Source organism: Companilactobacillus sp. HBUAS59699 (genome assembly GCF_036913575.1).
In the GTDB taxonomy this organism is placed as follows: Bacteria; Bacillota; Bacilli; order Lactobacillales; family Lactobacillaceae; genus Companilactobacillus.
Genome location: NZ_JAYKTV010000007.1, coordinates 1 through 57,671 on the forward strand (window position 1 = coordinate 1; position 57,671 = coordinate 57,671).

55 protein-coding genes, 2 pseudogenes and 1 other annotated feature (1 of these 58 running past the window's edge) are annotated in these 57,671 nt (G+C 37.8%); of the genes and pseudogenes, 25 read left to right on the forward strand and 32 right to left on the reverse strand.

Annotation, left to right across the window (positions count from 1 at the left end):
- Positions 1-413: 413 nt before the first annotated feature.
- The 7 genes from U8519_RS11305 to U8519_RS11335 all read right to left on the reverse strand — a co-directional run bounded on the left by U8519_RS11305 (position 414) and on the right by U8519_RS11335 (position 6,893).
- Positions 414-1,259 carry an aldo/keto reductase gene (locus U8519_RS11305; RefSeq protein ID WP_334330423.1) on the reverse strand — a complete coding sequence of 282 codons (846 nt, stop codon included), beginning with the start codon at positions 1,257-1,259 and terminating at the stop codon, positions 414-416.
- Between the two features lie 89 nt (positions 1,260-1,348).
- Positions 1,349-1,888 (reverse strand): GNAT family N-acetyltransferase, encoded by a 540-nt coding sequence (locus tag U8519_RS11310; RefSeq protein ID WP_334330424.1) that lies wholly within the window; start codon positions 1,886-1,888, stop codon positions 1,349-1,351.
- Between the two features lie 95 nt (positions 1,889-1,983).
- Positions 1,984-2,829, reverse strand: coding sequence for a metallophosphoesterase family protein (locus tag U8519_RS11315; protein WP_334330425.1), 846 nt, complete (start codon positions 2,827-2,829; stop codon positions 1,984-1,986).
- 5 nt (positions 2,830-2,834) lie between these two features.
- Entirely contained in the window at positions 2,835-3,926 is a 1,092-nt protein-coding gene (locus tag U8519_RS11320; RefSeq protein WP_334330426.1) for an ABC transporter ATP-binding protein, read from the reverse strand.
- Between the two features lie 10 nt (positions 3,927-3,936).
- Positions 3,937-4,755 (reverse strand): carbohydrate ABC transporter permease, encoded by an 819-nt coding sequence (locus tag U8519_RS11325; RefSeq protein ID WP_334330427.1) that lies wholly within the window; start codon positions 4,753-4,755, stop codon positions 3,937-3,939.
- Entirely contained in the window at positions 4,748-5,626 is an 879-nt protein-coding gene (locus tag U8519_RS11330) for a carbohydrate ABC transporter permease (protein WP_334330428.1), read from the reverse strand. Before U8519_RS11330 ends, U8519_RS11325 begins: the two co-directional genes overlap by 8 nt.
- Before the next feature lie 79 nt (positions 5,627-5,705).
- Entirely contained in the window at positions 5,706-6,893 is a 1,188-nt protein-coding gene (locus tag U8519_RS11335; protein ID WP_334330429.1) for an extracellular solute-binding protein, read from the reverse strand.
- Between the two features lie 279 nt (positions 6,894-7,172).
- On the opposite strand from U8519_RS11335, the gene U8519_RS11340 reads away from it, so the two are divergent.
- Positions 7,173-8,336: a cation:proton antiporter gene (locus U8519_RS11340; protein WP_334330430.1), complete on the forward strand. Its 1,164-nt coding sequence runs from the start codon at positions 7,173-7,175 to the stop codon at positions 8,334-8,336.
- A 191-nt stretch (positions 8,337-8,527) separates the two neighbouring features.
- Here the strand turns inward: U8519_RS11340 and U8519_RS11345 are convergent.
- The 3 genes and pseudogenes from U8519_RS11345 to U8519_RS11355 form a co-directional block, all read right to left on the reverse strand.
- A pseudogene (locus U8519_RS11345) lies at positions 8,528-10,720 on the reverse strand (Tex family protein).
- Positions 10,721-10,911: 191 nt separating this feature from the next.
- Entirely contained in the window at positions 10,912-11,262 is a 351-nt protein-coding gene (locus U8519_RS11350) for a DUF2200 domain-containing protein (RefSeq protein ID WP_334330431.1), read from the reverse strand.
- A gap of 17 nt (positions 11,263-11,279) precedes the next feature.
- Positions 11,280-11,861, reverse strand: a complete 582-nt coding sequence (locus U8519_RS11355) for a peptidylprolyl isomerase (RefSeq protein ID WP_334330432.1) — start codon at positions 11,859-11,861, stop codon at positions 11,280-11,282.
- 107 nt (positions 11,862-11,968) lie between these two features.
- Between U8519_RS11355 and U8519_RS11360 the strand changes: the two genes are divergently transcribed.
- Both U8519_RS11360 and U8519_RS11365 read left to right on the forward strand, forming a co-directional pair.
- Positions 11,969-12,184: a hypothetical protein gene (locus U8519_RS11360; protein ID WP_334330433.1), complete on the forward strand. Its 216-nt coding sequence runs from the start codon at positions 11,969-11,971 to the stop codon at positions 12,182-12,184.
- 173 nt (positions 12,185-12,357) lie between these two features.
- Positions 12,358-12,591, forward strand: a complete 234-nt coding sequence (locus U8519_RS11365; RefSeq protein ID WP_334330434.1) for a hypothetical protein — start codon at positions 12,358-12,360, stop codon at positions 12,589-12,591.
- 207 nt (positions 12,592-12,798) lie between these two features.
- Here the strand turns inward: U8519_RS11365 and U8519_RS11370 are convergent, their stop codons facing one another.
- From U8519_RS11370 to U8519_RS11380, 3 genes are read right to left on the reverse strand one after another with little or no spacing between them, the layout of a single operon-like run.
- Positions 12,799-13,734: an FAD:protein FMN transferase gene (locus tag U8519_RS11370; protein WP_334330435.1), complete on the reverse strand. Its 936-nt coding sequence runs from the start codon at positions 13,732-13,734 to the stop codon at positions 12,799-12,801.
- A gap of 2 nt (positions 13,735-13,736) precedes the next feature.
- Entirely contained in the window at positions 13,737-14,867 is a 1,131-nt protein-coding gene (locus U8519_RS11375; protein ID WP_334330436.1) for an NAD(P)H-dependent oxidoreductase, read from the reverse strand.
- Positions 14,868-14,888: 21 nt separating this feature from the next.
- Complete coding sequence (locus U8519_RS11380) at positions 14,889-15,455, reverse strand: NADPH-dependent FMN reductase (RefSeq protein WP_334330437.1); 567 nt, start codon at positions 15,453-15,455, stop codon at positions 14,889-14,891.
- 195 nt (positions 15,456-15,650) lie between these two features.
- Here U8519_RS11380 and U8519_RS11385 point away from each other — a divergent pair, with 195 nt between their 5' ends.
- Positions 15,651-16,493, forward strand: a complete 843-nt coding sequence (locus U8519_RS11385; protein ID WP_334330438.1) for a mechanosensitive ion channel family protein — start codon at positions 15,651-15,653, stop codon at positions 16,491-16,493.
- A 79-nt stretch (positions 16,494-16,572) separates the two neighbouring features.
- Here the strand turns inward: U8519_RS11385 and U8519_RS11390 are convergent, their stop codons facing one another.
- The 7 genes from U8519_RS11390 to U8519_RS11420 all read right to left on the reverse strand — a co-directional run bounded on the left by U8519_RS11390 (position 16,573) and on the right by U8519_RS11420 (position 23,330).
- Entirely contained in the window at positions 16,573-17,217 is a 645-nt protein-coding gene (locus U8519_RS11390; RefSeq protein ID WP_334330439.1) for an amino acid ABC transporter permease, read from the reverse strand.
- A complete protein-coding gene (locus U8519_RS11395; protein ID WP_442892154.1) occupies positions 17,217-18,074 on the reverse strand; it encodes a transporter substrate-binding domain-containing protein in 858 nt (285 codons plus the stop codon). The genes U8519_RS11390 and U8519_RS11395 overlap by 1 nt, the downstream gene beginning before the upstream one ends.
- A 15-nt stretch (positions 18,075-18,089) precedes the next feature.
- Positions 18,090-19,550 (reverse strand): amidase, encoded by a 1,461-nt coding sequence (locus U8519_RS11400; protein ID WP_334330440.1) that lies wholly within the window; start codon positions 19,548-19,550, stop codon positions 18,090-18,092.
- Between the two features lie 14 nt (positions 19,551-19,564).
- Complete coding sequence (locus U8519_RS11405) at positions 19,565-20,302, reverse strand: amino acid ABC transporter ATP-binding protein (RefSeq protein ID WP_334330441.1); 738 nt, start codon at positions 20,300-20,302, stop codon at positions 19,565-19,567.
- Positions 20,303-21,055: 753 nt separating this feature from the next.
- Positions 21,056-21,355 (reverse strand): DUF2316 family protein, encoded by a 300-nt coding sequence (locus U8519_RS11410; RefSeq protein WP_334330442.1) that lies wholly within the window; start codon positions 21,353-21,355, stop codon positions 21,056-21,058.
- 65 nt (positions 21,356-21,420) lie between these two features.
- The gene (locus tag U8519_RS11415) at positions 21,421-22,158 is read right to left on the reverse strand and encodes a class I SAM-dependent methyltransferase (RefSeq protein WP_334330443.1); all 738 of its coding nucleotides are present in this window, start codon (positions 22,156-22,158) and stop codon (positions 21,421-21,423) included.
- Positions 22,159-22,301: 143 nt separating this feature from the next.
- Positions 22,302-23,330, reverse strand: coding sequence for an SDR family oxidoreductase (locus tag U8519_RS11420; protein ID WP_334330444.1), 1,029 nt, complete (start codon positions 23,328-23,330; stop codon positions 22,302-22,304).
- Positions 23,331-23,435: 105 nt separating this feature from the next.
- Here U8519_RS11420 and U8519_RS11425 point away from each other — a divergent pair, with 105 nt between their 5' ends.
- The 4 genes from U8519_RS11425 (at position 23,436) to U8519_RS11440 (ending at position 27,417) form a co-directional block, all read left to right on the forward strand.
- Positions 23,436-23,882, forward strand: a complete 447-nt coding sequence (locus U8519_RS11425; RefSeq protein ID WP_334330445.1) for a MerR family transcriptional regulator — start codon at positions 23,436-23,438, stop codon at positions 23,880-23,882.
- 66 nt (positions 23,883-23,948) lie between these two features.
- Positions 23,949-25,352, forward strand: a complete 1,404-nt coding sequence (locus U8519_RS11430) for a C69 family dipeptidase (protein WP_334330446.1) — start codon at positions 23,949-23,951, stop codon at positions 25,350-25,352.
- Between the two features lie 105 nt (positions 25,353-25,457).
- On the forward strand, positions 25,458-26,597 hold the full coding sequence (locus U8519_RS11435) for an ArgE/DapE family deacylase (protein WP_334330447.1): 1,140 nt from the start codon (positions 25,458-25,460) through the stop codon (positions 26,595-26,597).
- 73 nt (positions 26,598-26,670) lie between these two features.
- The gene (locus U8519_RS11440) at positions 26,671-27,417 is read left to right on the forward strand and encodes a matrixin family metalloprotease (protein ID WP_334330448.1); all 747 of its coding nucleotides are present in this window, start codon (positions 26,671-26,673) and stop codon (positions 27,415-27,417) included.
- A gap of 33 nt (positions 27,418-27,450) precedes the next feature.
- Here the strand turns inward: U8519_RS11440 and pdxR are convergent, their stop codons facing one another.
- On the reverse strand, positions 27,451-28,902 hold the full coding sequence (gene pdxR / locus U8519_RS11445) for a MocR-like pyridoxine biosynthesis transcription factor PdxR (RefSeq protein WP_334330449.1): 1,452 nt from the start codon (positions 28,900-28,902) through the stop codon (positions 27,451-27,453).
- Between the two features lie 134 nt (positions 28,903-29,036).
- Here pdxR and U8519_RS11450 point away from each other — a divergent pair, with 134 nt between their 5' ends.
- The 7 genes from U8519_RS11450 (at position 29,037) to U8519_RS11480 (ending at position 39,815) form a co-directional block, all read left to right on the forward strand.
- A complete protein-coding gene (locus U8519_RS11450) occupies positions 29,037-29,645 on the forward strand; it encodes a LysE/ArgO family amino acid transporter (protein WP_334330450.1) in 609 nt (202 codons plus the stop codon).
- 129 nt (positions 29,646-29,774) lie between these two features.
- Positions 29,775-30,027: a binding site (T-box leader), on the forward strand.
- A 70-nt stretch (positions 30,028-30,097) separates the two neighbouring features.
- Positions 30,098-31,105, forward strand: coding sequence for an aspartate--ammonia ligase (gene asnA, locus U8519_RS11455; RefSeq protein WP_334330451.1), 1,008 nt, complete (start codon positions 30,098-30,100; stop codon positions 31,103-31,105).
- Between the two features lie 503 nt (positions 31,106-31,608).
- Positions 31,609-33,453: an FAD-binding protein gene (locus U8519_RS11460; RefSeq protein WP_334330452.1), complete on the forward strand. Its 1,845-nt coding sequence runs from the start codon at positions 31,609-31,611 to the stop codon at positions 33,451-33,453.
- 111 nt (positions 33,454-33,564) lie between these two features.
- Positions 33,565-34,746, forward strand: coding sequence for an exonuclease SbcCD subunit D (locus U8519_RS11465; RefSeq protein ID WP_334330453.1), 1,182 nt, complete (start codon positions 33,565-33,567; stop codon positions 34,744-34,746).
- Between the two features lies 1 nt (position 34,747).
- Positions 34,748-37,918 (forward strand): SMC family ATPase, encoded by a 3,171-nt coding sequence (locus tag U8519_RS11470; protein WP_334330454.1) that lies wholly within the window; start codon positions 34,748-34,750, stop codon positions 37,916-37,918.
- 45 nt (positions 37,919-37,963) lie between these two features.
- Positions 37,964-39,049 (forward strand): YdcF family protein, encoded by a 1,086-nt coding sequence (locus tag U8519_RS11475; protein ID WP_334330455.1) that lies wholly within the window; start codon positions 37,964-37,966, stop codon positions 39,047-39,049.
- Positions 39,050-39,116: 67 nt separating this feature from the next.
- Positions 39,117-39,815, forward strand: coding sequence for a Bax inhibitor-1/YccA family protein (locus U8519_RS11480; RefSeq protein ID WP_334330456.1), 699 nt, complete (start codon positions 39,117-39,119; stop codon positions 39,813-39,815).
- A 446-nt stretch (positions 39,816-40,261) separates the two neighbouring features.
- Here the strand turns inward: U8519_RS11480 and U8519_RS11485 are convergent, their stop codons facing one another.
- Together U8519_RS11485 and U8519_RS11490 are read right to left on the reverse strand one after the other, a co-directional pair.
- Positions 40,262-42,796 (reverse strand): M1 family metallopeptidase, encoded by a 2,535-nt coding sequence (locus tag U8519_RS11485; RefSeq protein ID WP_334330457.1) that lies wholly within the window; start codon positions 42,794-42,796, stop codon positions 40,262-40,264.
- A gap of 118 nt (positions 42,797-42,914) precedes the next feature.
- The gene (locus U8519_RS11490; protein ID WP_334330458.1) at positions 42,915-43,151 is read right to left on the reverse strand and encodes a cytochrome b5 domain-containing protein; all 237 of its coding nucleotides are present in this window, start codon (positions 43,149-43,151) and stop codon (positions 42,915-42,917) included.
- 137 nt (positions 43,152-43,288) lie between these two features.
- Between U8519_RS11490 and U8519_RS11495 the strand changes: the two genes are divergently transcribed.
- From U8519_RS11495 to U8519_RS11510, 4 genes are all read left to right on the forward strand, one after another.
- Positions 43,289-43,528 carry a helix-turn-helix transcriptional regulator gene (locus U8519_RS11495; protein WP_334330459.1) on the forward strand — a complete coding sequence of 80 codons (240 nt, stop codon included), beginning with the start codon at positions 43,289-43,291 and terminating at the stop codon, positions 43,526-43,528.
- Positions 43,515-43,802 (forward strand): hypothetical protein, encoded by a 288-nt coding sequence (locus U8519_RS11500; protein WP_334330460.1) that lies wholly within the window; start codon positions 43,515-43,517, stop codon positions 43,800-43,802. Before U8519_RS11495 ends, U8519_RS11500 begins: the two co-directional genes overlap by 14 nt.
- Before the next feature lie 128 nt (positions 43,803-43,930).
- A complete protein-coding gene (locus tag U8519_RS11505) occupies positions 43,931-44,773 on the forward strand; it encodes an aldo/keto reductase (protein WP_334330461.1) in 843 nt (280 codons plus the stop codon).
- Between the two features lie 76 nt (positions 44,774-44,849).
- Positions 44,850-45,134 (forward strand): iron-sulfur cluster repair di-iron protein, ric, encoded by a 285-nt coding sequence (locus tag U8519_RS11510; protein WP_334330462.1) that lies wholly within the window; start codon positions 44,850-44,852, stop codon positions 45,132-45,134.
- A gap of 689 nt (positions 45,135-45,823) precedes the next feature.
- Here U8519_RS11510 and U8519_RS11515 read toward each other — a convergent pair.
- The 5 genes from U8519_RS11515 to U8519_RS11535 form a co-directional block, all read right to left on the reverse strand.
- Positions 45,824-46,867 carry a zinc-dependent alcohol dehydrogenase family protein gene (locus U8519_RS11515; RefSeq protein ID WP_334330463.1) on the reverse strand — a complete coding sequence of 348 codons (1,044 nt, stop codon included), beginning with the start codon at positions 46,865-46,867 and terminating at the stop codon, positions 45,824-45,826.
- Between the two features lie 91 nt (positions 46,868-46,958).
- A complete protein-coding gene (locus U8519_RS11520; protein ID WP_334330497.1) occupies positions 46,959-47,330 on the reverse strand; it encodes a nuclear transport factor 2 family protein in 372 nt (123 codons plus the stop codon).
- An 83-nt stretch (positions 47,331-47,413) separates the two neighbouring features.
- The gene (locus U8519_RS11525; protein ID WP_334330464.1) at positions 47,414-48,298 is read right to left on the reverse strand and encodes a LysR family transcriptional regulator; all 885 of its coding nucleotides are present in this window, start codon (positions 48,296-48,298) and stop codon (positions 47,414-47,416) included.
- Positions 48,299-48,448: 150 nt separating this feature from the next.
- Positions 48,449-49,486 (reverse strand): zinc-dependent alcohol dehydrogenase family protein, encoded by a 1,038-nt coding sequence (locus tag U8519_RS11530; RefSeq protein ID WP_334330465.1) that lies wholly within the window; start codon positions 49,484-49,486, stop codon positions 48,449-48,451.
- Positions 49,487-49,500: 14 nt separating this feature from the next.
- The gene (locus U8519_RS11535) at positions 49,501-50,337 is read right to left on the reverse strand and encodes an SDR family oxidoreductase (RefSeq protein ID WP_334330466.1); all 837 of its coding nucleotides are present in this window, start codon (positions 50,335-50,337) and stop codon (positions 49,501-49,503) included.
- Between the two features lie 200 nt (positions 50,338-50,537).
- On the opposite strand from U8519_RS11535, the gene U8519_RS11540 reads away from it, so the two are divergent.
- Positions 50,538-50,996, forward strand: a complete 459-nt coding sequence (locus U8519_RS11540) for a nitroreductase family protein (RefSeq protein WP_334330467.1) — start codon at positions 50,538-50,540, stop codon at positions 50,994-50,996.
- Positions 50,997-51,087: 91 nt separating this feature from the next.
- Here the strand turns inward: U8519_RS11540 and pepI are convergent, their stop codons facing one another.
- Both pepI and U8519_RS11550 read right to left on the reverse strand, forming a co-directional pair.
- Positions 51,088-51,972 carry a proline iminopeptidase gene (gene pepI, locus U8519_RS11545; RefSeq protein WP_442892155.1) on the reverse strand — a complete coding sequence of 295 codons (885 nt, stop codon included), beginning with the start codon at positions 51,970-51,972 and terminating at the stop codon, positions 51,088-51,090.
- A 76-nt stretch (positions 51,973-52,048) separates the two neighbouring features.
- Positions 52,049-52,369 (reverse strand): annotated as a pseudogene (locus U8519_RS11550) (NAD(P)H-dependent oxidoreductase); the annotation flags it as partial.
- Between the two features lie 179 nt (positions 52,370-52,548).
- Here U8519_RS11550 and U8519_RS11555 point away from each other — a divergent pair.
- Complete coding sequence (locus U8519_RS11555; protein ID WP_334330468.1) at positions 52,549-53,796, forward strand: RNA-guided endonuclease InsQ/TnpB family protein; 1,248 nt, start codon at positions 52,549-52,551, stop codon at positions 53,794-53,796.
- 251 nt (positions 53,797-54,047) lie between these two features.
- Complete coding sequence (locus tag U8519_RS11560) at positions 54,048-54,197, forward strand: hypothetical protein (RefSeq protein WP_334330469.1); 150 nt, start codon at positions 54,048-54,050, stop codon at positions 54,195-54,197.
- Between the two features lie 66 nt (positions 54,198-54,263).
- Here U8519_RS11560 and U8519_RS11565 read toward each other — a convergent pair whose 3' ends face one another.
- Together U8519_RS11565 and U8519_RS11570 are read right to left on the reverse strand one after the other, a co-directional pair.
- Positions 54,264-55,013 (reverse strand): LiaF transmembrane domain-containing protein, encoded by a 750-nt coding sequence (locus U8519_RS11565; protein WP_334330470.1) that lies wholly within the window; start codon positions 55,011-55,013, stop codon positions 54,264-54,266.
- 2 nt (positions 55,014-55,015) lie between these two features.
- Complete coding sequence (locus U8519_RS11570) at positions 55,016-55,468, reverse strand: LytTR family DNA-binding domain-containing protein (protein ID WP_334330471.1); 453 nt, start codon at positions 55,466-55,468, stop codon at positions 55,016-55,018.
- 169 nt (positions 55,469-55,637) lie between these two features.
- Here U8519_RS11570 and U8519_RS11575 point away from each other — a divergent pair, with 169 nt between their 5' ends.
- The 3 genes from U8519_RS11575 to U8519_RS11585 form a co-directional block, all read left to right on the forward strand.
- Complete coding sequence (locus tag U8519_RS11575) at positions 55,638-56,870, forward strand: hypothetical protein (protein WP_334330472.1); 1,233 nt, start codon at positions 55,638-55,640, stop codon at positions 56,868-56,870.
- 73 nt (positions 56,871-56,943) lie between these two features.
- Positions 56,944-57,540: a uracil-DNA glycosylase family protein gene (locus tag U8519_RS11580; RefSeq protein WP_334330473.1), complete on the forward strand. Its 597-nt coding sequence runs from the start codon at positions 56,944-56,946 to the stop codon at positions 57,538-57,540.
- A gap of 75 nt (positions 57,541-57,615) precedes the next feature.
- Positions 57,616-57,671, forward strand: partial view of a hypothetical protein gene (locus U8519_RS11585; RefSeq protein WP_334330474.1) — the 5' portion only. The gene runs 1,201 nt beyond the window's last position; 56 of the gene's 1,257 nt are visible here — the first part of the coding sequence; the start codon lies at positions 57,616-57,618; its stop codon lies beyond the right edge, outside the window.

The window sequence follows — 57,671 nt, forward strand, 5'->3', positions numbered from 1 at the left end:
GTGAACTTCTTAACAAGCGACTTAATTAGTTTATCAAGAACCGAACATGATGTCAAGAACTTTTTTAAATTAATTATTTAACAACTTGAGAGCAAGAAGCTCTGAAGTCGTTGTCGCCGTTGCTGTATCGCAACAACAGGTAATATATTACTAGTTGAGTATCATCATTGCAAGTACTTTTTCAAACTTTTTTCATTTTTTTTGAAAATACTTATTTACACGATCATTTGCGATTGCAACTTCAAGTAATATTGTACAAAATCCTACTATAGTATGTCAACGATTCATGCCATATATCTTTAGTCAATTTACATGCCAGAACAGATCACAACTATTTTGAAATTAGTACTAATGTTATACCTGATAGACTTCATTACAAACAAAAAGCATCCCTATTCGGAATGCTTAATTAACTATTCTTGTGTTGGATTATGGAATGCCATTGGAGCTGTATCAGGCATATCATTCAAAATCTTCATGTCATCATCGCTAATAGTGAAGTCTAATTTGGCATTAGCTTCTATATGAGGAAGTTGTGTTGCCTTAGGTAATGGCAAAACGCCGTTTTGGATAACAAACTTAATTGCTAATTGTGGCACACTCACTTGATACTTCTTAGCAATCCCATTGATATCAGCATTATTAACTAGTCCGCCTGTTGCTAATGGTGAGTATGCCTCTACCAAAATATCATTATCTTTTGAAAACTTAGTAATCTTTGGTTCTGTGTAGCCAACATAATATTGGATTTGATCAACCATCGGTTTAACTTTGGCTGTTGCTAAAACATTTTGGAGATCATGAACATTGAAGTTAGAGACACCAATTGCCTTCACGCGTCCAGTGCTATAGATTTCTTCCATTGCACGCCAGACATCCAGATTCTCCTTATCATAATTAGAACCCATTTGTCCCCATGGCCATGGAGCATGTACCAAATACAAGTCTAGATAATCAATATCCAAGTTATTCATAGTCGTATTGAAATCTCTTAGAGTACCATCGTAAGTCTTGGTTTCACCTGGTAACTTAGACGTCACAAAAATCTCACTACGATCGATACCTGAATCTCGAACGGCTTGTCCAACTTCCTTCTCGTTGCCATAAGCCAATGCAGTATCAATATGACGGTAACCAACTGTTAAAGCGTCAAGTACTGCTTTATGAGCCTTACTTGCTGGAATTTGCCATGTACCAAATGCTACTTGAGGAATTTCTACATCGTTGTTTAATTTGAAAGTTTCTGTTAATTGTGTCATTTGAATACCTTCTTTAATAGGTTTAAGACTGATCTCTCTCAATCAGTAAGTGCATCATAAACCTTCAAGTGGACTTTATAGCAAGGATTTTATCCAATTTTTTTAAAATATTTCAAATCATCCATGTTAGAAACGGGATCATTAAGTGTCTTCTGCATCCAAACAATATCTAGCCACCTGCCAAACTTAAATCCCACTTTTTTAAATTTACCGATATAGTCATAACCAAGTTTCTCATGAAATTTAACACTGCCCTGATTATCTTCAGTAATGCATGCTAGTAGATTAACCACCCCCTGCTCAGTCAAATAAGTTTCTAACTTTTGATAGAGTAACTTACCGATTCCTTCACCTTTGGCATCGCCATCGACGTAAATGCTAGTTTCCGCTGTCCATTGATAAGCTGATCTGACATTATAAGCACTTGCATAAGCGTAACCCAATATTTTACCGTCCTTTTCAGCCACCAAATAAGGATACTTCTCGGAAATAGTTTCAATTCGTTCAGCGAACTCTTCTATGGTAGGAACATCATTCTCGAAGGTAATTGTAGTATCCAAAACATAAGGACTGTAAATATTCAATAGTGTCTGTGCATCACTTACACGAGCGGATCTGATCTTTATCATAATTTCATCTACTTCTTAATTTTTTATTTATTTTAATGCTCTTTTATAAAAAAATAAATAGGCGATACCTATCAATGATAGATATCACCTACGATTTATTTAAAAATATCTGGATCAACAAAGTCAGTATCTTCAATCGGAACTTGATTGATGATCTCATCATGAATTAGAAGCAATCTAGTCTCAACTCCAACTTTATCATCCTCAATTGTAATGATGTTATAACTAGTCGCATCCATTACCAAGTGATTGTGGTGATTATCACAGTTAATGTGATAGGCACTTGAATCAGCTGTACTGCATAAAATATTCTCACGATTAAACTCAGTTGGGAAATGAATATGACCTGAAAAGATGGCTCTGACATTAGTCCCCTTCACAAGATCTAACAATTCCTGGCTGTTTTGTAAAATACTGTAACGCATATGTGTGATCGCCGGACCATCAACTGGATGATGCATAAAAATTAAAGACATTTTTTTATCCGAGTCACTGATTGATTGCTTCAACCAATCAAGTTGTGCCTGATCAATATAACCTTGTTCAATGTTTCCATAAGTACTATCAATGAAATAAATATCGCATAACCCTGTTGCAATACTGTAATAGTACTTTTCTTGTGGATCTTCTTCTAAGTAACCCTCATAGAATGCTCTTGTCCGATCGTGATTACCCAAGACAACATAGATAGGAATATGTAGTCTCTCACTTTGATAATCAACAATATCCTTTAACTTTTGATAATCAAATGTCACACCTTCATGAACTAAATCACCACTGATCACAGCCATGTCGGGGCGATCGGGCATCAATTCAATATCTTGAAAGATATTTTGTAATTTTATATACGGATCTACCCGCTGGTGATTGGCTGGTTTGGCACCACGAGGTGTTAAATGTGTATCCGTTATTTGAACTATCTTTAACTCTTTAGTTTTCATCAAAGTTAGATCCTATCCCAATAAATATTTTTTTGAGAATCTTTGTCAAAAATAATACTTGTCTGTTCTTTAAACTCAACGTAGACTACATCATCAACATTGCAGCTTATATCCTTAGTAACAGACTTGATGGTACGCGAATCATTCAATCCCAAGGTCAGTTGTGTAAATCTTCCATAATCAACAACTTTAATTACTTTAGCTTCAATAGATAACTCACTTTTCGAATCTTTTGATACTGTTACATGTTCTGGACGAACTCCCAATAAGTAATCTTTCACTTCAAGGTTTGTTGCTCGACTGATTTGAAGTGATTTTTGATCACTGACCCACAAATATCCATCCCTATAAATAACAGGTAAGACGTTTATTTGCGGAGTTCCAATAAACTTGGCCACAAATAAATTAGTCGGATTTTTATAGATATTTTCAGGAGTGTCAACCATTTGAATAATGCCATCATTCATAACCGCAATGCGATCACCTAAGGCCATGGCCTCTAACTGATCATGGGTAACATACACAATAGTCTGTTTATTCTTATCATGTAAATTTTGAATCTCATCACGAGCTTTTTCTCGTAATTGAACATCAATATTAGACAGTGGTTCATCGAGTAAAAATATCTTACTCTTCTTTGCCATCCCTCTACCAAGTGCAACACGCTGTTTCTGACCACCAGATAGTTCTGACGGTAAACGATCTTTGTAATCAGATAAGTTCAACGTTTTTAGAATCGATTCTAGACGGCGATGTCTTTCATCCTTGGCAACCTTATGAACTTTCAAGGCGTATTCTAAGTTTTGATAGACAGTCATATTTGGATATAGAGCATAATCCTGGAAAACCATCGCAATTGTGTGACCATCATTCGCCTTTTTATTCAAATCTTCGCCATCGATTAAGACTTCACCATCACTTGCCGATTCTAAACCAGCAATCATGCGCAAAGTGGTGGATTTACCACATCCAGATGGACCTAGCAGGACTAAGAATTCTCCAGCTGTAATTTCCAAATTCAGCTGATCGATAACTTTAGTATTTTTAAATTTCTTGGTAATATTCTTTAATTCAATAGTTGCATTATTATCGCTCATTCTATTCCCCTTACTTGAGTCCACTGTTACTAATACTATTTAAAATATAACGTTGAAAAATCAAATAGATGATCAACGGTAATACGATCATGATCGACGATAATGCCATGGCTAACGGGAAGTTAGTTCCACCTTCACTAGAAATATAGTTTTGGAGGGCTAATGGCAAAGTAAAACTAGCTTTGTCTTTCAAAATCAATGTTGGCCAAACATATTCGTTCCATGAGTTAATGAAGAACATAGCTCCCACACTAATAATGCTCGGCTTCAAAATCGGCAAAACAATATTAAAGAATATTCGACGATTAGGAATATTGTCTATCTTCAATGAATCAAACAAACTCCCCGGAATCTTCTCCATTGTTTTTAGGAAAATCATAATCCCCGTAGCATCACATAGCTGCGGCAGTGCAACACCAATGACACTATTTAACAAATTTAACTTAGCAATAACTAAGTAGTTAGGTATCATGACAACTGTAAATGGTACAAAAATCGTTGAAATAAATAATAAATAAATCAGATTCTTATGCTTAAATCGATAGTATCTAAAAGCGTATGCCGCTAATAAACCAGTAAATAACTTGCCTAAAGTAACTAACGTTGCCATAAAGAAGGTATTCCAGATCAAACGCAACAAATTCACTTGATGATTCAAAGTCGTGTAATTGACTAGCGTTGGTTTACTAGGTATTAGACTCAAAATCGATTGATATGATTCTTGTAACGTTTTGAAGGAATTGGAAATCATGAACAACACCGGCAATAATGCGATAATACCGATTATGATCAATGGCAAATGCCATAGTGAAGATTTCTTACTATTCATACTTCGACCTGCCTTCTACAAATTTGATTTCTAAATAAAGTAATATCAAAAAAATCAAAAATGTGGTGATTGCCAATGCCGAAGCATTACCTGTCTTATAGAGCACAAAGGCATTCAAGTAAGTGTGATACAAGACATTGGACGATCCATAGTATGGTCCACCCGTAGTAATAACGTTGATCGGGGTAAAAACGTATTGCAAACCCTGAACGATCGTTAAAATCAAAACATAAATGGCAATACTCTTATTCATTGGCAAGATAATATTCCAAATCATTCGCCATTTAGGAATTCGATCAACCGTAGTAGCATCAACGATATTCTTAGGAATGGATCCTAACCCAGTCAATAGCAAAATAAAGTTATAACCAAAGACCTTCCAATTAGTGATCAAACATAACACAACAATTGCCAATGCTCCTGAATTAGTCCAGTTAGGCAAAACAAAACCACTCGATCTAAATAAAAATGCCACTGGTCCTGAAACAGGATTCAATATCCAAGAAAAAATCATCGCCCCAACTACTAATGAAAATAGGCTGGGAATAAAAAAGATAATCTTATAAGCGCCTTGCATTCTCTTGATAAAAAATTTCACGGTCAAGGAAATAAGATACGGAATAACAAAATTCAAAATTAGTAATAAAACAATATAGAAGAAAGTATTTAATAATACTTTTTGATTCACTGGATCTGTGAAAACTTCAATGTAGTTTCTCATCCCTACAAAATCCTTAGTCGGAGCAATCAAGTTCCAATCAAAGAAACTCAAATAGAAAGTATAGATGATGGGAATAATCATAAAAATCGTCAGCAATAATCCCGTAGGTAATAAATATATAAACGGTAATATTTTTTTATTGTTGTGCATTGATCTTTTCCTGTGCCGATTTCAATGTAGACGAAATATCACTACCAGATAAAATCTTGTCACGGGCATCGATCATTGCTTATTCTGCTTGTAAACCATTCTTAGGGAATGATGTCCATGGAATTGCCTTATCCAAAGTATCAACTGCTGGTACAAGCATTGGATTTTCATTCACATAGTCTTTGAATTCTTTTGATTCCAGTGCATCTTTAGTTGGAGGTAGATAACCTGTTCCTTTACTCCAAGTAACTGATGAACTTGCCTTAAACATGAACTTCTCAAATTCCCAGGCAGCCTTTTGTTGAGTCTCGTCTTGAGCTGTAATGGCCAACATTGAACCACCAACTGGAACAGTTGTTTTGTGACCTTCAAAATGAGGAGCAATAATAGCACTAGCATTAAAACTAGCACCCTTCTTAATGTGTGAAGCTTGAGCAATGGTTGTAAAGGCCATAGCTACATCGCCCTTAACAAATGAATCCATCCCTTGAGCCCATGGTGTATGAAGTGCTGTCTTATCAGTAACCATTTCTTGATAAAGCTTGTATGCACCTTCACCGTTTGAACTAGCAAAAGCTGCCTTACCATTCTTTTGAATATCAGCACCATTACTTAACATAATAGCTTGTTGAGCCCATGTATCACCTGGTTCTTGGATATATAGACCATATTTTCCACTCTGTTGATTGATACTCTTAGCGGCTTTTTGAACACCTTCCCAAGTATCTAGAGATTTAACATCGACGTTGTATTGCTTTAATAGATCATTATTAATGAATAATACTGGTGTACTTAGTGAATAAGGTAATCCCACTAACTTCTTATTTGCATCCTTGGCAAATGACAAAGTCTTAGTTGTGAAATGGTCAGTAATAAACTTGTCATTACCGTCAAACTTCTTAGCAGCATCAGTTGGTGTCATGTATTTGAAATTGCTAGCGAAGTAATTATCATAAGCCCAACCTACTTGTGTAACGTCAGGAACTTTTCCTGAAGCTTGCGCAGATTGGAGGTTTTGCATCAATCCTTGATACATATTTGGATTGTACTTAGCTGTAACCTTGATATCCTTGTGAGTTTTATTGAACTCTTTGACCAATTCATCAACCGTCGCCCCACCTTGAGTTTGAGCATTGACGTGCCAATAAGTAATATGTGTGACTGATTTGGCTGAAGATTTAGAAGTTGATGAGCAGCCCGCAAATACAACTGCCATCAAAGCTAATCCAACCAAAGCTAAAAATTGCTTAAAATATTTTGTTTTCAATTCTTTCCCTCCTATATGAACTCAATATTAGGGAATAAATGTATATTTCTTATATACTTAATGTATTGTTTGTGTAAAGTTTTTATATTGAGAAATTTTTGTGCCAATATTTTTTCAAGCAACTGACTATACAGTAATAAAACTGATATGTTATCATGTTATAAATTAAATATAGTAAATCGGTTGGCGAAAGCTTCAAGGTAATTCCTTCTCAGGGGTGTGAGGAGGGTTATTTTGGGGCTTTTTTTAGTCCACTAACTAAAAGGAGAAATATAATTTATGGGTTTTTTAGGAATTTTAGTCCTAATACTAATTGCAACAACGATTGTCGGCCACTACTCATCTAGAATCGGCGTTCCTGCGGTTATCGGTCAACTACTGATCGGTATCGTTTTAGGACCGGCTATTCTTAATTGGGTCAAGCCAACAGAATTTATTCACGTTTTCTCAGAAATGGGCGTAATTATCCTTATGTTTATCGCCGGCATCGAAAGCGATATGCAACTGCTTAAGAAATATCTCAAACCTAGCTTTTTGGTAGCCATTCTGGGCGTGATCGTACCAGTTGTTCTCACTTATGGGGTGGGAATGATGTTCCATATGAATGCTGTCGAAAGTTTATTTCTAAGTGTTATCTTTGCGGCTACTTCAGTTTCGATCTCTGTAGCTGTTCTTAAGGAGCTGAACGTCTTGAACGGCAAAGCTGGAGCTACTATTCTTGGCTCTGCCGTAGTAGACGACATCTTAGCCGTAGTTATCTTAAGTGTGATGGTCAGCCTGCTCGGAGGTGGTCAAACTTCCTCAAGTGGTCCGTCCCTAGTAATAACCTTCGCTGAACAAATTATTTATTTCGTGGCTATTTACTTTGTAGTAAAATTTGTCGCACCATATATGGCAAAGATCGGTGAAAAACTATTCATTCCCGTAGGGCCAACTATCATGGCTATGATTCTTTGTTTTGGTATGGCATATATTGCCGATCTAATTGGCTTGAGTTCAGTTGTGGGAGCTTTCTTCGCTGGAATTGCCATCTCTCAAACAAAAGTTCGTGATGAAGTCGACCGTAGTATCGAACCAATCGGCTACGCTATTTTTATCCCAGTCTTCTTCGTAAGCATCGGTCTGAACATGACACTCAATGGAATTCAACACGACCTTTGGTTCATCGTTGTTCTGACAATAGTTGCGATTATTTCCAAACTATTCGGTGCTGGTTTAGGAGCTAAAATATCCAATTTCAGTCTGAGTGAATCATACATGGTTGGTGCTGGGATGGTTTCACGTGGTGAAATGGCTTTGATCATCGCTCAAATTGGTTACCAATCTAAATTGATCTCATCAGATTACTACTCAGCTATCATCGCAGCAGTAATCCTGACTACATTGATTGCACCATTCTTACTCAAGCATGCCGCTAAAGGATCACCACAAGATTTGAATTAACCGATTAAAAAATGGGGTTGTGACATAACTACCTTTTTGCATAAACATGCAGCATAAACGCGCAACAAAACATAGCTTTTTCCGCTTAAACCAAAGGAGCCTAGCAATCCAAAATCGGATTACTAGGCTCCTTTGCCTTAATGCTCGAAAGCTGACTATGTTTTGTCACACTCTCATTTTAAATTTAATCATTAATGATCTTTACGCATTGTCAATTGAATTCGATTGCGAGTCTCATCAACGCTTAATACCCAGACAGTCACAATATCACCAATCGTGACTACTGTACTAGGATCACTGACATAGCGATCGGCCAATTGAGATATATGGACTAAGCCATCTTGCTTTACTCCAATATCCACAAAAGCACCAAAGTCAATCACATTTCTGACCGTCCCTTGAAGTTCCATCCCCGGCTTCAGATCAGACATGCTCAAAACGTCCTGTCTAAGCAGTGGCGCTGGCATATTGTCACGGAGATCTCGACCAGGTTTACTTAATCCCTCAATAATATCCGTCAGTGTCTCCTCACCGATATTCAATTTCTGAGCCTACTCCGACTTATTCAATTGCATCAGGCTTTGATGAATCTCGTCAGTACCGATTTTTTCATTCGACATCCCGATACCGTCTAATAATTTTCGTGTGGCCGCATAACTCTCCGGGTGAATGTCGGTATTATCTAACGGATCATTTCCAGCAATGATCCTCAAGAAGCCCACTGACTGCTGATAAGCTTTAGGTCCCAAACGCGGAACAGACTTTAGAGATTTCCGATCATGGAAGGTTCCATTTTCATTGCGAAATTTAACGATATTCTTAGCTGTCGTTGCGGTTAATCCAGAAATATGAGCCAACAACTCCGGACTCGCTGTATTAACATTGACGCCGACTTGATTAACAGCCGTTTCTACTACTCGATCCAGTTGTTCGTCCAAATCCTTTTCGGGCACATCATGTTGATACTGTCCGACACCGATTGCCTTAGGGTCAACCTTGATCAACTCAGCTAATGGATCTTGCAAACGACGACCGATACTAATGGCCGAACGTTCTTCAACGTGAAGATCACCGAATTCTTTACGAGCATTCTCACTTGCGGAATAAACCGAAGCTCCTGCTTCATTAACGATTACATAGTAAATCGGACGTTTCAAAGTCTTGAGGATTTCACTCACAAATTCTTCTGACTCTCTACTAGCAGTTCCGTTACCAATGGCAATCATTTCGACTTGATAATCTTCCAGTAATTTTTTGAATTCACTCTTGGCAGCAGCCCTTTTCTCGGCATTTGCTGGTTTATGAGGATAGATAACTTGCTTAGTCAAAAATCTGCCATTAGCATCTACAATTGCCAATTTGCATCCGGTTCGATAAGCTGGGTCGAAGCCCATGACCACCTTGCCCTTTAAGGGTGACATCATTAAAAGATGATATAAGTTATTGCCAAAAATTTTAATCGCATGTTCATTGGCTTGATCAGATAACTTACGACGAATCTCTCGTTCAATAGCCGGTCCTAAAAATCGTTTGTATGCATCAGAAAAAGCATCCTCGATCTTTGTGACGGCTGGACCTTTTCGTTGACCAATTATTCTGGAATGACCATATCTTAAAATCACATCGGTATCGATTGAAATACCAACATTCAAGATCTTTTCACGCTCGCCACGATTGATGGCTAAGATTCGATATGGTGGAATCTGTTTCAATGATTGTTGGAAGTCGTAATATGTTTCATACGTTTGGCCTTCGTCTTTTTCTTTGGCACCACGTTTTACCTTGCTTGTCAGTTCACCATTTTGCCAAGTATATCCTCTGATCCATTCACGAAAGTTTGCTTTTTCACTGAATTTTTCAGCTAATATTTCATGAACTCCAGCCCAAACTGATTCCAAATCAGGTAACTTTTTATCAGCATCTATGAAGGAACTGGCTTTATTATTCAAGTTTCCAGATGGAAAGCTCAATAACCAATTTGCTAATGGTTCCAAACCGGCTGCTCGTGCAATACCAGCCTTAGTTTGCTTCTTTTGTTTGTATGGAAGATACAAGTCTTCTACTTGTTGCAAGACCGTAGCTTGTTCCAACTGCTGCTTTAATTTAGGTGTTAGTTTGCCTTGTTCTTGGATCAAACTGATCACATCTTCACGACGTTGATCCAACTTCATCAATCGATGTGTTTCATCCTCAATCTCACGAATGGCTACTTCATCTAAAGTTCCCGTACGTTCCTTTCGATAACGAGCAATAAACGGTACAGTATTGTCTTCACTCAGCAGTTCCAAAACTGCTTTAATTTGTTGGACTTTGTACTGACTCAATTGTTGTTGAACTGGTTTAACAAAATCGATCAAATCTTTTTTTGATTTACTTACTACCATGTAACCCTCCAGTTTTAATCAAATTAATTATTCTTAGTTAAACATTATGGCTTCCAAAAATTCTTTTAAATAACGCTAGCAATTATATCATGCATCATGTGGTGAGAAATCTCAATTTGAGCAAGAAAAATAGACCAGCTCGAGAAATTACTTAATTCCCACGACCTGATCTATTTTGATTGATAGAAATATTATTTGCGCAATATTTTATCCATTGACTTACCTTTGGCTACTTCATCAACTAACTTGTCCATATAGCGAATTTTTTGCATGAGTGGATCATCAATATCTTCCACCCTGACTCCACAAATAACCCCAGTGATCAATGATACATTGTCGTTGATATGTGGTGCTTGTTCAAAAAATTCTGTCATAGTTGATTCTGAATCAATTTGAGCTTTCAAGCCGTCTTGATCGTAGCCTGTCAGCCAACAAATAACCTTATCGACATTTTCTTTTGGATGTCCTTTACGTTCAACCTTTTGAATATACATCGGATAAATACTCCCAAATGTCATTTGAAATATACGTGTATTTGCCATCAATTTATCTCCAAATTTTATTCAGCCACTTCAACGCTTTCCATAACAACATCTTCATTTGGTTTGTCATTACGATCACGTTTTACTTTGGCGATTTCTCGAACCACATCCATACCATCGATAACTTGACCAAAAACTGTATGTCTGTGATCTAACCAAGGTGTACCACCATTCTTGTACGCAGCGATGATTTCCTCTGGATAACCAGCTGGTGCCATTTGCTTGATCATTCGCTTAGGCATGTTTTGATTGGAAACAATAAAGAATTGACTACCATTAGTATTCGGACCAGCGTTAGCCATTGATAGTGCTCCATCTAAGTTAAACAACTCATCTGAGAATTCATCTTCAAAAGCATCACCATAAATACTTTCGCCACCCATACCAGTACCAGTTGGGTCTCCACCTTGGATCATGAAATCAGGAATTACACGGTGAAAAATAACGCCGTTATAATAATCTTTTTTGGCTAATTCAACGAAGTTCTTAACTGTTTTAGGAACTAATTCATCGAATAGTTGGATTTTGATATCACCATGATTTGTTTTGATAGTAACCTTTGTACCAGTTACATTGTCTAAATCTAATTGTGGATACATTTTTTCTCCTTTTCGAAGTACATTTTAATATTTTTCTCGTAATTTAAATTATACCAATAATTATGCGGTATAACTCAATTTACAACTTATCTCAAAGGAGTTTTTTTATGCACACGTTCGAAATCACCAATCACGACATTACCAACAATGAAAAGTTAACAATTCAAGCCACTGGTACAAATGATTTTTCCAATGAATTAAAATTAAAGGCTGCCATTACCCTGATCGAGTCATTATCAGAGCCTGACTATGACAGTCAAGAAGAATACGATGCTTTCATAAAACTATGTAGCGACCTAAAACAAGCTACACGCTATCTTTAATTATTGGATACCACCCTAAATGGGCATCATCATTACAGCTAAAGAAATCCCATCGTAATTATACATTTTCACCGTTATAACACTCGTTACAAAAAAATCGGTCTTTCACAGAAAAAATACGAAATTTTAACTATGTTGTGAAAACAGCAAATAAAAAATCTTGGAGTAAAATAATGTCAAAGATGGGTATCGAACGACATGATTTAGAAACCGGTGAAGTGATGAAGATATTGATTTCTGAAGATTCAGAGATAAACTACTTCGGTGATGATCTAAAAGTCAAGGCTGCTCTTGCATTGTTAGATACAGTTGATCCTAATAAATTCTTCGAGTGGGGAAAAGATGATCTCTACTACAATTCTTGCGATGACTTAAAACGTGCGGTCGATCGTTTTGAAAATAATTAGCGTGATCCTTCCAAGTACCAAAATAGAAGTTGTGACATAACTCGGTAACTGTATGAATCTGCGGCGTAAACGCGTGTCAAAACACAATTTCTTCCGTTTAACAAAAAAAGGATCTGGCATTTACTACGTAAATGTCAGATCTTTTTCGGTTATACTCAGAAATTAAACGTGTTTTGCCACGCTCTCTATTTTGGTTAAACATATAAACTATATTACATTAACGTCAATAGCTGTGAAGCTACCATCTTTGTATATCAACACCGCTCCATAGAGGTCATCGTTACCAACACCCCAATCAGGAATTGGTCCTCCTGCAAAGAAGAGACGTTTGGCCTCTAATTCACCTTCAATGGAGTTCTTTACAAAAACCGTCACTCCAGCCAAGTCCGTTTTTAGCGGATAACCAGTTCTTGGGTCAATAACGTGATGATATTTCTTACCATTGATTTCTAAATATCGTTCGTAAATGCCAGTTGTAACGGCTGAGCACTCACCGATTTGAACATTACCAATGGTTTCTCCTCGATCACTAGTTGGGTCTTGTACACCTACGATCCAGCGCTTGTCACTATGAGTAGGACTATTTCCAACAAGCAAGACATTCCCACCAAGATCGATGATTCCACTGGCGATTCCCATCGAGCGCCATAGATCTCTGATCCGATCAGCGATATAACCCTTAGCAATTCCGCCAAGATCTAGTTCCATACCTGGCTTTTTTAAAAAAACTGTCAGGTTATTATCGTTCAGTTCAACATCTTCGGGACTGATCAATTTCATCCGTTCCTTGATATCATCGTCACTAGGAACATTAGCCCCGACAAAACCGATTTTCCATAGTTTCACTAATGGACCGATCGTTGTATTGAAGCCAAAATCCTGTCGGCTGTACTTAATAGCTGTCTTCACCAGTTCATAAGTTGAATTAGACACTTGAACCGCTTCTACACCCGCAGCGTGATTGATTGCCATCACTTCTGAATGACTACGATTTACAGTTAATAGATCCTCATAGTTCTCGATCAAGTTGAATGCTTCATTGACCCCAGAATCATCGATCGTACCAAACGTCGTCAAATTGATAGTTGTTCCCAACGCATATCCAGTCTTATCAACTCGATGTTGTGCCAAATCATCTATCATAACTATTCAGTCTTATCTTCGTTTTCTTCATCATGTTCTGACGCACCAGTTGTGGCATCAGCTTCAGAAGCGGCAGCTGCTGGTCCAGTTGCTTCTTCGTCATCATCGTGTTTTGATGCACCTGAAGTAGCATCTGGGAAGCCATCAAATTTACCATCTTTGACTAAGTTAACAAGGTGACCAACATTTCCAGTGAATTCCATTGTTCCTAAGTATCTGCCGTTTTCATCACGTACAGCAAAGTAGTTGATCCAAACTTTATGTCCATTCAATGGCAAACAACGTTCCACATGGTCTTTAGTACCAAGTTTGAATGAATCCATAATTGCCTTAACAGCTGGCAAAGCCTTTGGTGGGTGACATTCTTCAACACTCTCACCAATTTCAGATGGATAACGTACGTGCTCACGGTTAGGCTTATCTGAATAATATGCAAAATGATCTGTATCGTCGATAAAATCTACTTCAAATGGTAGTGTATTAAAGATTTGTTGGATCTCTTTAACTTTCAAACTACCTGTGCGGAATTGCACTTTTGCTTCACTACTGATATGTGGTTCTGTCATGTCATCGTCTCCCTCTTCTAAATAACGCATATTTGATTTTACGAATCTATTGAATGCTGCAAAGCTGTCTTCCAAATTATGAACAACATTAATATCTGTCACAAAACCATTTTTGTCAAAGGTATTTGCGGCATTGCCAATTAACACCTCATTACCAGGAAGGACGTTAGAATTCAAATCAGGTGATAGTAACATTTGACGCAATTGTTGTTGGGCACGTGAAGTTCCTTGTGTTCCATAGGAAACACCCACAATCATCACTGGTTTTTCTTTCATAGTCTTATGCTTGTATGACAACCATTCCAAACCGCTCTTCAAAGCAGCAGGGATTGAATGATCGTACTCAGGTGTAGCGATAATAACACCGTCAGCGTTGTTGATCTTGTTATTGAATCTCCAGACTTCTGTTTGTTCACTGTAAGGCAAGTCTTCATTGAATGGTGGTAATTGTTTAACTTCTAGTAATTCGATTTCGGCAGCAGTTCTGAAATGCCATTTCATATATTCCAAAAGTTTTCTGTTATATGAAAAATCAGCGTTTGTACCGACAATAGCAACAAGTTTCATAGAATATTCTTCCTTCCTGGATTATTTGTTATTAAATTCATTAATTTCTGTCGCATATTTTTTGAATCCTTCAAAGCATTGTTCTAAGAATCCAACTGTGCCTTGATTGACCAATTCTCCATCATCATCAAAGGCTTTCTTAGCTGTTCCAAGGAAAAATTCATTTCCAGGGAATACTTCAGCGAAGACACCTGGTGAATCCAAGATTTCACGCAAATGAGTCTGTGAACGAGAGGATCCTTGAGGATGGATCGATGCACCAACGATCATGATTGGTTTGCCATGCAATGGATGAATGCGATATGATAACCATTCAATGACACTCTTCAATGCAGATGGAACTGAATGATTGTATTCAGGACATCCAATAATTACAGCGTCGGCTGCTTCAATTCTCTCAGCTAGTTCTGTAACTAACTCGGGATCATGAGCCTCTTCACCAGTTGGATAATTCTCATTGAACATCGGAAAATCTTTTATTTCATTAATATGTATTTCATCATCAGTGAAATGATTCTTCATAAATTGTAATAATTTACGATTGTAGGATAATTTCTTATTAGAACCTACGATAGCCTCAATTTTCATAAATAACCTCCCGTTAACTGATATTTTTGCAAATTGCAAAATACTTCACAAATATAATTTTAATATTAATTCACGCCTTAGGCAAGCGCTTTCAGGATTTATATATACAAAATTATATATTTCATTTAAAATATTGGAATTTTATTCTTATGACCTCATAAGATATAATAATAAGCTATGAAAGGAAGTCCCATCTTGAACCTCACCGCTAACATAAATCGTTTCATAAAAAATATGTTATTCAAAGTCGACTGGGAAGGAATCGCTCAACACATTCTTTCAGTGGTTGCCCAACTGATCCTTTTAACCATCGTCTTACTATTGATAAATTGGATCGGTAAAAAGATCATCAAACATATTTTTAATAGTAACCTAAAGCTAAGTAAGAATCCTATTCCCCAGAATAAAATGGATACCATTTACACGATCGTTCTAAATATTTTTCGATATGTATTACTGTTCTTTTGGATCTACGCCATTCTATCAGCCATTGGTATTCCAGTCGGTACCTTGATTGCTGGTGCCGGGATCTTCAGTTTGGCAATTGGTCTTGGTGCACAAGGATTCGTTTCCGATATGGTCAATGGTTTCTTCATACTACTCGAGCAACAAATAAGTGTCGGCGACTATATCAACATTAACGGTATCGAAGGAACTGTAACCTACGTTGGGATTCGGACCACGCAACTAAAAAGTGTCGATGGAACTTTGAACTTCATCCCTAATCGTAATATTACTGTCGTCAGTAATCAATCACGTAATGACATGCGTGCCCTAGTTGAAATACCGGTTTCTAGTCATTCTCCCTTCGATCAGATCAAGCAAGTTATTGCACATACTAATAAAGAACTTGATCTCAAAAGTTTGAAAATAACTAAAGCACCTAGTATCTTAGGGTTCTCCAATCTAAATGACGGCACTTTAGTCATTCAAGTTGTCGCCTACACTAAACATGGTGAACAATTCAACGTTAAAAATATCTTAATGAAAAAATACTTGGTAGCTTTGAATCAAGCTGGTATTGACCTGCCCAAATAATATTTTAAAACCGCGCGTTACGACAATTCAGATACACTTATCATTTGCCATAACACGCGGTTTTTTATAATTTATTAAATTAGTTATAATCAGATTTTCTCTCAATCTTTTTTTGAATCAACTCGATCAATACACACAAACTCCAATAAATCAGTGCAACCAAAATATACATGGACATGTAATCAAAAGAACGTCCACCTACGATCTTAGCACGTTGAAATATATCCGGAATAGTAATCATCGCTGCCAAAGAAGTTCCCTTCAACAGATCCATGGCAACATTCCCCAAAGATGGTATCGAAATACGAATCGCCTGCGGCAAAACCACTTTGATCATCGTAGTACCAAAACCCAGATTCAAAGTATAGGCTGCGTCCCACTGACCATTATCCACCCCAGTAATAGCACCTCGATAAATTTCGCTGATAAAAGCACTACTAGTTAACGTAAAACAAATAATCGTTGCCGCTAAAGCTGACAGTTGATACGGCAAACCAAAATAGAGAATAAACAAAATAACTAGTGCCGGCACTCCTCTAATGAATGAAATATATATTCTGACAAGTTTTTTTACTAACTTATTAGGAACCATCCCCAATGCTGTGATCAAAATTCCTAAGATATTACCTAAGATAAATGTCACGAAGCTTATTCCTAATGTGTAAGGTAGCCCCAGTAAAATATACGGTATCGATTTGATCATCAATTCAAAATTTAACTGCATTAGTCGTTATTATCCTTTATCTTGACGGTCTTTTGAATCTTATATTTAGGCTTACTTGAAACATCATCTGTGAAAAATTGCTTAGAGATCTTGGTTAACGTTCCGTCATCTTTCATCGCCTTGAGCTGTTTATTTATTTCAGTTTTTAAAGTTTCGCTCTGCTTTTTCATCAAGATACCTGACGTATTAGCATTGAAGTACACATCCTTGAGGATCTTAACTGGTATTTTAGGCAAGGCAGCGACTGACATCTTTTGAAGATAATAGTCGTTGATAATGACATCCGTTCTTCCGTTAGCTACATCGGTTAAATACTGATCATTAGTCGCATTGTCATACGTTACTAATTGGGCTCCGTATTGCTTGGCAATCTTCATGTAACCAGTGTTTGGCTCGCCGGCAGCTTTTTTACCTTTCAAATCTTTCAGAGAATGAATCCCTGAACTATCTGACTTTCTAACGATCAAACTGTCAAACGAATGTTTGATCGGTGAACTCAGCATAAATTTCTTTTCTTTGGCTTTGGTGATACCAAAATCGTTCGCAGCAACATCTGATTCACCCTTTTCTAGAGAAGCAATTTGTCCATCGACATTGTATTCTTTAAATTTGGCTTTGACGCCCATTCGTTTCGCTACTTCTTTGACAACTTCCACATCATAACCCGTTAATTTATTGTCTTTATTGTAATAAGAACTAGGAAAAAGTGTTCCCGAAGTGGCGATCACTAATTCTTTTTTATCTTTTACTTTTTTTAAACTATCATCTGAAGCAGAGCTACTACTCTTTGAGCAACCCGATATAAATAAGACCAATATCATCAAAAAACTTAAAACTATCGCTACTTTTTTCTTCATCCTTAATCCCTCAAATTATCTATAATATTTTGGTAGTTCTAAAGCTTTAGTGTTTTCAAATAATTCTCCTACACGAAAAAGGAGATCCTCACGTCCTTTGCCAGACATGAATTGCACGCCAATCGGCAAATCGTTATTCCCTATCCAAACTGGCAAACTTATTGCCGGTTCACCAGTTAAATTAGCCAGCTGCGTAAATGGAGTGAGTTTCAAACTCTCATAAAACATATCGTAAACAATCTCTGACTGTTCCTTTTTGGTAACTTCAGAAATATTGATCAAACTATTACGAATCTTATCCGACTGTAAATCAGTCTTAAGATTTGGAGCTGTAAAGGCTGTTGTCGGCGTTAAAAATAAGTCGAAGTTGCCAAAAATATTTCTCTCCATGATTTCAGCCGCACTATCCCACTCATCAAAAGATTGGCTGTATTCAACTGCTGAAATATTCAATCCATATTGATACAATCCCCATGACATCAATTCCATATCGTCTCGGGTTATTCTTCGTTGTAGAGTTTTTTCAATTGAACAAAACATTTTAGCGGTCTCAGCAGCATTCATCTTATAGTAAGAATTCATCAACGAAATCCCGTTGATAGGATACTTAATGGGCACTACTTCAAAACCAGCATCCTCTAGGACTTGTAACGCTTTGAGCATGGCAAACTTCGCGTCTTCAGAAACTTGTGTGCCGATCGGTGACTCAAAACTGTATGCGATTTTTAGCTTCGATTTAGTTTTTCCGCCTGTCCATTCCACCTCTGGTGCTTGAAATGGTGCTATTGTAGTCGTTCCACGCATTCCGTAGAATAATTTCTTAGTATCACGCATTGACACATTCAATCCAAAGTCGATCGACGCCCCTTGCCAGCCACGATATCCACCAGGTCCGACCGGCATCACTCCTCTAGTCGGTTTCAAACCGATCAAACTGGTAAATGAAGCCGGGATTCTGATCGAACCACCACCATCACTAGCTCCAGCAAGTGGAAACATGCCACTGGCAACAGCTGCAGCAGCTCCGCCACTGGAACCACCAGCCGAAAAATCTAAATTCCACGGATTATGACAATCTCCATACAAACTTGAATCAGTCACATTCTTAAAACCGAACTCTGGTGCATTAGTCTTACCAATCGGGATTAAACCTAAACTTTCGATTTTTTTGACAAAATTATTAGTCTTAGTAGCCGTATTATTCTTGAATAACCTTGAGGCTGACGTATCCAAAAATCCATATTTGCTCTGACCTAAGATCTTTAATGGAATTGGTATTCCTTTAAACACGGTATCTGAAAGTTTCGTATCATCAATTGATAAATAACGTTCTAAGTATGTTGACTCATCGAAATCTATCAGGCTATTTAAGTAATTATTACTTTTTTTGATACGCAATAAAGTATCATCGATCAATTCTTTGCGACTGATCTGCTTAGTTTCTAATAAATTAGCTAGATGCGTTGCATCTTTCACTTTCAAAATCCCCCCTACATATAAATAATTTTGTCCAAGAAATCCTTCGTCCGCTTATTCTGTGGCCGATTAAATAAATTATCCGGTGTATCGACTTCTAGTATCTTGCCGTCATCCATAAAAATAACTTTGTCCGCAATTTCTTTGGCAAATGACATCTCATGAGTCACAATAACCATCGTCATTCCAGTTCCAGCCAAGGCTTTTATGATATTCAGAATATCTTTTACCGTCTCTGGATCTAAGGCAGAAGTCGGCTCATCGAATAACATTATTTCCGGATTCAGCGCCAAAGCTCTGGCAATAGCGACTCGCTGTTGTTCTCCACCCGATAAAGAATTGACCGAACTGCCTATTTTGTTTTCTAGTTTGACCTTTCCCAACAATTCCAGAGCGACCCTCTCAGCTTCTTTTGCGGTCATGATTTTATTTTTCACTGGCGAAAGAGTGAGATTATCTAATACTGACAAGTTGGGGAATAAATTAAAGTGTTGAAAGACAAAGCCCATTTTTCTTCTTGCGCTCTTAGAAACAATGCTTTCACTAGTGAAAGCTTCACCCTCGATCGATACTGTTCCACTTGTGATGTCGTTTAATCCAATCAAACATCGTAATAATGTACTTTTACCAGATCCAGATGGACCAATAACCACGACTACTTCACCCTTATCCACAGTCAAGTCTAATCCTTTCAAAACAGCTTCATTATCAAAGCTCTTCACAAGCTGATGGACCGATATCATTTTCTCCATTGCACCCTCCTTTCACAAACAACCATCTAAAAGATACCGATTAAAATCGTTAATTACAAACGTTAACCTTTACAATTTTTTCGATATTATTTAATGATTTTTTTAGTGTAAATATGTGGGGGGTCGGTTGAATGCCGCTGACGGTGGGTAACAATTCCATCTGCCTGGGGACCGGCTTAAGTCTTCGTCTTAAGCCTCGCTTGGAAGCCTGTAGTCTTCCAAGTCGTCCAGTGTACTAAGCGATAAATCGCTTAGTACACTATTACGGCGGATTCCATTGTTACCCACCGTCAGCTGGAATTGTGCTACTACTAAGTTCATCCTTTTCTTAGTAGTAGTTTCATATTCTATAGATAAAAAATAACACGTGACAACAAATTGACGGAATTGCATCCAAATTGTTGTTACGTGTTACTGCTATTTAGTAGCCAATGCATTAATTAGTAATAATTTTATATTTTTTAAATAAAAAATAGTACCCAACCACAAACAGATATAGTTACATCCAAATTGTTGTTAAGTACTATTATTTTTTGCGATCTTTAGCTGGAGGTCAGCAGTAATGGAATCAGTAGCGAAAGTGATGTTAATGCGGGCGGTTTTCCCACATTTACAGCACTGGATGCCTTTCTTGATTTGTGGTTTATGCAAAGCAAGAAAGCAAGATTGGAGACCGCTTTATGGCTCCAATCGGTCCCGCCACTGATGGAATTACTGCTGACCGGAAGCGGCCATACTTCACCTTACCTAAAGCTATTTAATCCTACCCTCGTCAATAACTTTAGTATCTAAAAACCAGTAATCATGATAATCACCAACTAAAGCTGTAAATGAAATTGGTTCCTTACCAACCGCAATGATTTTTTTAAGCAAATAATTTCTCAAGATCCAAGGCTGCTCCATCGAATCTACTCGTAAATTAGAAATTTCTTCGATCATTTCTGGTGTCGTTCCTAAATCTTCAGCAACCTGATCTAAAGTCAAATCTGATAACGCTAAGTTCTGATGTAATTCTCTAACTGTCGATTCTCGTTGTTCTTTCGTCAATGACATGGCGATTCCTCCTGTCATATGTGGCTTTAACGGATAAAATATCATTCTGAATTAAAACTTTCAATCTAGAACTTTTTGTTGTTAGTAGCCGAAACGATCAACATCATTGGACGGCGCATTTCATCTTTCATACCGGGAATATCCATCATATTTTTGGGTGGCATTGGTTCAACGACTCGATCGATTCGAAAGCCATTAGTCAATAATCCATCTAAGTAAGTAGTCAAGGTTTTATGATACTTGACCACCTTTTCACCTAAGAAATCTGATTCTCTTTTTCCTTCATAAAAATAATTATCTACCGGAAAATCTTTTATCTGACCATCGTCATTATAATTCCATTCTTCACTACCCTGAGCAGTAAAAATAGGATGCTCCACTGAGAAAATAAATGTGCCAGCAGGTTTAAGATACTTGTTAATTCTCTTTACTATCTCGTCAAACGAAGCAATATAGTGTAACGCTAAGGAACTAATGACCACATCAAATTTGTTGTCTTCAAATACAATCTTAGAAATATCGTCATGTAAATAGGTGATCCGATCTGAATGAGTTTTTTCTTTAGCTACAGCAAGCATCTTTTCAGACATGTCAACGCCATAGACTCTACGTGCTCCATTATCGATGGCATATCTATCGTGCCATCCATACCCACAGCCAAGATCAAGCACTGTTTTGTTAGAGAAATCTGGTAACAGCGCCCGCAACGTACTCCACTCTCCAGCACCAGCTAAACCTTTTACACTCCGATTCATCTGACTGTACTTCTCAAAGAATTTTTCATTATCATAAATATTTTTCATTTTTTATCTCCATGTAGTTGTATTTTATCTTGAGACTACATGGAGTAATACTCTCTTAAAGGCAATCATTTTTCTGACCTCCAAAGTTATTTTTTAACTTCTCAGCTATAACTTAACGCAATAAAATCTGCTCGTCTATGCTTTTAGAAAAGTTTGTGATAAATCATACTATCTGTCGAATTTAAAATAATTGTTTGATTATTGAACCTCGGTTGCCATTTCAAAATATCCTTAGCTTTTTGATTACTAACATTACGGTTCATTTCAATGAACATTTTTCCTTCTTTGGCCCGCTCATTAAACAAGGACGCCATCTTGATCAACCAATTAGGAACAATCCTTGTTGGTATTTTAGTAGCATATTCTGGTCTTTTTGTTCTTAATAATTCGGCAATTTCTGACATAGAAATTTGTCCGTCTGCTGAAGCAATAAACCGCTGTCCATCTGCCGCCGGTGTCATCATGGCTCGGATATGAATATCGGCCACATCTCTGACATCTACAATATTCAAGGGAATATCTACCAAAAATTTTTCTGACCCATCCAATAAGTTCTTTAGTAAGTCAAAGCTACCTGAAAAATGACCATTTAACGATGGTCCAAAAATAGCTACCGGATTGACCGTCACAAACTCTAAATCAACATCTGAACGCTGTACATATTCCCAGGCGGCCTTTTCAGCTAGTAACTTCGATTTTTCGTAAAGAGAAATACCTGGTTGATTTTCATCCGTCCAATCAGTTTCAGTTGTCGGAACGTCATGCTTTTTCTTACTAAAGCCAATTGCTCCAAAGTTTGACGTCATCACTACTCGCTTTACTTTTGCTTTATTCGCGAATTTCAAAATTCTGCCTATTCCTTCAATCGCCGGACGGATCGCATCGGCCTCATTGTCTGGTATGTCAAAGAATACTGGTGAAGCAACGCTAAAGACATAGTCACAGCCACTCATAGCTGCTTCCCAATTGTCATCACTAGCCAAATCAGCCTCAAAAAAACTCAAATCATCAAAAGATTCAATTCCATTTTTCTTTAACGTATCGACAATCTTAGTCTTGTTCGCGAGTGATCTCAGAGTTGTTCTAACTATGTATCCTTGTTGAAGTAATTGCAAAATCAATTCCATCCCTAAGAATCCCGTTCCACCTGTTACCAACACTATTTTTTTCATTTTATTCTCCTTATCTTTTGTAATCGAAATATCGATGTGCTTTTATTAATAATGAGAATAAACCCTAAACCATAGTTCAGGGCAAATATTTTAGGAGTGTAAAAAATGGAACCTACTTTTTCAATCAAAGATATAGCAAAATATTTCAATCTATCTATCTCGACAATCAGATATTATGACAAACGTGGCCTTCTACCATTTGTATCAAAAAATGATGCAGGATATCGTGTCTTTACTAGATCCGATATGGCATTTATCAAGACGATCTGTTGCCTCAAAGACACCGGAATGCCCATTCGTGATATCAAACAGTACATTGATTATTGCATGGAAGGGCCAAAATCGATCGACAAGCGAAAAGAACTCCTACTTAAACACAAGCAACACATTTTAATGGAGGAACAAACTTTAAAAAAGAATCTTAAAGAGATCGACCAAAAAATCGATCATTACACTTCTGGAAATGCCAGAGAGATTGTTGCTTCTCAAGTGAAATATGTACAACAGGAAAAAAAGAATCTGCACTTAGCTGACCCATTCAGTACTAATTGATTTCGAACTTTTCTTAGAAAGGTTATAATAGTTCTAATAATCTCAAAAAGGAGTGTTCTTTCATTTATGAAAAAACGTATCAAAGGTTCATGTACAACGATCTTAGTCGGAAAAAAGGCTTCGATCGACGGTTCAACTATCATCTCTAGAAATGACGATGGTCACGAGGCTCTCGACCCCCAACGCTTCGTGGTCGTTCAACCAGAAGATCAACCCAGACACTATCAATCAGTTATCAGTAAGGTAGAAATCGACTTACCTGATGATCCAATGCGCTACACATCCATCCCTAACGCTATCTTAGACAACGGTATTTGGCCTGCTGCCGGAATTAATAGCGACAACGTGACAATGTCAGCTACTGAGACTATCACTACTAATTCACGAGTGCTCGGTGCCGATCCATTAATTGACGGCGGAGTTGGTGAGGAAGATTTAGTAACACTAGTGCTTCCATACGTTCACAGTGCCCGTGAAGGTGTTCAACGCTTGGGAGATATCATTGAAAAATACGGTACATATGAAACCAACGGAATTGCTTTTTCTGATAACAATGAAGTTTGGTGGTTAGAAACAATCGGTGGACATCACTGGGCCGCAAAGCGTATTCCTGACGATGCCTATGTCGTTGCACCTAACAGAATGAATATTGATGTATTCGACTTCGATTCCGATGACACTATGAGTTCTGATGACTTAAAAGATATGATCGAAAAGTACAATCTCAATCCTGATCTGAATGGCAAGTACAATCTTCGTCATATTTTTGGTAGTGCAACGATCAAGGATACTGTTTACAACAATCCACGTACTTGGTACGGTCAACAATATTTCAATCCTGAGATCAAACAAGATCCTATGGAACAAGACTTACCATTCATCTGCCATGCCAATCGTAAGATTTCTATTGAAGACGTTAAGTTCGTCTTGAGTTCCCACTTCGAAAATACTAAGTACGATCCTTATGGCAACGGAACTGAGTCTGATAAGAAGCTCTTCCGTCCTATTGGTATCAACCGCAATCACAACGTTCATATTCTACAAGTCAGAAACAACGTTCCTGCTGAAATTGCTGGAATTCAATGGCTGGCTTATGGTGCTAATACCTTTAACACCGTCGTACCATTCTATACCAATATCAACGACACACCTGCACCATATAAGGACGCCACAGGTACCTTTGATCTCAATAACATGTATTGGTTGAGTACAACTACCGCCCTACTTGGTGATACTGATTATGATCTCTACGTTGACATGCGTAATGATTACGAACTCGATGCCATGAGTGCTTATCGTGAGATTCAAAACCAAACTGACGCTCATCTTGGTCAAAATATTACCGAAGAGTTAGAACAAGCTAACGAGAAATTAGCTGACAAAGCTCTGAAACTACAAACTAAATTGCTCGGCGACATGGTCATTATGGGTTCAGAACATATGAAACTTAGATACAACTTGAATGATTAATTTATTAGAGTCAGAGATAAAATTCTCTGGCTCTTTTTTCATCTCAGCAATGATTATGTACTACAATTAACATATGTAAACTATTAATAAAAAGGAGATCCAATTATGGAGGACACAGAAAAGATTCAAGTGTTATCTGATCTAGTTGCCATCAATACTGCGAATGACCATGAAAAAGAAGTGGCAGAATACTTACAAAAATTATTTTCTAAGTATGGTATTGAATCAAAAACTATCAAATATTCTGACACCCGCTACAACTTAGTTGCAGAAATTGGTACTGGCAAACCGGTATTGGCCGTCAGCGGGCACATGGATACTGTCGATGCAGGCGATAATTCCAAATGGAAGACCGATCCATTCAAGCTGACTGAAAAAGATGGTGATCTCTACGGACTAGGTGCTGTCGATATGAAGAGTGGTCTGTCCGCACTAGTTATCGCAATGATCGAACTCCATGAACAAAAATTACCTAAGACCGGTACCATCCGATTATTAGCCACTATTGCCGAAGAAGTTGGTGAATACGGTGCTGATCAACTGACTTCTGAAGGTTATATGGACGATGCTGACGCGCTATTGATCGGTGAACCAGGTGGCTACAACTTCGTTTATACGCACATGGGATCTCTTGATATCAAAGTGATTTCTGAAGGAAAGGCCGCACACAGCTCGATGCCACAATCTGGTAACAACGCTATCGACCACCTTCTAGATTTCTTATCACAAGCAAATAAACAATTCAAAAATACAAATAAAACTGATCCCGTCATGGGAGATTTTATTTTCAACGTCACAACTATCAACGGCGGTACACAAGTCAATGCTATTCCTGGACACGCTGAAGCTGAGATCAACTCCCGAACTCTACCGGAATACACTAGTGATCAAGTCTTAGAAGATATCACTAAATTAATAGATGATTTAAACGCTAAAAATGATGACTATCATTTGAGTCTCAAAGTAATTATGAAATTAAATCCTGTCAAAGCCTCTGATCACTCCAAGTTACTCGAGGTAGCGAGTCAAGTTGCCAAAGAACACACTGGATTAGACATCGGCAAGTATGGTGTAGCTGGAACAACTGATGCAGCCATGTTTTTGCGTGACAAACCAGATGACTTTGCCTTTGTTATGTTTGGACCCGGAAACGACACCCCACATCAAGTTAATGAATATGTAAATAAAGATATGTACTTAAAATTTATCGATATGTACAAGGATATTTTTGTTAAATATTTGTAATATCAAATCAATAGACAATTATAAGCATTGAATGTAGTCTATGTAGACAAATGCCTAAGGAAAGAAGTTGTCCATGAGAAGACACATTACATCATTTGTACTGTTATTCGTTTTGGGTGGGATCGTGTTAGCTGAATATACGAACATTCTACCCACAACCGTTCAGTCACAAATCGTTACTACTCTATCAAATTCAAAAAACTATTTAGAATCAGCATTAGATGAATATGCACCTAAAATAAAATCACTGACGCAAACAACTAATAGCGCCACTGAGGATTCTACTAAGCAGCAATCAGCCACATCTCAAGATAAACAAACTGGCTCTACTAACGGTACTCCAGCTTTTTCAATGGTAAATAAATTCGTTCTGGGAAACGTTTATTATTATCATTTCACCAACAAAACTCCTAAGGTCGCTAGACAAGCCTTCAACGATGCTATCTACGCCTATAACCAAACCGGCGTTGTTAAGTTGATCGAAGGCAAGGGCAACTCCAGTGTCAATACAATTACCTTTTCGATCTATCACAAAGACGAAGGACAACGTGCGCAAACATTGGAGCTTGGCACTGGTGGACCTGAGTTGACTTATAAGACTAACGACCCCTCCAAATCAGCGATAAACCACGCTTCCGCCAAGATCAACATGAACTATCCTGAATCTGTCAGTGATTCTGTGACTATGCACGAACTCGGACATGCTTTAGGATTGAATCACAGTACTGATACTAGTTCCATCATGTATCCTACCAATCAAGGCGTTAAGACATTATCAAGTTATGATATTACCGGTTTGAAGTCAATCTACAATAAGTAACATAAAAAAACGATATCGAATTCGATATCGTTTTTATTTATCCAAAATTTCACTGAGCTTTTTTATCGATGCCTCAAATTCATCACCAGTAACGTAAGCAAATGATAATCTCAAAGAATGATCATGTTTAAAATCATAAATATCCCCCGGATTTAAGAGAATTCCTAAGTTGATTGCTTGTTCAAAAAAAGCTTCAATTTTGATTTTATTTTTGAACGTCAACCAAATGTAAAATCCTCCGCTGGGAACATTCCACGTGGCAAATTTTGAGAAATATTTAGTCAAGCTATTCAAAGCTCTATCACGTCGTGATTTTAATTCTTTTCTCAGACAATCTAAATATTCATCATAAAATCCATTATCGATAAATTCTGATAAAGCCCACTGTGACAATGAACTAGCTCCGTAATCTATCTGCATTTTAACATCACCAAGTCGTCTAACTATCGGTTTACTAGCAACGACCCAGCCGATCCTCAAACCTGGCGCCAGGGTCTTAGAAGCTGTACCCAAATATATCACCATGTCATTCTTGTCTAAATTCTTCAAAGTCTGTGGTGACGATCCCTCGAAACAGAGTTCTTGATAAGCACCGTCTTCAATAATAGGCAACTGTTTGTCCAGACAAAACTTCAGTAATGCTAATCTGCGTTCCTGTGACATTGTTATTCCTGAAGGGTTCTGATTCGTGGGGATGGTATACAGAACATTCTTCATATCACCATTGTTTATCGGAATTTTCCAATATTGCAGCCCGGACTCGTCCATCGGTATACCTGATAAGTTCATCCCCATAGACTGAAACAAGTGCAATGACTTCAAGTAAGTCGGTGCTTCTGTGAATACCGTGCTATCTTGTTGCAAGAGTGAAGCTGATATTAACTGCAATGCTTGCAATGAACCTGAGGTAATCAGGATATTGTCTGGTTCTATCTCAAATCCCCTATCATTCAGGTGTTTGGCTAGAGATTTTCTCAACGCTAGTAATCCCAACGGCTCTAGGTAACCCAAGGATGTTATCTTAGTCTCCAAAGTATGCAAAGTTTTTTGCCATCTTTTCCGTGGGAACAATCTCGGATCGATTTCACCAGTGCCTAATCTTATCAAGTCAGGTTCAAATTCTAGTTTATTAATAGTCTGTACAATACTATTATTCTCCTGAAAAAATCCCGCTGAAATAAACTTATTCCAGTCAGTAACCGGCGGTAAGAAAAGTGACCAGGTATTACTGATTACCTCAGTTCCTGCTCCACTGTTGCCACTGATTATTCCGTATGAGGTCAGTTCATCGATTGCAGAAGTTATGGTGCTTCGATTAACTTTAAATAATCGTGCCAAATCACGCTGCGAAGGTAATCTAGTTCCTACCGGCCATTCACCGTTAGAAATATTATTCCGGATATACTGAACGATCTGTTGGTAAATGGGGATCGAACTATCTTTATCAGGCTGCCAAGTGATTTGCGCTATTTTTATTTTTTTCATTTCAACACTCCATTTGGTTGGGTCAAAATTTTTAGTTTGGCTGGTTAAAAATTAATTATTCACTTATATAATCAACCACATAATTAATATTTACAATCAATTACAGGTAATTTGGTTGGTTAAGGAGTTAAGAAATGAACTATTTTTTTCAAGGATTAACTATGGGTTTGGCCTACGTTGCTCCGATTGGGTTGCAGAATCTTTTCGTGATCAATTCATCATTAACACATTCGAAGAAACGCTCTCTATTAAATGCACTAATCGTTATCTTCTTTGATATTTCCCTAGCACTGAGTTGCTTCTTTGGAATTGGTGCCATTATGAAAAAATTCCAATGGTTACAATTGATCATTCTGCTAGTCGGTAGTTTGATCGTAGTTTACATTGGCGCTAACTTGTTAATAGAAAAATCCGCTACTAAAACTGATGTCAAAACAACAGATACGTTGAGAAGTACGATTGTGACCGCCTTTGTAGTAACTTGGGTAAATCCACAAGCAATTATTGACGGAACTATGATGTTAGGCGCATTTCACGTGACCTTACCGGCAGCTAGTTCATCGATCTTCATCACTGGCGTGGCGCTTGCATCAGCAATCTGGTTTACAACATTGACATTAGTAATTTCGACTTTTAGTAACTGGTTCAATCCTAAAATTCTGCGGATTATCAATCTAGTTTGTGGAATTATAATAATAATTTATGGAATTAAATTATTTATAAATTTTATTACTCTGCTTTAAAGTGTTGATAAATCAACGTTCTATTCTAAGAGTTGTCTGAATAGCTATTTGAATATTTGAAAATTATTAGTGTTTTTTTAATTTAGACTTTACTTTTCAAAAATAAATGCTTATTATAAGTGTCACAAGATAAAGACGACAAGAAAGAAGAGTAAGTCATTTCAAACTGACAGTGAATTGGGATTAGTGAGAACCCAACCAGTACTTGATTTGTCTGAATAACACTTTCTTATGTTTCTAGCTGAAATGACCAGTTCAAAGTAGGTATAGACGTAACCGGTACGTTACCATCGGTAGAGTATAGTTGTTTTGTACTCTTATTGAGGTGGCTTATTTTAGATAAGCAACTTGGGTGGTACCGCGAAAGTCTTTCGTCCCTTTTATTAGGGATGGAAGACTTTTTTTGTTACCTGTCTTTTATCAGTCAATTAAAAATCAAGGGAGATAATCTTATGCATTTAACAATTCCAGAATCATACGATCCAAAGCTATCAATTATTGATACACAAAAAGCTATTCGTTACATCCGTGAAACTTTCCAAAACGAATTCGGTAAAGAACTCAATCTTTCACGTCTATCAGCACCAATGTTTGTTGAAAAATCAACTGGCCTAAACGATAACTTAAACGGTGTTGAAAAACCTGTTTCATTCGATATGAAGGACATGCCTGATCAAACTATCGAAATCGTTCACTCACTAGCTAAGTGGAAACGTGTTGCTTTGAAACGCTACGGTTTCGGAATGCATGAAGGTCTCTACACAAACATGAACGCCATTCGTAAAGATGAAGACTTGGATAACATCCACTCAATTTATGTTGACCAATGGGACTGGGAAAAGATCATCTCTAAAGACGAACGTAACATTGACACTCTAAAGGCAACTGTTCGTGATATTTTCAAAGTTATCAAGCATATGGAACACGAAGTTTGGTACAAGTTCCCTGAAGCTGTTTATCATTTACCAGACGAAATCCACTTTGTTACAACTCAAGAACTAGAAGACAGATTCCCTGATATGACACCTAAAGAACGTGAGAATGCAATTACTAAAGAACTTGGTTGTGTATTCTTAATGCAAATCGGTGGCAAGATGAAATCAGGCAAGCGTCATGATGGCCGTGCCCCTGACTATGATGATTGGAAACTAAACGGTGACATCTTGTTCTGGTATGAACCTCTCCAAATGGCCTTGGAGATCTCAAGTATGGGTATCCGTGTTAGTGAGGAATCAATGAAGGCACAATTAAAAGATGCTGGTGCTGAAGATAGACTCAAACTTCCATATCACCAAATGCTTGAAAAAGGTGAATTACCTTACACTATCGGTGGTGGTATCGGACAATCACGTCTCTGCATGCTATTGCTTGGCAAGGCTCACGTTGGTGAAGTTCAAGCTAGTGTATGGCCACAAGATATGATCGATAAATGTTATGAAAACCATATTCAAATTTTGTAATTGTAATTAGATGTGGCTTACCGTCTACAGTCAAAAACAAGAAAAATCCGAACCGGGACCGTCTGGAACCAAGGTTTCCAGACTCGATTTTGAACTCCGCAAAGTACGCGGATTTCAAAATACGTCCTGTGCTGTAAGAACGAGAAAATCGCTCGTCCTAACACCACTATCAATGCGGGATTTTTTTGTTTATGACTTCCGACTTATATATCAAATGTATCTTACAAATTCAATAAACAAAATATAAAAATAATATCCCTGAGAAATCTTATGTTTTAATTTCTCAGGGATATTATTTTTGTTTAATTTACATATTCATTCATAGGTTTAGTTAAATAATAATTATTTGGTAACTTCTCGGTTGTAACATAGCCTGATTCAGCATTAATAAGCATAGAAATATAAATAAATCATTAATCACCATTTTTCCTGCAATCGTTACCACCAATTTAAAATAGTTTTATACTAATGGTATATAGATTACAAAAAAAGGAGTGAAGGAAATGTTCAAGGATAGATATACAGGTTGGGACGCAACTTATGATGTCGCTGTCTTAGGATTCGGTGGTGCTGGTGCCACTGCAGCCCGCTTTGCGGCTGACAACGGAGCAAGAGTATTGCTCGTTGATTCTGCTCCCGAAGGTCACGAAGGGGGTAATACTCGTTACGCTGGACAAGTTATTTCTTCAGGTGATGATTTAGATGACTTAAAGAAGTATTATGACAACTTGGCCTACCCACTTTCATACGATAAGGATCTCATGGATACTTACGTTGAGGGACTATATCATATTCCAGAATTCTTAGAAAAATATTTGGGAGTTAAACCTTTCGTAATGGGCAAACATCCTGAATCACCAGTTTCCAAAGCTTTATACTTCATGGCTCATGAATATCCAGAACTGCCTGGTCAAGCTACCCATGAATTAGTCGCTGTACATGAAGGAGTCGCTGATTCAGCACTCTGGAAGAATCTCAGACAACAAGTTATCGATCGTTCAGACAACATCGATGTCTTATACGAAACACCCGCTGAACACCTGATTCAAGATGAAAGCGGTAAGAAGATCATTGGTGTTCAAATAAAGCGCAACGACCAATTACTTGATATCAATGTTACTCACGGTGTAGTTATGACTACTGGTGGCTTCGAAAACAACCCTGAAATGGTTGAGACCTACTTAGGTGAAACTAGTTTGAATCCGATCGGTTCTCTCTACAACAAGGGTGCTGGTGTGACAATGGCTCAAGATGTCGGTGCCAAGATGTATAACATGGCTAATTATGAAGCCTATGGTATTTTCCATGGTCTAACTCCAAAGCCCGCAAACGGTCAACGTTCACAGTTCTTACCATTTGATTGGCCAGCATTCCACCAAGGCAGTATCATCGTCGTCGGAGATGACGGCACTCGTTACTTCGACGAAAACGAAATACACAGACATGGACACATCAAAGATCACGGGCAATGGCGCGTTATGAACGCTCAATTGCATCCTTATGTAGTCTTCGACCAAAAGAAATTCGAAGAACTGTCGAATGATAAGGATGCCCCTTATCCAGAATTTTTAAAACTTGTCATTAAAGACGCTACTTTATCAGGCTTAGCTGAAAAAATTAATGCCGATAGTCAAAAGCTACAAAGTACTATCGATGACTTCAATCACTTCGCTGATACAAAACGTGACTATGCTTTCAATCGTGATCCCAAGACCTTAACCAGATTCGACAATGGACCTTACTACGCTATCGCAATGGTCCAAGGACTCTTGAATACTCAAGGCGGTCCAGTTCATAATTCTAAAGCTGAAGTTATCGATGTCGATGGTCATGTTATTCCTCATCTCTACTCCGCTGGTGAATTAGGTAGCATGATGGGACGCAAATACAATGGTGGTAGCAATCTTGCCGAAGATTTGATCATTGGTAAAATTGCCGGTGAAAATGCCGCCAAAGGTGTCACTGTTGACTTAACCGGTTATGATGCTGAAACAAGTGCCAGCAAGCATGTTCCTCGTACTGCCAAAGGTTTAGGAACTGACATTGTAGAAGAACACTTCGAAACTGGTCCAAATCAATACATCGGTAGATCAACCGCGGGTATGGGCAATGAGATCGTTGTCCGTGTAACTGTTGATGACAACAATGACATTCAAAATGTCGAAGTTCTCAAACAAAGTGAATCAGATGACTACGGTAAAAAGGCCATCGAACAATTGCCAAAAGATATCGTGGCTAAAAACTCCACTAATGTTGATGCAATCTCTGGTGCATCCGCATCTAGCCAAGCAATTAAAGAAGCTGTCAACGATGCGTTAAAACAAGCACAGGCTGCAGTGGAAGAATAGTATTTTAAAAAGGTTCAGAAATTTAGAATTTCTGAACCTTTTTTTACTAAAAAAACGTAATTTATTACATATTGTCTGCTACAATTATCTTATTATTATGGAGGAAAAACTATGAAACTTCTACATACTGCCGATTGGCATATCGGGCGAACACTCAATGGATATTCACTACTAGATGAGCAAAAATATGCCTTCACTCAAATATTAAAAATAGCTCAAGATGAACAAGTCGACGGCATTGTCGTTGCCGGAGATATTTATGATCGTGCCATTCCCGGAACTGATGCAATCACGACTTTAAATGAAATGTTCAAAGAACTAAATATCGACCACAGATTTCCAATCTATGCCGTTTCAGGAAACCACGATGGAGCAAAGCGACTTAATTACGGTCGTGATTGGATGGAGTTCAATAATTTTCACATCAATACTCTGCTCGAAGAAGCCTTTCATCCTATCGAAACTGACGATACACAATTATTTTTATTGCCCTTTTTTGATCCCATGGACGCACGAGTTTACTATCAAAAACAAGGCATGGACGAAGAAGATGTCAAAGCAATCAAAAACATTGGCGAAGCTATGAACTTAGTTATTGCGGATATGGTCAAGCTTTTTGACAATGACAAAAAGCACGTTCTCATAACTCACTTTGCTGTTTCTAAAAGTGCTGACGACAAAATCGATCTGACTAGTGAAACCACTTCAAAAGTGGGTGGACTGGAAACTTTGACTGCTAAACAATTCGACCAATTCGATTACGTCATGTTAGGACATATTCACACCAAAGCTGCCTCACCAAGCGACAACATTCGCTACAGCGGTAGCCCTGTGAAATTCAACGTTAAAGAAGCTAAAATAAAAGCCAATAAGGGCGTCTATATCGTTGATACTAACAAAAAGCCTGATAAGGCTGATTTCAGAGAAATCCTACCTCAAACTGATTTAATCGTTTTAAAAGAAACTTGGGAAACATTGTTAGATCCAGAATTTTATTCCCAACAACCTGTCAGAAAAGATTGGTTCGCTATTACGATCAAGGATTTCGATCGGACCAAACACGTCCATACCAATGTCAGAGCTCAACTTCAAGACATTTACGGTACCGTGGTCGAATTGGATTACGACAATATCGAAAGAGAAGTTACTGAAAACAACTTGGAGAATATCAATCAACTAAGTAATGAAGAAACCGTGGACAAATTTTTCCAATCAATAACTGGCAATCAATTATCTACAGAACAAAAAACAATAGTCGACGATATTTTCTTAGAATTAGAAAGAGGCGAATAAATTGAAACCCGTTTACCTAGAAATGAATTATTTTGGACCACACGAACATTCAATTATTGATTTCAGAAAATTAGAAGAAGCTCCGATTTTCTTAATTGGTGGCGATACTGGTGCCGGAAAATCAACGATTTTCGATGCCATGACCTTTGCCCTATTTGGCAGCACTACTAGTGACCGTGATGCTAGAGAGATGCGCAGTCAGTTTGCTCCTGATAATAAAGAAACCAGCGTTATTTTTTATTTTGAACAAGGTAATAATCTCTACAAAATTGAACGTACGCCAGAACAAAGACTAGAGAAAAAAACTCGTGGCAAAGGACTTACCACGAGAAAAACTACAGCTCTACTGAGTATCGTTGAAAAAGTCGGCGGTACTGAGATTCAAAGTATCGCTAGTAAACCGATGGATGTCGGTAATGAGATAACTGATATTTTGAAGTTAAACGCTGATCAGTTCAAGAAAATCATTCTATTACCACAGAATGATTTTTCAGAATTCTTGAAAGCTAAAACCGATGACAAAGTATCGATCCTGAAAAAAATCTTCGGTACGCAAATTTTTGATGATTTCACCGACAAATTAAAAGTCAAATACGATGAAGCTAGAAAACAAAACGGCAGCTTCGAAACTGAAGTGAACAATCAAATCACCGCCATGAAACTAAGCGACGACGAACTCACAAAACTCCAACATGAGGCTGATTCTCAAAGAATTACTATTCTAAAAGATTTTGTTTCAACTCGCAAAACAAACATGACTAAGGCCCAAACTGAAGCAGAAACTACTAATCAGACTTTGAATGAAGCCGACAAAAAATTACAAGATGCTAACAACATTAAGCAAAAGTTGGACCGCTTAGCTGACCTTCGCAAACAATATCAAGCAGAGATCACTGCTCAAAAACAACAAATAGATCAACATAAAACCCATGTATCAGAACTCGATTGGGCTAATAAGTTAAAAGATACGGTCAAAAATCTAGATAGAAATCGACAAGATAACAAGCAAAGTGTCGAATCACAAACTGAGATAAGCAAACAACTAGCAGTTGCTACTAAAGAACACGACACTGCCAAGAACGACCTAGCAGAATTAATTAAGCAACAACCTGATATTGATGCTAAAACTAAGCGAGTTGACGAACTATCAAGTCTGATCCCTTTAATATCTCGTCGTGAGAAATTGCAACAAAACCTAACTGAAGTAAAACCTCAAATTGAAACCATTACTAAAAAAATCGAGCAACAAACCGAAGTTTCTGAACAAATAACAGCTGACATCAAAACTCAGCAACAAAAGCTAATTCCGGTTGACGAATTACAAAAACAAAAAGATGCTTTATTAGTTGAAAAGAATGATTTTGTCGATGCCTTATCTCCAATTGAGAATAAGCGAGATAATGCACAGTCCGAACTCAATAAACTTCAAGATAAATCATTGAAGCTCAAAAATAAATTAGAAGAATGCAAGTCAAAACTAGAAGCAGCCAAAGACGATTATCAACAAAAAATCGGTACTAGACAGTCGCTAATGATCGCCCAACTGCAACAAGAATTAGTTGATGGCGAACCTTGTGTTGTCTGCGGTTCAACCGTTCATCCCAATGTCACAAATATCGTCAAAGCTGATGAACAAGAACTTAAGAAATCTATCGATGCCGTGGATGCTTCTCAAAAAGCTTTTGCGGCTGCCGAACAAAATTTGAAGGCTGCTCAAAAAAATATTGATGACAACAATGAATCATTGAACAAACAGAAATCTACATTAAATGATTTGAACAAAACTCTAACTGATAAATATCACTCACTATCTGCTTCTTCCAAATTAGATTTTCCCGAAGAATTCAATATGACTAAGATCAAAAATATCTTTGAACAACAAGTTAAAGAACTTGATCAAAATCTAGCAGAATCCGCTAAATTGATACAAATTATTTCTGATTTAGAGACTAAATTAAATAAAAACAACGATCAAATTTCATCCGCTCAACTAAAATTGACTGATAATAAGTCAAAACAAGACACGTACCAAAAAGACTTGACCGAAATATCTGCAAAAATCACTGAATCTGATAAAACTAGTCAAGAGTTGACTGAAGAACAAAAAAACATTCGTCAAGCGATCAAAGACTTCACAAATAACTTGGATGCTTCCAAGCAAAAAGCTCATCAAAGTGAGATCGTCTTATCTAGTGGAAAAACACAATTAGCCGACATCAACAAACAACTAGATAAACAAAAGTCCATTATTGAAACACTCCAAACTCAATTGAATAATGCTTTGAGTGCCACAGATGCCAAAACTAACTCTGTTGATATCCTGAATGATTGGATCACTGAAATCGAATCAGGAATCGATACTAAGCTTAAAGAAACAATTTCTTCATATAATAAAGAAAAAGAATTATTAGATAACGATATTAAAAAATTGGCTGATGAGCTCACTGACACGAAGATGCCTGACATCGCTCAATTACAACAAAGACTTACTGATATGAAAGAAGCTAATAAAGCTGCCGTTACTAAGGCAGTTCAATTGAAATTAACTTATGACAACGCCCATGAAGGTTTCAATAAGATCAAAGATATTACCAAGAAACAAAGCGACTTCGGCAAGAAACTAACTGAAATTACCAGTCTCTACAACGTCATAACTGGTAAAGACGGCAATGATGATAAACTGAAACTAGAAACTTATGTCGTTCAAAACTACCTACGCAAAGTTCTCGACTACGCCAATAAGACCTTCATCAATACCTTATCTAACAATCGTTATAGTTTTGAAATCGCGGCTCAGGGTTCAGACAAACGAACTGATCACGGACTTGATATCAATGTCTATGACAATGAGACTGGTGCAACTCGTTCATCCGATACCCTCTCTGGTGGTGAAACTTTCATTGCTGCACTCTCAATTGCCTTGTCATTAAGTGAAGTGGTCCAGTCATCAGCTAATGGTGTTAAGATCGACGCTCTCTTCATCGATGAAGGCTTCGGTTCTTTGGATCATGAGACATTGGACAAAGCAATGTCTGCTCTAGAAACTATCGGCGAAAACCGAATGGTTGGTGTTATTAGTCATATCGAAGCTATGAAGACTACGATCGGCCAACAAGTATTGATCAAAAAAGTCGGTGATGGCCGCAGTAAAGTTGAAATAGTTACAAAATAGTTTTAAATATAGTTGAGGATTAAAAAAATTCAGGGAGGAATTTTTATGAATCAACAACCTTGGGTACCCATACCCACTGTACTTTATTGGCTGTGGTTAATTCCTGTGTTCTTTGGAATTTGCTTCGGCATAGCCTATCATCACGAAAAAAGACGTTTGAGTAATGGTATCTGGTTTAATTTATTCTTATACAGCCTTTTACCAATGCTTGCAATCTCCATTCTAGGAACTGACAATCACCCGTTGATAATCGTAAGTGTTGGTATCTTCGTTATCTTCCTATTATTTGTCGGTGTCGCGTTTGCCTTACAAGCTTTGCTTCTGTTGTGGAACGCCTGGATAGTCTGGAAACGTGAGAGTCACTCTATCGCAAATATGCTGACATTAGTTCTAGGAATCGGAATTCTGATCCTGCCGTTCTTTGCTAACTGGTTGACAGAACACTTGCCGACCCTCGTTGCTGGTTACATTGTAATGACTGCCAATCTCATCATCTTCTATGTTTTATTTTGGTTTTACAATTACTTGACCATGCTGGTCCTATATCAATTCAACCATCCCCGCTATAACCAAGACTACATCATCGTACTCGGTGCTGGATTATTGAACGGCGACCAAGTTTCACCATTGTTAGGACAAAGAATTGACCGTGGATTAAAGTTTTATAACAAACAGATCAAAAAAACTGGAAAAATTGCCAAAATGATTTTTTCCGGTGGTCAAGGTGGAGACGAGAAGATTCCTGAAGGTACTGCCATGTTGGACTACGCCTTAAAACAAGGATTGCCCAAAAGTGACGGCCTAGCTGAAACTGAATCCAAGAACACTTATCAAAATATGACCTATTCTAAGAAATTGATTGAACAAGACAGCAACAGCAATGATTCCAAAGCTATCTTCGTTACTAACGGTTATCACACCTTCCGTGCCGGAATGGTTGCTAAACAGGCCGGACTCAAAGCCAACGGAATTGGTGCTCATACCGCTAAGTTCTTCTTACCCAATGCCATCATCCGCGAATACATTGCTATCTTCATGCGTAATAAATATTGGCATGCTGCCGCAATTGTTCTGATTGCGATTGGTTCCGGAGTACTTACTTGGATCGAATATCGTTATGGTGGGAAATAATATACCTCTTTCCTGCAATCCCTTCCCAAATTTGTTACAATATTCAATACTAAAAGGAGGGCAATAAATGCAATCAATAGATAAAGCAAGAGCCACCGGTTTGGCTCGTTTCACTTCTCTAGTGTACTTGTACACTGGACTAGGTGTGGCTTTCTGGACTGTGGCAGCTAATGCCATTGCCAGAAATACTTCACTTTCATATACAATTATGAACATGATGAGTGGACATGCACTGATCTTCTCATTAGTAACAATCGCCGTAGCCTTTGCGTTCATCAGTATGGCAAATCGTTTTGCGGCAACTTCTTATCCAATGACTTTCATCAGTTATGTATTATTCTTACTAACAATGTCAGTCTTCGGTGTACCTGTTTTCTACATTTACTCAGCTCAAAGTATCGTCCAATCACTTGCTGTCACATCGGTGATCTTCATCGTGTCCGCTGGTATTGGCTTCTTCACTAAAAAGGATCTAACAAGTTGGAGCAGAACTTTATTGATTGGTTTGATCTCAATCATTATCGTTTCATTCTTAAACATTGTTATCTTCCACAGTACTATAGCAGCACTACTTGTTAACATTGCTGTTATTCTTGTATTCTTGTTCTACATCGCCTTTGATTCACAAAATATCAAACGCATCTATGCCAATGCTCAAGGTTCACAAAACCTCGGTGCCATCGCATTAGTTGCTTCAATTAGTTTGGTAATGGACTTCATTAACATCTTCTTGAGTATTCTTTCTATCTTTGGTGATAGTAATTAGGACAACTAAAAATCCTAGAAATTCTGTAATTAAACAGATGATTTCTAGGATTTTGCTTTTAATTGTAGTTTAAACTGATACCTGTTAAAATATGCGTGTAATAAAAAAACGTCAAATCCATGATAAGAATTTGACGTACAACTCCACCAAAGTGGTGGCAGGTGTTCAACTAAAAAATAAGCCTAGACCGCCAAGTCTTCGGGGCTTATTTTTTTAGCGTCTGTTTTAAAACCTTGTAAACCAATACTAGGTGTATAATCGCAATCAACAGCTTCTCCACTGAAATAACGATTGTTCTCAATACACCTAACATTACAAGTAACGCCAGCAAAATATATATCGCTAGTCCTTTCAATTCAACAAAACAATAGCCTTTCATATAAAAAATTAAATAAAGCTCTAGAAATCCCTTAATAAAGAGATCTCTAGAGCTTTATTTTTATAATCTATTTAACGATTTCAGCAACCGCAGCATTAACGGCATCTTTTTCAGCTTCGATCAATTTAACACGAGTTTCCACGACCTTAATATCCATTTGGATCTCACGTGTCATACCAGGTGTGTTCAACTTAGGTTCAAAGAAGGCTTTGAATTCGGCCAAACGTGCTGGTGTATGGAAGACCATTGCGGTAACTGTGATATAAGTTGTGAATTCCATATCACCACCGACTGTATCGTCTAGCCATTGCCAGTCGTTTCTGATCCAATCCCATGCAGCTTGTTGTCCAGCATCATTAGCTAGCACACCACGATACCAAGAACGCAAGTCTTGCGGTTTGATCGTTTCAGCATCTTCAAACTTACCGATCAACTTACTAATTAGCTTAGCATCTGGAGTAGCTGTCAATGCAATATTCAAATCTTGTTTGTAACTAGCATCTGATGATTTGCGATATTCACTTAATAAGTTATCGAACAATTCTTCACTGCCAAAGTTCTTAACTTCATTGCGTAATACATATGGACGAATGTCTGCCGACAAAGCAGCCAAGTTACTTGAGTTTTCTTCAAACAACTTATGAGCTGAAGCAATGGCATCAGTATTTTTAGCATACAAAGCAGCGTTCAATACGTATGGACGAGTCAATTGATCGTCATTTGATTCACCATTCTTTGGAGCCCAGCCAAGTCTTGCGACTTCCTTAGCACTCAATTTATCAAACAATACTTGTAATTGTTTCTCTTCATCTGAATCAGGAGTAACAAACTTCTTCAAGTCATTGGCTACACGATACAAAGCAGCGTTGACAACATTCGAATGACTGTCCGCAAACTTAGGTAATAATGGCACGATTGAAGCGTATGAAATTTGCTTGCCTTCAGCTAATAAGCGTAAATCTTGCAAAATCTGTAATTGAGAAATGGCATCTAATTCATCATGATGGTCTAAGATATCCTTCAATAATTCATCGTCATATTTAACGATAAAGTGTGAATTATTACCAACATTGATACGGAATGGCTTGCCAGCTTCTTCACGTAACTTAGCGTAGTCGCCAAGTTCAATTGTCTTGTCGCTCATAATCGTTGGTGCTACCTCATAATTACTGTTCAATGGAATCTTCCATTGACGACCTTTATCAACACCATCACCGATGAAGAATTGTTGTTGTGACAAGGTCAACTTACCATCAACAACTGAAGCACTGACAACTGGATAACCTGGTTGTTGGAGCCATGTATTCATAATGCCGCCAATATCCATACCGGCAGCCTCTCCTACAGCTGACCAGAGATCATTACCTTGAGCGTTGTGATATTGATGTGCAGCAAAGTAATTCTTTAATCCCTTACGCAAAGCGTCATCACCAACTAGAGCACGCATCATAACAAGCATTCTAGCACCCTTAGCGTAGACGATAGCACTATCAAACAAGGCATCGATCTCAGCTGGATCTTCAACATCAACGTGAACTGATTGAACGCCATCAGTAGCATCACGTTGTAAAGCAGCGGGTACATCTGATGTTTGGAACATTTCCCATACATGCCAGTCAGGTTCAATGGCATCAACTGAGACATATTCCATCATGTTGGCAAAACTCTCGTTCAACCATAAGTCATCCCACCACTTCATAGTTACCAAATCACCGAACCATTGGTGAGCCAATTCATGAGTAATAACAGTGGCGACTAATTGTTTAGTATCAAGTGAAGTATTATCGGGATCAAGTGTTAGATAAGCCTCACGATAAGTTACTAATCCCCAGTTCTCCATAGCACCAGCTGAGAAGTCAGGCAATGCCAATTGCCATGAATGTGGTAGTGGATAAGGTGTCTGATAGAAGTCCTCATAAAATTCAATAGCACGCTTAGCAATATCCAAAGCAAAGTCTAATTCATTCGCCTTGTGGGCTTTAGTAGCGAAGACACCAACCTTCACTCCACTCTTAGTAGTAGTGATCTTACTTTGTAGATCACCAAAGGCGAAGGCAATCAAGTATGTCGACATACGAACTGTCGTATCAAAATAGTGAACACCATTTTCATTCTTCACTTCTGGCATATTAGCGAGAATTGTTTCACCTGGTTTCTCGTCGAATTTGATAGCAAGGTCAAATTTGGCTTTGGCTTCAGGTTCATCAACACTTGGGAATGCTTGGCGAGCAAAAGTTGTTTCAAATTGTGTTCCAATGATTTCCTTCTTAACACCATCGACTTCATAGTATGAAGGGTAAATTCCCATCATTGAATCTGTTAGAGGAGCTTTATATGTCACTGCCAAAGTTGTTGTACCAGTCTTAGGCAAAGTAATATTGATAGCTTCTTTTTTATTATCAACTTCAAAAGGAACATCCTTGCCATCCGCTTGAACAGATGAGATCTCCATGTTCTTTTGTTGAATAAAGATGTCTTTTTGTTGAGCATCACCGTCGATAACGGATTTTCCAGAAATTTGTTTAGTGCCACGATCGATATCTATGAAAATATCGTAATGTGTGGGTTGAAACGTATCATATGCATGTGTAATTCCAGTCATAAGTCCCTCCGTATTTTAAAAAAATATATTCGTATTCCATTATACGACTTTTATTAAAATTTCTCTCATATGATGAAAATACTAAAAAATCCGTTAACTTAATAACGGATTTTAAGAATTATTTAACTAATTTTCCGACTACAGGAAGCTTAGGTAGAACAGACTTCTTGTGTGGAGCATGGGGAATTACCTCAGATAAATCTTGACCAGCAGTATTGCCATGGTGCTTGCCACCCTTCCATGGTTCAACGTCAGTCATATCATAAACCACACCATCAATTGCTACATAGGCCTTATTACCATTTTGTCCATCGTATTGCTTCAATTCGTCCAATGTGAATTCTCTATCTGCCATAATCTCTCTCCCTCATCAAATTTGGTTCTTAAGCACATTATTACATGTTTGCTTAAGATTCAAAAGTAATTAACCTTGTATAAGTTTACTTTACTTTTATAAAACTATAAGTTACTATTTTTACGAGGTGAGGAAGAATGAAAAAAGACTTTGGAGACAATATCTCGAATACGGTTTATGAACATCGAGTTTTAAAAAGGATGTCACAACAAGAGTTAGCGGATAAGGTTGGTGTTTCCAAACAGACTATTTTCGTTATGGAAAAAGGCAACTACGTCCCTACTCTGTTGTTAGCATTTAGAATTGCAGATTATTTTCAAGTTCCACTGACTGAAATATTTCAATATAAAGAAGGAAACAACAATGACCTACACTAATCCTTTTACTAGCTTACTTCTTTGGGCTAGCGAATCAACCGCCAACTGGAACCAATTAGTCGGTGGAAGTTTTGTAGCATTAATTATTGGTTTAATAATTTTCTCTCGTGGATATTATCTTTTTAACGGTTGGCACTTTTTTAATTATGGTGATGAACGCACTAGTAAGATACTTGCTAGTACAGCGGCTTTCATACTTGCGACAACTATTATTTGCGACATGATTTTTCCTCATGCCTACATATGGCGGATATTTAATGTGGCAATATCATAGAGATTTGAATTAAGAAAATATTAAATAAGATCTAAAAAATAACACAATTTCGACACAAAATGTTTGCATTAAAGTCAACTCTAAGGTGTAAGTTATTATCTATACAAACGCGAGAGGAAGATTTATAAATGAATAAAACATTTTCTTTTGATGATGATCTAACAATTAACCGTCTTGGTTACGGAACTATGCAACTACCTGGTAAGGGTGTCTGGGGACCTTCAAGTGATCCTGAGAATGCTGTCAAAGTTATCACTACAGCAATCGACAATGGTGTCAACTTCATTGATACTGCTGATGCTTACGGTCCCTTCTATTCCAATCTCTATCTTAAAGACGCTCTGAAAGAACGTCCTGATGCAAATGTTATGGTCGCAACCAAAGTCGGCAACACTCGTCAAGGTCCTGATCTTTGGACTCCAGTTGGTGCTCCTGCTTATTTGCGTCAACAAGTCGAACTCAACATGTTCTCACTTGGCTTAGATCATATCGATCTCTTACAATTACACCGTGTTGATCCAAATTACACACTTGAAGAACAAGTTGGCGAACTGGCTAAGATGCAAAAGGAAGGCAAGATCAAGCATATTGGATTGAGCCAAGTTTCAGTTGACGAATTAAAAGCCGCTGAAAAAATTGCTCCAATCGTTTCCGTTCAAAATCGTTACAACTTGATCGACCGGACTGACGAAGACGTCTTGAATTACGCCGAATCAAAGCACATGGCCTTCATTCCTTGGTTCCCACTAGCTACTGGCGAACTTGCTAAAGGTAAGGAACTACAAGATATCGCTAAAAAGTACAATGCTCAACCAGCACAAATTGCCCTCGCCTGGTTGTTGAAACGTTCCGACGTTATCCTACCAATCCCTGGTACTAGTTCAACTGACCATGTGGTTCAAAATATCAAAGCCCAAGATATCGAACTCAGTCAAGAAGACTTCGATGTTCTAGATAAATTAGGCAAATAATATCTTGATTTAGATCAATTCATTAAGTTGATTCGCTCATTATAATAAAGTCATCAATTGAAAAGAGGCTTTTAAAATGAACGATGTTAAAAACTACTTAGACGAACGACACGACAAATTAGATTTTTATACCAAAGCCATCACTAATGCACACGGACAAAATCATCCTGAAGTATTCGACGTTAGACAACAATATGTCAAACTCTGCTTAGATGCTCGTAGTGGCAATAACTTAGACAAAAATTTCGAAGAATTACGCAAGACAACTAACAACTATGCTATTCCTAACGATGTTTGCCCTGTATTTGAGGCAACCTATCATATGTTAGAAAGTGCTGATGCATTGAATGCTGCTAGTTAGAGTGTGTGGTTAATTTGCCGCTGAGGGTGGGAAACAATTCCATCTGCCTCGGGACCGATTTCAAACTGCATTTTCAACCTCGCCTGGAAGCCTGTAGTCTGCCATGACGTCCAGTGTACTAAGCGATAAATCGCTAAGTACACTATCACGGCGGATTCCATTGTTGCCCACTCTCAGCTAGATTTACGATACTAACAAATTAATGCTTACCTAACAGAGATGAAATAATCAGATTCTAAAATCTTACAAACTTAAAAAGGATCATCACGGCACACGGATAAATAATCCAAATTGTCGTGATGATCCTTTTTTAATTAACAAATTTAGCTGGAGGTCAGAAGTAATGGAATCAGTAACAAAAGTGGTGTTAATGGGGGAGATTTTCCCACATTTACAGCAATGATTTGCGGTTTATGCAAAGCATCTAAGCGAGATTTGAGACCGCTTTTTGGCTCAAATCGGTCCCGCTTCTGATGGAATTACTTCTGACCGGAAGCGGAAGACAACTACAAAACTTCCTCTTTTAACTCATGCCGTGCAATAACTCGATTCAAAATAACAGCTGTTATCAATGATAGTCCAGCAAACACAGCCCCACCGAATCCTAAATACTTAAGTTCACTATCGTATCAAACCGTAGAAATTAAAAAATAAGATACTCGGCAAAATACCAAGTATCTTATTTTAATTTAATCTTCACTAACAATAACTAATGACTTGATAGCTTCACGTTTATCCATCGCATCATAAGCTGCTTTAATATCGTCCAAAGCAAATTTCTTAGTGAATACCTTGCCAGGATTGATCTTATCATTCATAACTGCATCTAGTAGAACTTTCTTATCATAAGTAGTAACGGCAGCGATACCACCACGAAGTCCAATATTCTTGAAGAATAAGTTATTAGTATTCATTTCTGGTTTTTGTGGAATACCAACACGTCCAACAACGGCACCTGGACGGCCAACTTTGACTGCGGTATCAACAGATTGTTCTGTTCCGACACATTCGAGAACTGCATCAGCACCAACATTATTTGTCAAAGCCATCACACGTTTGACAGCTTCATCCCCACGTTCAGGAACAATATCAGTTGCACCGAATTCTTTAGCTAACTTTTGTCTGTCTTCGTGACGACTCATGGCGATGATGCGTTTAGCACCACGCAACTTAGCCGCGATCACACCGCATAAACCGACCGCACCGTCACCCATAACGACAACAGTGTCACCATCTTTCACTTCTGCAGTTCTGGCAGCATGATAACCAGTTGCCATAACATCGGCTAGTGTTAGTAGTGAATTAAGTTTTTCCTCTGAATAATCCTTAGGTTGTCCGGGAACTTTCACTAACGCCCAATTGGCATTTGAAAATCGTAAATATTCAGCTTGATATCCAGTATTACCGGCTGGTTCTTGATCTAGACAATCACCATCGAAACCAGCTAGACAGGCGGCACAGTGTCCACATCCACAAGTAAAAGGTACAATTACAAAATCACCTTTTTTAAGATCAGTCACATCTGAACCAACTTCATCAATGATACCCAAGGCTTCGTGACCAACAATTGAACCAATGGGACGATCAGCTAATCCACGATACCACCACAGATCTGATCCACAGACACAAGCACGAATTATCTTTATGACAGCGTCAGTTGATTTTTGAAGTTTTGGCTTAGCGACATCTTCAATTTCTACTTTACCTGGTCCTCTAAATACAGTTGCTTTCATACTACTTCCCCCAATTATTCTTTATTTGTTACATCCAAAAACTATCTTACAATTTAAATTAGATTGTTACCAATATTTGGAGGAAATAAATTTAATAAGTGCTAGCTATTTGATCAGAAATGAACCATTGATCATTTTGTTTAACGAAATACATCTTCATTTGTAGCGGCCAAGTATTGATACCACCGCCCCAGATGCTTGCTCTGACTTGATTTTGGCCGATTAAGCTGGCACTGTCACCATCAATAACAATATCTTTAATATTATCTTCTATTGAAGAGAAATATTTCATCTGTTCATTTTGGATTTGATCGATCCAGTCGAGTTTTTTCTGCACATAACCTGTCATGTGCGTTAACTTCATAGACGGAACTAAAATTTCATTCAACTTAGTAATATCTTTGTTGACCATTGCCTCATTCTCAACACGATACAATTCGATAATTTGTTCTTTATCAGTCATCATTTTTTCTCCTTGATTACTAGTAAAGAATACTCCCCACACTGCTACAGAGCTATTTCAAATCACTTAGTCATCGATAAGTCTTACTTATGGAAACTTTCCTTGAGCAATTCAGCGAATGATTCCACGTAATATCCTGAATTATCAGCCTTCCAGTAGGCATAGTAATTTTGAATCATTTGTTGTTTTCCATTAACCAATTCAACTGTCTTGACGATCTCTGAATTCAGTTGATTTTGAGTACGATCATTAACGATCAAATAACCTTGATTCGATGCTACTAATATCTGTGCCTCATCATAATTATGTGCCAAAACAAACTCACTTCTAACACCCAAAATCTCACGATAATAAGATTCGTCAGCAACTCGTTGATCATTATCTGCGATCAAGACACAAGGAATATCAGCTAATTCACTAATGTCCATCCTCGTGCCAACATCAGGAAAATCATCCCGACTGATTGCCAGCATAAACTTGCTGTCAGTTAAGAACTCATTCACATACTCGTTAGATAACGCCCGTCTTTGATCAGAGAAGTTCATATCGATCTGGTTATTCTTCAATAACTTGTACAACTCCTCATGATTGCCACTAGTAATATTTATCTTTACCTGTGGGAAATCTTTAGAAAACTTGGAAACTGTTCTTAGAAATTCCGTTGTGCCAAAGTTTCGTAAGTAACCAACTTTCAATTCAACTTGATCATCTTTAATGATTTTGACAGTATTGTCTACTAATTGGTCAACTGATGCCAAAACATCCTGACTGTGAGTATAGAAATACTGTCCTGCTTCAGTTATCTCAAAACTACGACCTTTTCGTTCTAATAATTTGACACCTAGCTTACTCTCCAGTTCTTTCATTTGCTGAGAAATTGCTGACTGAGAAATATGGCATTCAGCTGCTGCTTGCGTGAAACTGTGATTTTTGACAATTGAAATAAAGTACTGCATTTGTTGAAACATAACTATGTCTCCTCGATTTAGACTAAAACATCAACACACTATATTGTCATTGTACTAGAAGAGAAACAATCTGTACTAAAAAGGTCGTCACGACAAATGGATAAAATATCCCAACTGTCGTGACGACCTTTTTTAAATTTACAAAACCAATTACTTTTCACTAATAACTAACAAAGACTTAATGGCCTCACGCTTGTCCATCGCTTCATACGCATCTTGAATATGATCAAGATCAAATCTCTTAGTGAAGACCTTTCCCGGATTGATCTCATCATTTAAAACAGCATCCAACAAGACATTCTTGTCATCAGTCGTAACTGAAGCAATTCCTCCACGAAGACCAATATTCTTCCAGAACAAATTATTAGTATTCATCTCAGCTTTTTGAGGAACTCCGACACGTCCGACGATAGCACCCGGACGACCAGCTTTAACAGCTGTATCGACTGACTGTTCTGTACCAACACATTCAAGTACGGCATCAGCACCTGTTTTGGTCAATTCCATAACCTTCTGAACTGCTTCATCTCCACGCTCAGGGATGATGTCAGTTGCACCGAATTCTTTAGCCAATTTTTGTCTGTCTTCATGACGGCTCATGGCGATAATACGTTTGGCACCAAGCAACTTAGCTGATAAGACACCACTCAAACCAACCGCACCGTCACCCATAACCACGACTGTATCGCCTTTTTTGACTTCGGCACTAGTAGCAGCGTGGAAACCTGTTGCCATAACATCGGCTAAGGCTAGGAAGTTATTAAGCATTTCATCTGTATAATCTTCAGGTTTACCAGGGATCTTTACTAGTCCCCAGTCGGCATTCTCATATCTAACATATTCAGCTTGATAGCCATTACCACCTTGTGGGCCATTCAAACAATCACCGTCAAATCCAGCTAAACAAGCAGCACAGTGTCCACATCCGTGAGTGAAAGGTACGATAACAAAATCACCCTGCTTGATATTCTTCAAGTCTGAACCTGCTTCATCCACGATTCCAATTGCTTCATGCCCTGCTAATGAATTAGGATCACGATGTGAAATACCACGATACCACCACAAGTCTGATCCACAGACACAAGCTCTGATAACACGAATAACGGCATCAGTTGAATTCTCAAGTGTTGGTTTCTCGGTTTCTGTTACTGTCATTTTTCCTGGTTCTACAAATAACGCTGCTTTCATATTAAAATCTCCTTCTAATTTCTAACTTCTGATACATTTCCATACCAATACTGAGCGGTAATACCACCGTCAACTAAGAAATCACTACCAGTGATAAAGGCACTACGACGATCCATTAATAATTCTGCCAAGCTAGCAATTTCATCTGGTGTACCTGGACGTTTAGTTACCATAGAATCAAACATCTTCTTATATCCAGCACCTCGTGGGCCATTTAACTCATCAAGTGCCAATGGTGTCATGATGATACCAGGACTAATTGCATTGATTCTAGCATTGCGCTTTTGCCAGTTGACCGATTCAGCTGCCACACGTAATACATTAGTTCTCTTAGCGTATTGATAAGCCGCCAAGGAATCCGTAATAACATTTGGTTGTAGGATCGGTAAATCCAATAGCTCCTCTGTTGGAGTCATTGCCAATGCTTTGTTATCTTCAACTGATAACCCTGGTAAACGATGACCGGATTGAGAAGAGATAACGATACCAGCACCACCCGGTGCCATAACTTTTCCAAATTCTTCTAACAAGACTGAAGTTCCGTACAAATCAACCTTTAATACTTCCTCAGCACTAGCTTGTGATGGTGAAACACCAGCAGCGTTGACCAAGCCCATAATATCACCCAATGACTGTGCTTTAGCGACTACTTCTTTAATAGAATCTCTTGATGAAAGATCTGCCTTTATTGTTTCAACTGAAAAACCTGCTTCTGCTAATTCCTTTTTCATCATCGCTAATTTATCTTCACTATAGTCAGCCAATAATAACTTGCGTCCTGCTGACACTCTTCTAACGATTGCTTCACCGATAGCTCCGGCACCAAACAATACAACTACTTCATTATTCATTAACACGTAACCTCCGTTTTCTATTCGAGGTTTATATTACAGCCTAGAAAGCTTTCAACCAATTCCAACTATTTAATCAATCGATAAGTTTAACTTATCAATTAAAAAGACATTATGTCATTATGATATAGCATAAAATGATTTTTCAATTATCAAAAAATCATTTATCATATAGATGAATATGAAGGAGTGTTGTTGTAATGGAAACATTAAATATGATCAATTCACGAAAGGCAATTAGAGAATATTCGGGTCAAATCACTGATGAACAACTAAACAAAATACTTATTGCAGCCAATGCCGGTCCCGTCGGTATGGGCAATTATGATGATTATCGTTTAACAATTATTCAGGATCCCCAAACCTTGGCTAAACTTAGTGGCATATACGATGCACCCACAGTTATCGTTGTGTCGGCTAAGAATCCTAGTCGTATGGAATACATTTCATCCGGAGCAATTGCCCACAATATAGAATTGGCAGCTGAAGACCTAGGCGTAGGTGCTAATTACAACATGTCCTGTGTTGCTTCGATCCCTACCGGTGTTATTCCTTATTCATTCAGCCCGATATTTGCGGTAACTCTCGGTCAAACAAGGACAAAGTTTAGTGAACGTACAATTCCGTTGAACAGGATAAAAACTAATACTGTTAAGTAAAGCTAAATCACCCAGGAACAATTTCAAAATTGTTCCTGGGTGATTTCTTAATTTCACAACAATTATCTAGTAAATTTGGGCATTTTCTCAATCAGTCATTTTCTTCCAGCCATTTACGAAGTCGCAACATATAGCTATCAGTTTCATCAATAAAGGCCATATGACGACTGTGACTAAACAAAGTCCATTGAGAATTAGGTAATTGATCATACATTGTTTTAGCAATCAAGGGCGTGCAAAGATCATTGGTTCCACTAGTGATCAAGGTTGGAGTAGTAATATTATGTAATCTATTGGTATAGTCATAGTCCTTCAAATTACCAGTTGGATAATACTCATTCGGTCCCCAGGCTGTCTCATAGGCAGCCTCCCCGAATACTTTGTCTCGACGTAAAAATTCAGGCGAATCTTCGGTAATCGGACCAGAGGCATGTTGTTCCATAAAGTGATCATTAGCAGTCAAGTAAGCTTGATCTGTGAATTGATTGCTGGTTTCCGCATCCGCAATTGCTTCTTGATCTTCAGGCGACATGAACTTGATCATTCGATGCTGTTCCTGAGCCCACAATTTTGACGACGACAATGTACTTGCTAAAATCAGACTCTTCACACCTTGCGGCGCATAATCACACATGTAAATAATCGCCAACATTCCACCCCACGATTGACCTAATAGGTGAACTTCATTCAGATTCAAATACGTACGTAATGCTTGCAGTTCAGCCACCCAAGTCTTGGCCGTATACAAACTAGAATCAGTTGGTATGTCCGATTTACCACAGCTAAGCTGATCATACATAACGATTGGTCGACCAGTTTTTTCAACCAACTGATCAAAGATCTCAAAATAATTATGAGTCGATCCCGGACCGCCGTGCAACAACAATAAAGGTGTCTGTTTAGAATGCAGATCTCCCGTGATTCGATAGTAAGTTTGATACTTGCCAAATGGCATATAGCCTTCCCGTACTTTCACGCGTATACCTCCTAGTATTTAAAGCTCTAATAACATTATGAATGTAAATTATATTTAAGCAATTCCACCAGAAAGATTAGTTATAGAACTTAACGAATTCTTCATCCAAATCAGCTTTTGCTTGTTTCAAAGCTTGATCCACATCGACTCCATCGGTCTGTAATCCTTGAACACGAACGATTGAAAACCTGTCAAACCCCATCAATTCTTTAAAGATTCCTTGTAAGTACATTCTTGAAAATTCCAACGGTGCATAACGATCGTTGTTCGTATAAATTGATCCGCTCGCTTGCAATAACATAACTCGATAGTCATCCGTCATCAGACCGACTGAGCCATCTTTGGTATATTTAAAAGTTTCATGAGCAACCAAAACATTATCGATATAATCTTTCATAAGAGTCGCTAGATAAGAAAACTTAGTACTTCAGTGCTAGGAGGAATTATCGTCTTGAGCGACTGCCTTTCTTAATATTTGTTACTTTGCCCTTTATTTTTGATTATTGGTACTTTTTTGCAGCCTTCTGAAACATGAAATGATATACTGAATCTATCCTAATGAAAGGACTAGACCAGATGAGCAAAACCATGTCAGAACTACCTTTCCACTATGGTTTGAAGATGAAATGTTATCCATCTTTCAAGCAAAAACAAGTGATTGAACTCAATATCAATGCTTCTCGATTCGCATATAATGAAATGGTCGCTATTGATAAAGAACTGTACATGTTGTCCAAATGCAAGTTACCGATCAAACAAATTACTGACAGAATTGCCTACTTAAAAAAACATAAGTCTACTAAGTGCATCTTCGGATTACATACTTGGCTTGGTGTTAATAAGGTTGGTACCGATGTGGTAAATATGTCTAAACGTACCTATCAAGCATCGTGGAACCTGTTCCGTAAAGCACATTCTCATGGAACACCTAACTTTCATAAGAAACAATATGGCGGTAGTTTCCAGTTACCTAATAGATATTCCAGTAAAGTTACACCCAATATGTTGAATGGAAATATCAAGTTTCTAGATAATAGACATATCCGAATAGCTCCACTTGGTACCATACGTGTATCTGGTTCACAAAAACGATTGCTTCAACGAAATCAAAATATTCGTATTGGTACTGTTACTGTCTCCAAGGATTCAATCGGTAACTACTACATATCAATGCAATTGGGTTCCGATCAACCATTCGTTGATACACCAGCTAAAACTAAATCAAGTATCGGTATTGATCTTAATACTGATAACTTTTTAACTGATTCAAACGGCGCCACTGTTGGTAACCCAAGATACTATCGCCGTATCAAAGGTAAACTAGCTAAAGCACAACGTAAGCTATCTTTGAGACAAGTTCGTGCTAAGAAAGAACGTCGTAGGCTTATCGATTCTAAGAACTATCAGAAACAACGTTTACTAGTATCCAAATTACAAAAGTCAGTCATGAATCAACGTTCAAACTTTTTAAACAATCTTTCAACTACACTTATCAAGAACCACGATCTGGTAGTTGCCGAAGATTTATCAAGTAAGAACATGTTGAAGAATCACGTCTTAGCCATGAGTATTTCCGATGTTGGTTGGAGAACATTCCTACAACAACTGGAGTATAAAGCTGAGCTATATGACAAAATTTTTGTAAAAATCAATCCTTACAACACTACTCAGACGTGCTCTGATTGCGGTTATTTGATGAAAGATGAGGAACACCTCACTCTAAATGATAGAAAATGGACTTGTCCAAACTGTAATACATTCCACATCAGAGATCACAACGCTGCAAGAAATATTTTGGAAAAAGGATTGAAAGAAATAGCTTAAATAAACAGTCCGTTCGGCAACTTGCGGACTATAAAGACCTTGGTAATTACCATGTAAGACCTAATCTAATTAGGCAATGGAGTATCTAGGTAAATTGTAATGTACGTATTCTTAGGATTACGTATTCTTACAAGCTCGGTACTTTAGTGCCGAGTAGTTGACAGTCAAAGTCTTCTTTCCTTTTCGATAAATACATTCTACAATCTAACAGTGACAATACATGGCACCATTTATCAACTAAGGAGAATAACATGAACAAGGCTGAACGACTGAATCAAGAAGAATTGAATTACATGGTAGACTATTTGATCTCATTAGGAACAAATGTCAAAATCAATTATCCAAACAGCTTGAAACAAGCTTACTTAAAAAAACTCCGAACTATAATTAATAACTACTAAAAATAAGGACGATGATCTACCAAACTTGGTAAGTCGTCGTCCTTATTTAAGTTATCAACACTTATTTTAAATATAACAAATCTTCAAGCCCGCTAATGAAGAATAGCCATGAACTGTGACTGTTGGGCTATCTGCTGTCACTTCTGGAATTCCTTCTTCAGTAATGCCACTCATGTTATTATCATCGATCTGTTTAACAATATTCCAATTCTTCGGTACGTACAATTCCACTCCACCGAGTGACACACCTACATTGATAGTTGCTGTTTCATCGACTTCTACATTTTCAAAATACACCTTGGCGTTACCCATCGAAACATCAATATTAGCCTGTTTGAAGTTCTTTGAGGTTACGTATCTGACACTGTTACCCATTTTGACACTGACATTGACATCAGGTTCGTCGACTGTTTCAACATCGATATTGTGATCAAACCGAGCATGCATCCGCGGATTATGCCAGTTATTCCCATGATGACCGTAGCGCATCCAAGGGTGGTACTTAGCCAAAACTGGACGAAGAATCAATGATAATCCAATTGTGATCAACAAAGCTGCACCTAAAACCGTCCAGGGAACAATAGCTGTAATTCCCAATGGCTTAGCATAGAGAATCGCCAAGAAGGCCAATGAAAAGACCGTCCCTGGAATCATGAAATAAACCAAACTCTTGATCAAAATCGCCACTAAAAAGATCGTTGCAACTACTGTCCAAAAACTGAGCGTATAAGTGATCAAATGTAACTGACTCACGACCAAGATTCCAGCACTCAGCAACATGAACAGGCCCCAGAATATTCCGTTCCTATTTTTCATCTTTAAAACTTCCTTTTATCTAATCTATTTTTTAATTCCTTCAAGAATCGTCTCGATACGTACAGTGTTTTGTACGTATTTTTGAATTGGATCAAATTACCTGTAACTGATCTTGTCAACGAAACTATTTCATTGAGATTCAAAATCGATGATTTCGAGATCCTCAAGAAATTATCCGGCAAATTCTCTTCCAATTCGTATAAACGATAGTGAATCAAAAAGGCGTTGTTAGTTGTATGCGCAAAGACATTGCGATCGTTAGTTTCAAAAAACAAAATATCCTTCAGATTCAAAGAATAAACTGTCTCACCGATATAACCGTTGATCTGGTTGAGTGAATCTTCAATATTCTGAATGTCATTGACTAATTTAGCCAGCTCTTCGTCATCCTTAGGAGACCTGATCACGATCTCCTTTTCATGATATTCCGGCGAGATATCTATTTTGATTTTCACTTCCAACAACCCTTTCGTTAAAAGTATTACACCACATCTAGATGACCCTGTATACAGATTCTGACTGAGTGGTTAATTTTGTCGTTTAAGTGGTAATGGTGTCGATACGACATAATGTGTCGTGTTCAAAGCATACAATAGCTTCATCAAATAAATAGGAGCGGATAAAATGGTGGAAATAAATATTGACGTTGATAAGTATCTTGATGAGAATCACTTAGATTCCAGTATGATTATTTATAACTACAGCGAACCAGATTTAATAACTGACGATTCCTTGGTCACTCTACTATCAAAAGAAAAACGGCGCTTGCACGACCGCAGTGCTCGTTTTCAATTATTCAACGATTACGGTGAACTGTATCTTAATGAAGTTACACTGAAAGATCTAAAAGAACAATTACCAAAGTTCATCAATGAAAAACATCATCAAACACTATCAATGGAAACACCTGATTTGCCAATTGTTATCGATCTGATTGATCAAGTAAAGAAAATGGGACTGACAGTAATTGGATCACGTCAAGAATGCTTTGAATCGTGGAACTGTGTTTATGACGCTATGTTACTACACAATATAGTCTATTCCGGCCCTAATATCATTGATCAATACACAACTCAAAAAAATCGCCATGGCGAAGAAATCATGACCAATGATCAAAATGTGACTGTCTTCAAAAAACATCTTCACAAAAAAGGACATTACATCTGGAGTAGAGTCTACTATGACGTTGTGGACGCTGGCGGAAATACCATCATTGAACAAATTCCCCTTCAAACATTAGGTGCGGTCCTACTGGGACTGGTATTGAAACTAAAACCACAGAATATCAAAAAATTATTACTATTCCCAGAAATACCCGATGACGCCATGGCCGACCCAAAACTCAGATTACGATACGAGCACCACTATCGTTCCGAATTCTTGCCGATCGAATCCATAACTGAAATCAAATTATTAGAAAATATTCCGATTAAACATGACGCACAGCACATCGTGAATAAGTTCCAATTTCTAAGATCCGATTCTGAATTAGATTATGGCAATCCTATCGCTACTATCGACGCACCAAATGCCTTGATAGGTATCTTCCACGATCAATTGAACAAAAGCCGCCAGGATGAACGTACTCTATCTAATTGGATCATCCAAACAGCTAATAAGGCCAACGTCTTCATCCAACGGCGTGAAAGACGTAAATATAATGTTTGTTACATTAAACACTTCAAAATCAAAGACGGCCAGATCGATGATATTATCGCTGATGAAAAAACGACGAACCATTGTTTCATGTACGAAACTGTTTTTGAAGTCTTCGATCATAACACTCAACAAACACTCAGATATGACTTGTCTCTCGGCGAACTAGTTACTTATATTTTGTCATTATTGATCAAATGATCCTGAATACGACGTATTGTGTCGCATAATAATTCTATAATTAACTCATCAAATAAAGAGAGGAACAAAAAATATGACTACTAATACTCAAGAATTACCATTCAATACTGTTGACAGCTGGGCTATCTGGAACAAGCCCGAGACATCACTTAATAACAAGAGCGCTGCTGAAAGAGAAAAACTATTTGGTGAAAGTTACCAACCAGAAAGTTTTCCTGAAGATGCTTTGACTGATAATATCGCTGAAAAATTACAAAACACTGAATATGTATTGGTCGGTTTAAATCCTGGTAATGCCGCTGTTAAACAAGATCCTAAGACTAACTTCTTAAACTTCCACGGTGCTAAGAAGAGCATGGATTATCGCTTAGCCGCTGCCTTATATGACACTAAAATGTGGGGAGCTTTCATGACTGACTTAACACCTGTTATCGAAAGTGACAGTACAAAGGTCAAACCTAGTCAAAAAGACGTTAACAATCTAGAAAGCCATCTAGACGAACTTAATATTCCTGCCACAGCTACGATCGTTGCTTTGGGCAACGCCTCAAATGAAGCCTTAGCAAAATACGCTAAGAGAAATGTCGTAACCATTCCTCATTACTCTGGCGCCAATGGCCACTGGAACGCCGAAACAGTTCACGAAAAGGTTCTTGCTATTACTAAATAATTCTTTTAATAACACCGGTGTTTGTGCAGACAAAGACCGGTGTCGTTGTAATTACAGGACAAAGGAGTATTACATATGACTGAAGAAACTACTAACATAAATGACATTCTTGCCAAAACATTCGACGTAAA

Bases quoted from the DNA above. Each gene is read 5' to 3' on its own strand.
- U8519_RS11305 (WP_334330423.1), bottom strand. From the start codon at position 1,259: ATGACACAATTAACAGAAACTTTCAAATTAAACAACGATGTAGAAATT.
- U8519_RS11310 (WP_334330424.1), bottom strand. From the start codon at position 1,888: ATGATAAAGATCAGATCCGCTCGTGTAAGTGATGCACAGACACTATTG.
- U8519_RS11315 (WP_334330425.1), bottom strand. From the start codon at position 2,829: ATGAAAACTAAAGAGTTAAAGATAGTTCAAATAACGGATACACATTTA.
- U8519_RS11320 (WP_334330426.1), bottom strand. From the start codon at position 3,926: ATGAGCGATAATAATGCAACTATTGAATTAAAGAATATTACCAAGAAA.
- U8519_RS11325 (WP_334330427.1), bottom strand. From the start codon at position 4,755: ATGAATAGTAAGAAATCTTCACTATGGCATTTGCCATTGATCATAATC.
- U8519_RS11330 (WP_334330428.1), bottom strand. From the start codon at position 5,626: ATGCACAACAATAAAAAAATATTACCGTTTATATATTTATTACCTACG.
- U8519_RS11340 (WP_334330430.1), top strand. From the start codon at position 7,173: ATGGGTTTTTTAGGAATTTTAGTCCTAATACTAATTGCAACAACGATT.
- U8519_RS11350 (WP_334330431.1), bottom strand. From the start codon at position 11,262: ATGGCAAATACACGTATATTTCAAATGACATTTGGGAGTATTTATCCG.
- U8519_RS11355 (WP_334330432.1), bottom strand. From the start codon at position 11,861: ATGTATCCACAATTAGATTTAGACAATGTAACTGGTACAAAGGTTACT.
- U8519_RS11360 (WP_334330433.1), top strand. From the start codon at position 11,969: ATGCACACGTTCGAAATCACCAATCACGACATTACCAACAATGAAAAG.
- U8519_RS11365 (WP_334330434.1), top strand. From the start codon at position 12,358: ATGTCAAAGATGGGTATCGAACGACATGATTTAGAAACCGGTGAAGTG.
- U8519_RS11370 (WP_334330435.1), bottom strand. From the start codon at position 13,734: ATGATAGATGATTTGGCACAACATCGAGTTGATAAGACTGGATATGCG.
- U8519_RS11375 (WP_334330436.1), bottom strand. From the start codon at position 14,867: ATGAAACTTGTTGCTATTGTCGGTACAAACGCTGATTTTTCATATAAC.
- U8519_RS11380 (WP_334330437.1), bottom strand. From the start codon at position 15,455: ATGAAAATTGAGGCTATCGTAGGTTCTAATAAGAAATTATCCTACAAT.
- U8519_RS11390 (WP_334330439.1), bottom strand. From the start codon at position 17,217: ATGCAGTTAAATTTTGAATTGATGATCAAATCGATACCGTATATTTTA.
- U8519_RS11395 (WP_442892154.1), bottom strand. From the start codon at position 18,074: ATGAAGAAAAAAGTAGCGATAGTTTTAAGTTTTTTGATGATATTGGTC.
- U8519_RS11405 (WP_334330441.1), bottom strand. From the start codon at position 20,302: ATGGAGAAAATGATATCGGTCCATCAGCTTGTGAAGAGCTTTGATAAT.
- U8519_RS11410 (WP_334330442.1), bottom strand. From the start codon at position 21,355: ATGTCATTGACGAAAGAACAACGAGAATCGACAGTTAGAGAATTACAT.
- U8519_RS11415 (WP_334330443.1), bottom strand. From the start codon at position 22,158: ATGAAAAATATTTATGATAATGAAAAATTCTTTGAGAAGTACAGTCAG.
- U8519_RS11420 (WP_334330444.1), bottom strand. From the start codon at position 23,330: ATGAAAAAAATAGTGTTGGTAACAGGTGGAACGGGATTCTTAGGGATG.
- U8519_RS11425 (WP_334330445.1), top strand. From the start codon at position 23,436: ATGGAACCTACTTTTTCAATCAAAGATATAGCAAAATATTTCAATCTA.
- U8519_RS11430 (WP_334330446.1), top strand. From the start codon at position 23,949: ATGAAAAAACGTATCAAAGGTTCATGTACAACGATCTTAGTCGGAAAA.
- U8519_RS11435 (WP_334330447.1), top strand. From the start codon at position 25,458: ATGGAGGACACAGAAAAGATTCAAGTGTTATCTGATCTAGTTGCCATC.
- U8519_RS11440 (WP_334330448.1), top strand. From the start codon at position 26,671: ATGAGAAGACACATTACATCATTTGTACTGTTATTCGTTTTGGGTGGG.
- pdxR (WP_334330449.1), bottom strand. From the start codon at position 28,902: ATGAAAAAAATAAAAATAGCGCAAATCACTTGGCAGCCTGATAAAGAT.
- U8519_RS11450 (WP_334330450.1), top strand. From the start codon at position 29,037: ATGAACTATTTTTTTCAAGGATTAACTATGGGTTTGGCCTACGTTGCT.
- asnA (WP_334330451.1), top strand. From the start codon at position 30,098: ATGCATTTAACAATTCCAGAATCATACGATCCAAAGCTATCAATTATT.
- U8519_RS11460 (WP_334330452.1), top strand. From the start codon at position 31,609: ATGTTCAAGGATAGATATACAGGTTGGGACGCAACTTATGATGTCGCT.
- U8519_RS11465 (WP_334330453.1), top strand. From the start codon at position 33,565: ATGAAACTTCTACATACTGCCGATTGGCATATCGGGCGAACACTCAAT.
- U8519_RS11475 (WP_334330455.1), top strand. From the start codon at position 37,964: ATGAATCAACAACCTTGGGTACCCATACCCACTGTACTTTATTGGCTG.
- U8519_RS11480 (WP_334330456.1), top strand. From the start codon at position 39,117: ATGCAATCAATAGATAAAGCAAGAGCCACCGGTTTGGCTCGTTTCACT.
- U8519_RS11485 (WP_334330457.1), bottom strand. From the start codon at position 42,796: ATGACTGGAATTACACATGCATATGATACGTTTCAACCCACACATTAC.
- U8519_RS11490 (WP_334330458.1), bottom strand. From the start codon at position 43,151: ATGGCAGATAGAGAATTCACATTGGACGAATTGAAGCAATACGATGGA.
- U8519_RS11495 (WP_334330459.1), top strand. From the start codon at position 43,289: ATGAAAAAAGACTTTGGAGACAATATCTCGAATACGGTTTATGAACAT.
- U8519_RS11500 (WP_334330460.1), top strand. From the start codon at position 43,515: ATGACCTACACTAATCCTTTTACTAGCTTACTTCTTTGGGCTAGCGAA.
- U8519_RS11505 (WP_334330461.1), top strand. From the start codon at position 43,931: ATGAATAAAACATTTTCTTTTGATGATGATCTAACAATTAACCGTCTT.
- U8519_RS11510 (WP_334330462.1), top strand. From the start codon at position 44,850: ATGAACGATGTTAAAAACTACTTAGACGAACGACACGACAAATTAGAT.
- U8519_RS11515 (WP_334330463.1), bottom strand. From the start codon at position 46,867: ATGAAAGCAACTGTATTTAGAGGACCAGGTAAAGTAGAAATTGAAGAT.
- U8519_RS11520 (WP_334330497.1), bottom strand. From the start codon at position 47,330: ATGACTGATAAAGAACAAATTATCGAATTGTATCGTGTTGAGAATGAG.
- U8519_RS11525 (WP_334330464.1), bottom strand. From the start codon at position 48,298: ATGTTTCAACAAATGCAGTACTTTATTTCAATTGTCAAAAATCACAGT.
- U8519_RS11530 (WP_334330465.1), bottom strand. From the start codon at position 49,486: ATGAAAGCAGCGTTATTTGTAGAACCAGGAAAAATGACAGTAACAGAA.
- U8519_RS11535 (WP_334330466.1), bottom strand. From the start codon at position 50,337: ATGAATAATGAAGTAGTTGTATTGTTTGGTGCCGGAGCTATCGGTGAA.
- U8519_RS11540 (WP_334330467.1), top strand. From the start codon at position 50,538: ATGGAAACATTAAATATGATCAATTCACGAAAGGCAATTAGAGAATAT.
- U8519_RS11555 (WP_334330468.1), top strand. From the start codon at position 52,549: ATGAGCAAAACCATGTCAGAACTACCTTTCCACTATGGTTTGAAGATG.
- U8519_RS11560 (WP_334330469.1), top strand. From the start codon at position 54,048: ATGAACAAGGCTGAACGACTGAATCAAGAAGAATTGAATTACATGGTA.
- U8519_RS11565 (WP_334330470.1), bottom strand. From the start codon at position 55,013: ATGAAAAATAGGAACGGAATATTCTGGGGCCTGTTCATGTTGCTGAGT.
- U8519_RS11575 (WP_334330472.1), top strand. From the start codon at position 55,638: ATGGTGGAAATAAATATTGACGTTGATAAGTATCTTGATGAGAATCAC.
- U8519_RS11580 (WP_334330473.1), top strand. From the start codon at position 56,944: ATGACTACTAATACTCAAGAATTACCATTCAATACTGTTGACAGCTGG.